Annotated in this window: 46 protein-coding genes and 1 pseudogene (2 of these 47 running past the window's edge); 25 read left to right on the forward strand and 22 right to left on the reverse strand. The window is 71.1% G+C overall.

Annotation, left to right across the window (positions count from 1 at the left end; all coding sequences use genetic code 11):
- Positions 1–1,891 carry the 3' portion of a heavy metal translocating P-type ATPase gene (locus ACFYRX_RS39595; RefSeq protein WP_389111106.1) on the forward strand. Its footprint begins 302 nt before the window's first position, so only the last 1,891 of its 2,193 coding nucleotides appear in the window; its start codon lies beyond the left edge, outside the window; the stop codon is at positions 1,889–1,891.
- Between the two features lie 663 nt (positions 1,892–2,554).
- Here the strand turns inward: ACFYRX_RS39595 and ACFYRX_RS39600 are convergent.
- The 3 genes from ACFYRX_RS39600 to ACFYRX_RS39610 all read right to left on the reverse strand — a co-directional run bounded on the left by ACFYRX_RS39600 (position 2,555) and on the right by ACFYRX_RS39610 (position 6,871).
- Positions 2,555–3,844, reverse strand: a complete 1,290-nt coding sequence (locus ACFYRX_RS39600) for a citrate synthase (protein ID WP_389111109.1) — start codon at positions 3,842–3,844, stop codon at positions 2,555–2,557.
- A 231-nt stretch (positions 3,845–4,075) separates the two neighbouring features.
- Complete coding sequence (locus tag ACFYRX_RS39605; RefSeq protein ID WP_389111112.1) at positions 4,076–6,331, reverse strand: ATP-dependent RecD-like DNA helicase; 2,256 nt, start codon at positions 6,329–6,331, stop codon at positions 4,076–4,078.
- A gap of 174 nt (positions 6,332–6,505) precedes the next feature.
- Positions 6,506–6,871: a hypothetical protein gene (locus ACFYRX_RS39610; RefSeq protein WP_389111115.1), complete on the reverse strand. Its 366-nt coding sequence runs from the start codon at positions 6,869–6,871 to the stop codon at positions 6,506–6,508.
- A gap of 197 nt (positions 6,872–7,068) precedes the next feature.
- On the opposite strand from ACFYRX_RS39610, the gene ACFYRX_RS39615 reads away from it, so the two are divergent.
- The 11 genes and pseudogenes from ACFYRX_RS39615 (at position 7,069) to ACFYRX_RS39665 (ending at position 23,364) form a co-directional block, all read left to right on the forward strand.
- Positions 7,069–8,109, forward strand: a complete 1,041-nt coding sequence (locus ACFYRX_RS39615; protein WP_389111117.1) for a LacI family DNA-binding transcriptional regulator — start codon at positions 7,069–7,071, stop codon at positions 8,107–8,109.
- A complete protein-coding gene (locus ACFYRX_RS39620) occupies positions 8,106–9,626 on the forward strand; it encodes a sugar ABC transporter ATP-binding protein (RefSeq protein WP_389111120.1) in 1,521 nt (506 codons plus the stop codon). The genes ACFYRX_RS39615 and ACFYRX_RS39620 overlap by 4 nt, the downstream gene beginning before the upstream one ends.
- Positions 9,616–11,565, forward strand: coding sequence for a substrate-binding domain-containing protein (locus ACFYRX_RS39625; RefSeq protein WP_389111123.1), 1,950 nt, complete (start codon positions 9,616–9,618; stop codon positions 11,563–11,565). The genes ACFYRX_RS39620 and ACFYRX_RS39625 overlap by 11 nt, the downstream gene beginning before the upstream one ends.
- Positions 11,566–11,635: 70 nt before the next feature.
- Entirely contained in the window at positions 11,636–12,541 is a 906-nt protein-coding gene (locus ACFYRX_RS39630) for a ribokinase (protein ID WP_389111125.1), read from the forward strand.
- Positions 12,538–13,074: pseudogene (gene rbsD / locus ACFYRX_RS39635) on the forward strand (D-ribose pyranase). Before ACFYRX_RS39630 ends, rbsD begins: the two are co-directional and overlap by 4 nt.
- 881 nt (positions 13,075–13,955) lie before the next feature.
- Complete coding sequence (locus tag ACFYRX_RS39640; protein WP_389111128.1) at positions 13,956–15,026, forward strand: LacI family DNA-binding transcriptional regulator; 1,071 nt, start codon at positions 13,956–13,958, stop codon at positions 15,024–15,026.
- A gap of 179 nt (positions 15,027–15,205) precedes the next feature.
- Positions 15,206–16,447: an extracellular solute-binding protein gene (locus ACFYRX_RS39645; protein WP_389111130.1), complete on the forward strand. Its 1,242-nt coding sequence runs from the start codon at positions 15,206–15,208 to the stop codon at positions 16,445–16,447.
- A gap of 20 nt (positions 16,448–16,467) precedes the next feature.
- Positions 16,468–17,451: a carbohydrate ABC transporter permease gene (locus ACFYRX_RS39650; protein ID WP_389111133.1), complete on the forward strand. Its 984-nt coding sequence runs from the start codon at positions 16,468–16,470 to the stop codon at positions 17,449–17,451.
- On the forward strand, positions 17,448–18,272 hold the full coding sequence (locus ACFYRX_RS39655) for a carbohydrate ABC transporter permease (protein ID WP_389111135.1): 825 nt from the start codon (positions 17,448–17,450) through the stop codon (positions 18,270–18,272). The genes ACFYRX_RS39650 and ACFYRX_RS39655 overlap by 4 nt, the downstream gene beginning before the upstream one ends.
- A 55-nt stretch (positions 18,273–18,327) precedes the next feature.
- Complete coding sequence (locus ACFYRX_RS39660; protein ID WP_389111138.1) at positions 18,328–20,088, forward strand: amylo-alpha-1,6-glucosidase; 1,761 nt, start codon at positions 18,328–18,330, stop codon at positions 20,086–20,088.
- Positions 20,089–20,172: 84 nt separating this feature from the next.
- The gene (locus ACFYRX_RS39665; RefSeq protein ID WP_389111140.1) at positions 20,173–23,364 is read left to right on the forward strand and encodes an RICIN domain-containing protein; all 3,192 of its coding nucleotides are present in this window, start codon (positions 20,173–20,175) and stop codon (positions 23,362–23,364) included.
- Between the two features lie 205 nt (positions 23,365–23,569).
- Here the strand turns inward: ACFYRX_RS39665 and ACFYRX_RS39670 are convergent, their stop codons facing one another.
- The 3 genes from ACFYRX_RS39670 to ACFYRX_RS39680 are packed head-to-tail and all read right to left on the reverse strand — an operon-like array spanning position 23,570 to position 26,708.
- On the reverse strand, positions 23,570–24,367 hold the full coding sequence (locus ACFYRX_RS39670; RefSeq protein ID WP_389111341.1) for a sugar phosphate isomerase/epimerase family protein: 798 nt from the start codon (positions 24,365–24,367) through the stop codon (positions 23,570–23,572).
- A gap of 32 nt (positions 24,368–24,399) precedes the next feature.
- A complete protein-coding gene (locus tag ACFYRX_RS39675; protein ID WP_389111142.1) occupies positions 24,400–25,554 on the reverse strand; it encodes a dihydrodipicolinate synthase family protein in 1,155 nt (384 codons plus the stop codon).
- The gene (locus ACFYRX_RS39680) at positions 25,551–26,708 is read right to left on the reverse strand and encodes a Gfo/Idh/MocA family protein (protein ID WP_389111145.1); all 1,158 of its coding nucleotides are present in this window, start codon (positions 26,706–26,708) and stop codon (positions 25,551–25,553) included. The genes ACFYRX_RS39675 and ACFYRX_RS39680 overlap by 4 nt, the downstream gene beginning before the upstream one ends.
- A 400-nt stretch (positions 26,709–27,108) precedes the next feature.
- Here ACFYRX_RS39680 and ACFYRX_RS39685 point away from each other — a divergent pair, with 400 nt between their 5' ends.
- Positions 27,109–28,155: a LacI family DNA-binding transcriptional regulator gene (locus tag ACFYRX_RS39685; protein WP_389111148.1), complete on the forward strand. Its 1,047-nt coding sequence runs from the start codon at positions 27,109–27,111 to the stop codon at positions 28,153–28,155.
- Positions 28,156–28,373: 218 nt separating this feature from the next.
- On the opposite strand, the gene ACFYRX_RS39690 is transcribed toward ACFYRX_RS39685, so the two are convergent.
- The 5 genes from ACFYRX_RS39690 to ACFYRX_RS39710 all read right to left on the reverse strand — a co-directional run bounded on the left by ACFYRX_RS39690 (position 28,374) and on the right by ACFYRX_RS39710 (position 33,538).
- Positions 28,374–30,065: a methyltransferase gene (locus ACFYRX_RS39690; RefSeq protein WP_389111150.1), complete on the reverse strand. Its 1,692-nt coding sequence runs from the start codon at positions 30,063–30,065 to the stop codon at positions 28,374–28,376.
- A gap of 139 nt (positions 30,066–30,204) precedes the next feature.
- Positions 30,205–31,401: a 4-hydroxybenzoate 3-monooxygenase gene (locus tag ACFYRX_RS39695; protein ID WP_389111152.1), complete on the reverse strand. Its 1,197-nt coding sequence runs from the start codon at positions 31,399–31,401 to the stop codon at positions 30,205–30,207.
- Positions 31,402–31,569: 168 nt separating this feature from the next.
- Positions 31,570–32,190 carry a DinB family protein gene (locus ACFYRX_RS39700; protein WP_389111154.1) on the reverse strand — a complete coding sequence of 207 codons (621 nt, stop codon included), beginning with the start codon at positions 32,188–32,190 and terminating at the stop codon, positions 31,570–31,572.
- A gap of 76 nt (positions 32,191–32,266) precedes the next feature.
- Positions 32,267–32,986, reverse strand: coding sequence for a class I SAM-dependent methyltransferase (locus tag ACFYRX_RS39705; protein WP_389111157.1), 720 nt, complete (start codon positions 32,984–32,986; stop codon positions 32,267–32,269).
- A gap of 165 nt (positions 32,987–33,151) precedes the next feature.
- Entirely contained in the window at positions 33,152–33,538 is a 387-nt protein-coding gene (locus ACFYRX_RS39710) for a MerR family transcriptional regulator (protein WP_389111160.1), read from the reverse strand.
- A gap of 64 nt (positions 33,539–33,602) precedes the next feature.
- Between ACFYRX_RS39710 and ACFYRX_RS39715 the strand changes: the two genes are divergently transcribed.
- From ACFYRX_RS39715 to ACFYRX_RS39735, 5 genes are all read left to right on the forward strand, one after another.
- Positions 33,603–34,286 carry an alpha/beta fold hydrolase gene (locus ACFYRX_RS39715; protein ID WP_389111163.1) on the forward strand — a complete coding sequence of 228 codons (684 nt, stop codon included), beginning with the start codon at positions 33,603–33,605 and terminating at the stop codon, positions 34,284–34,286.
- A complete protein-coding gene (locus ACFYRX_RS39720; protein WP_389111165.1) occupies positions 34,283–35,113 on the forward strand; it encodes a TIGR03619 family F420-dependent LLM class oxidoreductase in 831 nt (276 codons plus the stop codon). Before ACFYRX_RS39715 ends, ACFYRX_RS39720 begins: the two co-directional genes overlap by 4 nt.
- Before the next feature lie 245 nt (positions 35,114–35,358).
- Positions 35,359–36,279, forward strand: coding sequence for a GNAT family N-acetyltransferase (locus ACFYRX_RS39725; RefSeq protein WP_389111168.1), 921 nt, complete (start codon positions 35,359–35,361; stop codon positions 36,277–36,279).
- A 33-nt stretch (positions 36,280–36,312) separates the two neighbouring features.
- Entirely contained in the window at positions 36,313–36,450 is a 138-nt protein-coding gene (locus ACFYRX_RS39730) for a hypothetical protein (RefSeq protein WP_389111171.1), read from the forward strand.
- A gap of 5 nt (positions 36,451–36,455) precedes the next feature.
- On the forward strand, positions 36,456–37,256 hold the full coding sequence (locus ACFYRX_RS39735) for a sugar phosphate isomerase/epimerase family protein (protein WP_389111174.1): 801 nt from the start codon (positions 36,456–36,458) through the stop codon (positions 37,254–37,256).
- Here the strand turns inward: ACFYRX_RS39735 and ACFYRX_RS39740 are convergent.
- Positions 37,240–37,542: a hypothetical protein gene (locus tag ACFYRX_RS39740; protein WP_389111178.1), complete on the reverse strand. Its 303-nt coding sequence runs from the start codon at positions 37,540–37,542 to the stop codon at positions 37,240–37,242. The two genes, ACFYRX_RS39735 and ACFYRX_RS39740, sit on opposite strands and share 17 nt — an antisense overlap.
- A gap of 44 nt (positions 37,543–37,586) precedes the next feature.
- On the opposite strand from ACFYRX_RS39740, the gene ACFYRX_RS39745 reads away from it, so the two are divergent.
- Complete coding sequence (locus ACFYRX_RS39745; RefSeq protein WP_389111181.1) at positions 37,587–38,996, forward strand: PLP-dependent aminotransferase family protein; 1,410 nt, start codon at positions 37,587–37,589, stop codon at positions 38,994–38,996.
- 50 nt (positions 38,997–39,046) lie between these two features.
- Here the strand turns inward: ACFYRX_RS39745 and ACFYRX_RS39750 are convergent, their stop codons facing one another.
- The gene (locus ACFYRX_RS39750) at positions 39,047–39,625 is read right to left on the reverse strand and encodes an RBBP9/YdeN family alpha/beta hydrolase (protein ID WP_389111184.1); all 579 of its coding nucleotides are present in this window, start codon (positions 39,623–39,625) and stop codon (positions 39,047–39,049) included.
- A 51-nt stretch (positions 39,626–39,676) separates the two neighbouring features.
- Here ACFYRX_RS39750 and ACFYRX_RS39755 point away from each other — a divergent pair, with 51 nt between their 5' ends.
- On the forward strand, positions 39,677–40,654 hold the full coding sequence (locus ACFYRX_RS39755; protein ID WP_389111186.1) for a LysR substrate-binding domain-containing protein: 978 nt from the start codon (positions 39,677–39,679) through the stop codon (positions 40,652–40,654).
- Here the strand turns inward: ACFYRX_RS39755 and ACFYRX_RS39760 are convergent.
- Genes ACFYRX_RS39760 through ACFYRX_RS39775 form a run of 4 tightly spaced genes read right to left on the reverse strand, consistent with a single transcriptional unit; the run spans position 40,629 to position 43,368 of the window.
- A complete protein-coding gene (locus tag ACFYRX_RS39760) occupies positions 40,629–41,147 on the reverse strand; it encodes a GNAT family N-acetyltransferase (RefSeq protein WP_389111188.1) in 519 nt (172 codons plus the stop codon). The two genes, ACFYRX_RS39755 and ACFYRX_RS39760, sit on opposite strands and share 26 nt — an antisense overlap.
- Before the next feature lie 4 nt (positions 41,148–41,151).
- Entirely contained in the window at positions 41,152–41,784 is a 633-nt protein-coding gene (locus ACFYRX_RS39765) for a GNAT family N-acetyltransferase (RefSeq protein ID WP_389111190.1), read from the reverse strand.
- Between the two features lie 7 nt (positions 41,785–41,791).
- Entirely contained in the window at positions 41,792–43,066 is a 1,275-nt protein-coding gene (gene aroA / locus ACFYRX_RS39770) for a 3-phosphoshikimate 1-carboxyvinyltransferase (protein WP_389111193.1), read from the reverse strand.
- Between the two features lie 59 nt (positions 43,067–43,125).
- The gene (locus ACFYRX_RS39775; RefSeq protein ID WP_389111196.1) at positions 43,126–43,368 is read right to left on the reverse strand and encodes a hypothetical protein; all 243 of its coding nucleotides are present in this window, start codon (positions 43,366–43,368) and stop codon (positions 43,126–43,128) included.
- 331 nt (positions 43,369–43,699) lie between these two features.
- Here ACFYRX_RS39775 and ACFYRX_RS39780 point away from each other — a divergent pair, with 331 nt between their 5' ends.
- The 4 genes from ACFYRX_RS39780 (at position 43,700) to ACFYRX_RS39795 (ending at position 47,885) form a co-directional block, all read left to right on the forward strand.
- The gene (locus ACFYRX_RS39780) at positions 43,700–44,524 is read left to right on the forward strand and encodes an ATP-binding cassette domain-containing protein (protein ID WP_389111199.1); all 825 of its coding nucleotides are present in this window, start codon (positions 43,700–43,702) and stop codon (positions 44,522–44,524) included.
- Positions 44,521–45,195 (forward strand): hypothetical protein, encoded by a 675-nt coding sequence (locus tag ACFYRX_RS39785; protein WP_389111202.1) that lies wholly within the window; start codon positions 44,521–44,523, stop codon positions 45,193–45,195. Before ACFYRX_RS39780 ends, ACFYRX_RS39785 begins: the two co-directional genes overlap by 4 nt.
- Before the next feature lie 121 nt (positions 45,196–45,316).
- Positions 45,317–47,101, forward strand: a complete 1,785-nt coding sequence (locus tag ACFYRX_RS39790; protein ID WP_389111205.1) for a glycoside hydrolase family 3 protein — start codon at positions 45,317–45,319, stop codon at positions 47,099–47,101.
- A 133-nt stretch (positions 47,102–47,234) separates the two neighbouring features.
- Positions 47,235–47,885, forward strand: coding sequence for a hypothetical protein (locus ACFYRX_RS39795; RefSeq protein WP_389111207.1), 651 nt, complete (start codon positions 47,235–47,237; stop codon positions 47,883–47,885).
- Positions 47,886–47,910: 25 nt separating this feature from the next.
- On the opposite strand, the gene ACFYRX_RS39800 is transcribed toward ACFYRX_RS39795, so the two are convergent.
- The 5 genes from ACFYRX_RS39800 to ACFYRX_RS39820 all read right to left on the reverse strand — a co-directional run bounded on the left by ACFYRX_RS39800 (position 47,911) and on the right by ACFYRX_RS39820 (position 55,674).
- Positions 47,911–49,350 (reverse strand): S28 family serine protease, encoded by a 1,440-nt coding sequence (locus tag ACFYRX_RS39800; RefSeq protein WP_389111209.1) that lies wholly within the window; start codon positions 49,348–49,350, stop codon positions 47,911–47,913.
- Positions 49,351–49,468: 118 nt separating this feature from the next.
- Positions 49,469–49,858, reverse strand: a complete 390-nt coding sequence (locus ACFYRX_RS39805) for a hypothetical protein (RefSeq protein ID WP_389111211.1) — start codon at positions 49,856–49,858, stop codon at positions 49,469–49,471.
- 73 nt (positions 49,859–49,931) lie between these two features.
- A complete protein-coding gene (locus ACFYRX_RS39810) occupies positions 49,932–53,636 on the reverse strand; it encodes an ABC transporter ATP-binding protein (RefSeq protein WP_389111214.1) in 3,705 nt (1,234 codons plus the stop codon).
- Positions 53,637–53,752: 116 nt separating this feature from the next.
- Positions 53,753–54,784, reverse strand: a complete 1,032-nt coding sequence (locus ACFYRX_RS39815) for an esterase-like activity of phytase family protein (RefSeq protein WP_389111217.1) — start codon at positions 54,782–54,784, stop codon at positions 53,753–53,755.
- Between the two features lie 47 nt (positions 54,785–54,831).
- The gene (locus ACFYRX_RS39820) at positions 54,832–55,674 is read right to left on the reverse strand and encodes a serine hydrolase (protein WP_389111221.1); all 843 of its coding nucleotides are present in this window, start codon (positions 55,672–55,674) and stop codon (positions 54,832–54,834) included.
- Between the two features lie 143 nt (positions 55,675–55,817).
- On the opposite strand from ACFYRX_RS39820, the gene ACFYRX_RS39825 reads away from it, so the two are divergent.
- A protein-coding gene (locus ACFYRX_RS39825) for a glycosyltransferase family 39 protein (protein ID WP_389111223.1) crosses the window boundary here: on the forward strand, positions 55,818–57,671 show its 5' portion. The gene runs 363 nt beyond the window's last position; the window shows 1,854 of its 2,217 coding nt (coding positions 1–1,854); it begins with the start codon at positions 55,818–55,820; its stop codon lies off the right edge, out of view.

Genomic DNA, 57,671 nt, shown 5'->3' on the forward strand with positions numbered 1-57,671 from the left:
GATCCTGCTCTCCATGGCCCCCGCCCTCCAGTTCGACAACTGGCAGTGGCTCGCGCTCACCCTCGCCTCACCCGTGGTCGTCTGGGGCGGATGGCCCTTCCACCGGGCCGCCTGGACGAACACCCGGCACGGCGCTGCCACCATGGACACCCTGGTCTCGGTCGGGACCCTCGCCGCGTTCGGCTGGTCGTTGTGGGCGCTGTTCCTCGGTGACGCGGGGATGCCGGGCATGCGGGAACGCTTCGCGCTGACCGTCGGCGGCATGGACGGCGCCTCGACGATCTATCTCGAGGTCGCCGCCGGGGTCATCGCCTTCATCCTGCTGGGCCGCTATCTGGAGGCCCGCGCCAAGCGCCACGCGGGGGCGGCTCTCCGGGCGCTGCTCGAGCTGGGCGCCAAGGACGTCTCCGTACTGCGGGACGGGCGCGAGGTGCGGATCCCGGCGGAGCGGCTGGCCGTCGGGGACCGGTTCGTCGTACGACCCGGGGAGAAGATCGCCACCGACGGCACGGTCGTCGAGGGCGCCTCCGCGGTGGACGCGTCCATGCTGACCGGTGAGTCGGTGCCCGTGGACGTCGGCGTCGGCGATGTCGTCACCGGCGCGACCGTCAACGCCGGCGGGCGGCTCGTCGTGGAGGCGACCCGGATCGGGGCGGACACCCAGCTCGCGCGGATGGCGCGGCTGGTGGAGGACGCGCAGAACGGCAAGGCGCAGGTGCAGCGGCTGGCGGACCGGGTCTCCGCGGTCTTCGTGCCGGCCGTCATCCTCATCGCGGTCGCCACCTTCGCCGGGTGGCTCGGCGCCACCGGGGACACCCTCGCCGCGTTCACCGCCGCGGTCGCCGTGCTGATCATCGCCTGCCCGTGCGCCCTGGGGCTCGCCACACCGACCGCGCTCATGGTCGGCACCGGGCGCGGCGCCCAGCTCGGCATCCTCATCAAGGGGCCCGAGGTCCTGGAGTCCACGCGGCGCGTCGACACCGTCGTCCTGGACAAGACCGGCACGGTCACCACGGGCCGGATGACCCTCCAGGAGGTCCACGTCGTCGAGGACGCCGACGAGAAGCAGCTGCTGCGGCTCGCGGGCGCCCTGGAGCACGCCTCCGAGCACCCCGTCGCCCGTGCGGTCGCCGTGGGCGCCGAGCAGCGGGTCGGGCCGCTGCCTGAGGCCGAGCGGTTCGAGAACGTGCCCGGGAAGGGTGTACGCGGGCGCGTGGAGGGCCGCGAGGTGGCCGTGGGGCGACTGTTCGACGTGCTGCCCGCCGAGCTGGCCCGCGCGAAGGAGGAGGCCGAGCGGGACGGTCGTACGGCTGTCGTCGTCGGGTGGGACGGCGTGGCCCGGGGCGTCCTGGCCGTCGCCGACACGGTCAGGGAGACCAGCGCGGAGGCGGTGCGGTCACTGCGGGCGCTGGGCCTCACGCCGGTGCTGCTGACCGGGGACAACCGGGCGGTGGCCGAATCCGTGGCCCGGGCCGTCGGTATCGACGAGGTGGTCGCCGAGGTGCTGCCCGAGGACAAGGTCGCTGCCGTACGGCGGCTTCAGGGCGAGGGCCGTGTCGTCGCGATGGTCGGCGACGGGGTCAACGACGCGGCCGCGCTCGCCGCCGCCGACCTGGGTCTGGCGATGGGAACCGGGACCGACGCGGCGATCGAGGCCGGGGACCTGACGCTGGTGCGCGGGGATCTGCGCGTGGCCTCGGACGCGATCCGGCTCTCCCGGCGCACCCTGTCCACGATCAAGGGCAACCTCGTGTGGGCCTTCGGCTACAACGTGGCCGCGCTGCCGCTGGCCGCGGCGGGTCTGCTGAACCCGATGATCGCGGGGGCCGCGATGGCGTTCTCCTCGGTGTTCGTGGTGACCAACAGCCTGCGGCTGCGTGCGTTTCATTGAGGATTCCTTTGACGGACCCCTCTGGAGTCCCGGGCCACGCTCACATAAGCTCTTCACAAGACTCGCGCATCGTCCTTACGCTCGGGTCCCGATCGTCGTACCCGGGCCCTTGCGTACCTAACGGACATTTGCAAGAGACGCAGATCACAGTGATGTGAACGTAACCATCTAAGGGGTTCGACGGTCTAAGTTGGCGATGTCAGGAAGCGTCTTGGGGGGCGTGGACTGGCATCCGAGGATGTCTTGGGGGACTTCCTCGGGGATGCGTTGCCGGGGCACGCGCGCAGGGAAGCTTTGAGCGGCCCTCCCGACCGTGCGCTGTCCCGGCAGATCGCACACGGAGTAGTACGAGCAGTTTTGCTCGTTCTGCTCAACGGCAGTACCAGCAGTAACGGAAAGACAGCGAATTCAGGCGCTGGTCTCTCAGACGCCCGGCCGGATCCCGTGGGGGGAATCCGCACCGGGACATGGGAAGGCGCCCTGGACGCCGGCCCGTGGGGGGACCGTCGCCAGGGCGCCTTCCGCTTTTCATTTCAACAAACGTGTACTGCACCCGCCCAAGGGGCGCGGGGAACTGCGCGACCAGCCACAACCGGCCCGCAGCCGCCCACGCTCCTCAAGCGGCAAAGCTCCTGGGCGTACTGCGCGCCCACCGGCAAGGTGTCAGCGCTCTTCCACCGGCACGAAGTCGCGCTCGACGACGCCCGTGTAGATCTGGCGCGGACGGCCGATGCGGGAACCCGGCTCCTTGATCATCTCGTGCCACTGGGCGATCCAGCCCGGGAGGCGGCCGAGGGCGAAGAGGACCGTGAACATCTCGGTCGGGAAGCCCATGGCGCGGTAGATCAGGCCTGTGTAGAAGTCGACGTTCGGGTAGAGGCTGCGCGAGACGAAGTAGTCGTCGGAGAGCGCGTGCTCCTCCAGCTTGAGCGCGATGTCCAGCAGCTCGTCGGACTTGCCGAGGGCCGAGAGGACGTCGTGCGCCGCAGCCTTGATGATCTTGGCGCGCGGGTCGAAGTTCTTGTAGACCCGGTGGCCGAAGCCCATCAGCCGGACGCCCTCCTCCTTGTTCTTCACCTTGCGGATGAAGGAGTCGACGTCGCCGCCCGAGGCCTGGATGCCTTCCAGCATCTCCAGCACGGACTGGTTGGCACCGCCGTGCAGCGGGCCCCACAGGGCGTTGATGCCGGCGGAGATCGAGGCGAACATGTTCGCCTGGGACGAGCCGACGAGTCGGACCGTGGAGGTCGAACAGTTCTGCTCGTGGTCGGCGTGCAGGATGAGCAGCTTGTCCAGGGCCGCGACCACGACCGGGTCCAGGTCGTACTCCTGGGCGGGGACCGAGAAGGTCATGCGCAGGAAGTTCTCGACGTAACCGAGGTCGTTGCGCGGGTAGACGAACGGGTGACCGATCGACTTCTTGTACGCGTACGCGGCGATCGTCGGAAGCTTGGCGAGCAGCCGGATCGTCGAGAGGTTGCGCTGCTTCTCGTCGAAGGGGTTGTGGCTGTCCTGGTAGAACGTGGACAGCGCGGACACGACCGACGACAGCATGGCCATCGGGTGGGCGTCGCGCGGGAAGCCACGGTAGAAGTTCTTGACGTCCTCGTGCAGCAGGGTGTGCTGCGTGATGTCGTTCTGGAAGACGGTGAGCTCGTCGGCCTTCGGCAGCTCGCCGTTGATCAGCAGGTAGGCGACCTCCAGGAAGGTCGAGCTCTCGGCCAGCTGCTCGATCGGGTAGCCGCGGTACCGGAGGATGCCGGCCTCGCCGTCGAGATAGGTGACGGCGGATTTATAGGCCGCGGTGTTGCCGTAGCCGCTGTCCAGGGTGACCAGACCGGTCTGGGCGCGGAGCTTCCCGATGTCGAAGCCCTTGTCGCCGACGGTGCTGTCGATCACCGGGTAGGTGTACTCGCCATCGCCGTACCGCACTACTACAGAGTTGTCGCTCACGTCATCCCTCACCGACGTTGTGCCTCTTCTTCGAGGTTGCCCTGACTGTCTCTACCATCCCCCATTTGGCGCAGGAGAGTGCACTCGGGGTCGGCCGTTGGGCGTATCGGCGGCACTGAGTGCCGCCAACTCGCCCATCCTGCCCCTCCCCTGCCCCTTCCGGAAGAGCTCTGTGACCCACATGACTCATTTGATCGATCATTTTTTGTGAAGGCTCGACATTGACGGGCCTCACCGGCCGGCGAGCCGGAAGTCCAGCGCCGTGCAACGCCGCCCCGCCGACACCGTGCGCACCGCCTGGCCGATCGCCTTGCGGGAGCCCACGAGGACGACCAGCTTCTTCGCCCGGGTGACCGCCGTATACAACAGGTTCCGCTGAAGCATCATCCATGCACTGGTGGTGACGGGGATCACCACCGCGGGATATTCACTCCCCTGGGAGCGGTGGATGGTCACCGCGTACGCGTGTGCCAGCTCGTCCAGTTCGTCGAACTCGTACGGGACCTCCTCGTCCTCGTCCGTCAGCACGGTGAGGCGCTGGTCGACCGGATCGAGCGAGGTGACCACGCCCACGGTGCCGTTGAAGACGCCGTTGGCGCCCTTCTCGTAGTTGTTGCGAATCTGGGTGACCTTGTCGCCGACCCGGAAGACCCGGCCGCCGAACCGCTTCTCCGCGAGGTCGGGGCGGCCCGGGGTGATGGCCTGCTGGAGCAGGCCGTTGAGCGTGCCGGCGCCCGCGGGGCCGCGGTGCATGGGGGCGAGCACCTGGATGTCCCGGCGCGGGTCGAGTCCGAACTTGGCCGGAATCCGACGGGCCGCCACATCCACGGTGAGCCGGCCGACCTCCTCCGTGTCGTCCTCGACGAACAGGAAGAAGTCGTCCATGCCGTCGGTGACGGGATGCTGTCCGGCGTTGATGCGGTGCGCGTTGGTGATGACACCGGACTGCTGGGCCTGGCGGAACACGCGCGTGAGACGCACCGCGGGGACCGGGCCGCCGTCGGCGAGGAGGTCGCGCAGGACCTCTCCGGCACCGACGCTGGGCAGCTGGTCGACGTCCCCGACGAACAGCAGGTGCGCCCCCGGCGGCACCGCCTTCACCAGCTTGTTGGCGAGCAGCAGGTCCAGCATGGACGCCTCGTCGACCACCACCAGGTCGGCGTCGAGCGGGCGGTCCTTGTCGTAGGCCGCGTCGCCGCCGGGCTTCAGCTCCAGCAGGCGGTGGACGGTGGAGGCCTCCGCGCCGGTGAGCTCGGCGAGGCGCTTGGCGGCCCGGCCGGTCGGGGCGGCGAGGACGACCTTGGCCTTCTTGGCGCGGGCCAGCTCCACGATCGAGCGCACGGTGAAGGACTTGCCGCAGCCGGGGCCGCCGGTGAGGACGGCGACCTTCTCGGTGAGCGCGAGTCTGACCGCGGCCTCCTGCTCGGGGGCGAGGTCGGTGCCGGTGCGGGACCTCAGCCAGCCCAGCGCCTTGTCCCAGGTCACGTCACGGAACGCCGGCATCCGGTCCTGGTCGGTGCGCAGAAGGCGCAACAGCTGGGCGGAGAGGGAGAGTTCGGCGCGGTGGAAGGGGACGAGATAGATCGCGGTGACGGGCTCCGAGCCGTCCTCGGGGCCGGGCACCTTCTCCCGTACGACCCCGGGCTCGCCCGAGTCCTCGTCGGGCAGGGCGAGTTCGGCCAGGCACTCGATGACCAGGCCGGTGTCGACCTGGAGGAGCTTGACGGCGTCGGCGATCAGCCGCTCCTCGGGGAGGTAGCAGTGTCCCTGGTCGGCGGACTGCGAAAGGGCGTACTGCAGGCCCGCCTTGACGCGCTCCGGGCTGTCGTGCGGGATGCCGACGGACTGGGCGATCTTGTCGGCGGTGAGGAAGCCGATGCCCCAGACGTCGGAGGCGAGCCGGTAGGGCTGGTTCTTCACGACGGAGATCGAGGCGTCGCCGTACTTCTTGTAGATGCGCACGGCGATGGAGGTGGACACCTCGACGCTCTGGAGGAAGAGCATGACCTCCTTGATCGCCTTCTGTTCCTCCCAGGCGTCGGCGATCTTCTTGGTGCGCTTGGGGCCGAGGCCGGGGACCTCGATCAGCCGCTTCGGCTCCTCCTCGATGACCGTCAGGGTGTCCACGCCGAAGTGCTGGGTGATGCGGTCGGCGAAGACGGGGCCGATGCCCTTGACGAGGCCCGAGCCGAGATAGCGGCGGATGCCCTGGATGGTGGCCGGCAGGACGGTCGTGTAGTTCTCGACGGTGAACTGCTTGCCGTACTGCGGGTGGGAGCCCCAATGCCCCTCAAGCCGCAGGGACTCGCCCGCCTGGGCGCCGAGCAGCGCGCCGACGACGGTCAGCAGATCGCCGCCGCCCCGGCCGGTGTCGACCCGGGCGACCGTGTAGCCGTTCTCCTCGTTGGCGTACGTGATCCGCTCCAGGACGCCTTCGACTACGGCCAGTCGTCGTTCGCCCGTGGAAGCCCCCGCCTGATTGGACATGATCCGACGGTACCGGCCAGGTCTGACAGCGGGAGCAGCTCCAGCCCGATCACCGACTTGTCAAAACCATGTGATCCGCTCCAGGACACCCTCGGCTACGGCCAGTCGTCGTTCGCCCGTGGAAGCCCCCGCCTGATTGGACATGATCCGACGGTACCGCCCGGCACCGACAGTTCAGCCGGCCTGTCCCTTCACGTGGTCGATCACCTGCTGGAAGTCCTCGGTCGGCGAGAACTCCACGAACTCGCAGTCCTCCAGGGCCACCGGGACATGGCCGGGACCCCAGTAGTAGGCCTGGCCCGCCTCGTACTCCTCCTCGCCGGACGCCGTGAGCATCTTCAGCCGGCCCTTCAGCAGGTAGCCCCAGTGCGGGCACTGGCAGGCGTCGCCGTCGAGGCCCTTGAGGGCGGGTCCCATGTCCGTGCCCTGCGGCAACCGGAGATAGCCGACGGACATGCCGCCGCCGATGGGCTGGGTGCGTATCTCCACCCCGTCGCCCGCGAGAGCGACGGCGACGTCATCGTGAGTGGCCGCTGTCATGACTCCTCCGCTCCGGCCCACCGTGGCCCTTCGAGGGAACGACTCCTGCTCCCTCCACCGTGCTCCGTCCTCGCGCGGCCCGCGACGTCACGATCCGGTCTCGGGGTCTTGCCAAGCGTCGTGTAATCGATTCCAATCTTCTGCATCGCGTGGATGTAATCGATTCCACGAAGGATCCACGAGGAGGTGGAGCGGCGATGGCGAGCATCAAGGATGTCGCTGCCGAGGCGGGCGTGTCCGTTGCCACGGTGTCGCGCGTTCTGAACGACCATCCGTCGGTCAGCGCGGACGCACGCACGCGTGTGCTGGCCGCCGTCGAGGCGCTGGGCTACCGCCCGAACGCCGTCGCCCGCTCCCTGCGCACCGACCAGACCCACACCCTCGGCCTGGTCATCAGCGACGTCATGAACCCCTACTTCACGGAGCTGGCCCGGTCCGTGGAGGAGGAGGCCCGCGCGCTCGGCTACAGCGTGATCATCGGCAACGCGGACGAGCGGCCGGCCCTGCAGGACCACCACGTACGGAACCTGCTCGACCGCCGTATCGACGGCCTCCTGGTCTCCCCCACCGACGGCGGCTCCCCGCTGATGCTGGACGCCGTGCGCGCGGGGACGCCGATGGTCTTCGTGGACCGCTGGATCCCCGGTGTGGCCGTGCCGGTCGTCCGGGCCGACGGGCGGGCCGCGATACGGGATCTCGTCGCCCATCTGCACGGGCTCGGGCACCGGCGGCTCGCGATCATCGCGGGCCCCGCGGCCACCACCACCGGCCAGGAGCGCGTGACCGTCTTCAGGGAGGCCCTTCAGGCGTACGGCCTCGACCTGCCCGACGCCTACATCGGCCAGGGCGACTTCCAGGCCGAGAGCGGGCGGCGGGTCACCGAGGGCTTCCTCGACCTGCCCGAGCCGCCCGAGGTCGTCTTCGCCGCCGACAACCTGATGGCGCTCGGCGCGCTGGACGCCGTACGCGCGCGTGGGCTGCGTGTTCCCGGGGACCTCGCTCTGGCCGCGTTCGACGACATCCCGTGGTTCGTGCACACCGATCCGCCGATCACCGCGATCGCCCAGCCGACGGGCGAGCTGGGACGGGCCGCCGTGCGCGCGCTCGTCGACCGCATCGAGGGACGGCACCCCGAGTCCGTCATCCTCCCCGCCCGTCTCGTCGTTCGCCGCTCCTGCGGTGAGCCCGCCCCACAGAACGTCGTAGTGAACCCCGTGACGAACAGGAGCAAGCCGTGAGCAACCAGGACGAGTTGCTGCGCATCGAGGGCATTCGGAAGTCCTTCCCCGGCGTGGTCGCGCTCGACGGCGTCGACTTCGACCTGCGCCGGGGCGAGGTGCACGTGCTGCTCGGCGAGAACGGTGCCGGCAAGAGCACGCTGATCAAGATGCTGTCGGGCGCCTATCACCCGGACGAGGGCCGGGTCCTGGTGGACGGCGAGGAGGTGCACATCCGCGGGGCGCAGGACGCCGAGCGGCTGGGCATCGCCACCATCTACCAGGAGTTCAACCTCGTCCCCGACCTCACGGTCGCCGAGAACATCTTCCTGGGCCGGCAGCCGCGCCGCCTCGGGATGATCGACCGGAAGACGATGGAGGCCGACGCCGAGGTGCTGCTGAAGCGCGTCGGGGTCAATGTGTCGCCACGCGCGCGTGTCCGCGAACTCGGCATCGCCCGGCTCCAGATGGTCGAGATCGCCAAGGCGCTCAGTCTGGACGCACGCGTGCTGATCATGGACGAGCCGACCGCGGTGCTCACCTCCGAGGAGGTCGACAAGCTCTTCGCGATCGTGCGCACCCTGCGCGAGGACGGCGTCGGGATCGTCTTCATCACGCACCACCTGGAGGAGATCGCCGCCCTGGGCGACCGGGTCACCGTCATCCGGGACGGTAGGTCCGTCGGGCAGGTCCCTGCCGCCACGCCCGAGGACGAGCTCGTACGCCTCATGGTGGGGCGGTCGATCGAGCAGCAGTACCCGCGCGAGCGCGGTGACACCGGGGCGGCCCTGCTGAAGGTCGAGGGCCTCACGCGCGACGGTGTCTTCCACGACATCGGCTTCGAGGTGCACGCCGGTGAGGTCGTCGGCATCGCCGGGCTGGTCGGAGCGGGCCGTACCGAGGTGGCGCGGGCCGTGTTCGGCGCGGACCCGTACGACGAGGGGACCGTGAAGGTCTCCGGGACGGCCCTGAAGGGGCACGACGTGGGCGCCGCCATGGCGGCCGGTATCGGTCTGATCCCCGAGGACCGCAAGGGCCAGGGCCTGGTGCTCGACCAGACCGTCGAGGAGAACCTCGGCCTGGTGACCATGCGGACGGCCACGCGCGCGGGGCTCGTCGATCTCAAGGGGCAGCGCGAGGCCGCCGCGCGGATCGCCGGGCAGCTCGGTGTGCGGATGGCCGGACTCCAGCAGCACGTCCGTACGTTGTCCGGCGGCAACCAGCAGAAGGTCGTCATCGGCAAGTGGCTGCTCGCCGACACCAAGGTCCTGATCCTCGACGAGCCGACGCGCGGGATCGACGTCGGCGCCAAGGTCGAGATCTACCAGCTCATCAACGAGCTGACGTCCCAAGGGGCCGCCGTCCTGATGATCTCCAGCGATCTGCCCGAGGTGCTCGGCATGAGCGACCGGGTGCTGGTGATGGCCCAGGGCCGGATCGCCGGCGAACTCGACGCCGCCGACGCCACGCAGGACTCCGTGATGGCACTCGCCGTCAGCACACCTACTACCGAAGTGGAGGCCGGCCGTGGCCGCTGACACGCATCCGAGCACTACGGGCGCCGGTGGCGCCGCCGGCAACCTGCGCCGACTGCTCCTCGACAACGGCGCCCTCAGTGCGCTGATCGTCCTCGTCATCGCCATGTCGGCGCTGTCGGGCGACTTCCTCACCACCGACAACCTGCTCAACGTCGGTGTCCAGGCGGCCGTGACCGCCATCCTCGCCTTCGGCGTCACCTTCGTGATCGTCTCGGCGGGCATCGACCTGTCGGTCGGCTCGGTGGCGGCCCTGTCGGCCACCGTGCTGGCCTGGAGCGCGACGTCACACGGCGTGCCGGTCTTCATAGCGGTCGTGCTCGCCGTCGTCACCGGCATCGCGGCCGGTCTGGTCAACGGCTTCCTGATCGCCTACGGCAAGCTGCCCCCGTTCATCGCGACCCTGGCCATGCTCTCGGTGGCCCGCGGTCTGTCGCTGGTGATCTCCGAGGGCTCCCCGATCGCCTTCCCCGACTCCGTCTCGCACCTCGGTGACACGCTCGGCGGCTGGCTGCCGGTGCCCGTGCTCGTCATGGTCGGCATGGGGCTCCTCGCGGCCTTCGTGCTCGGCCGGACGTACATCGGCCGCTCCATGTACGCGATCGGCGGCAACGAGGAGGCGGCCCGCCTCTCCGGACTGCGGGTGAAGAAGCAGAAGCTCGCCATCTACGCGATGTCCGGTGTCTTCGCCGCCGTCGCGGGTGTCGTGCTCGCCTCACGGCTGTCGTCCGCGCAGCCGCAGGCCGCCGACGGCTACGAGCTGGACGCGATCGCCGCCGTCGTCATCGGCGGTGCCTCCCTGGCCGGCGGCACCGGCAAGGCGTCCGGGACGCTCATCGGCGCGCTGATCCTGGCGGTCCTCAGGAACGGTCTCAACCTGCTGAACGTGTCCGCGTTCTGGCAGCAGGTCGTCATCGGTGTCGTCATCGCCCTGGCGGTCCTCCTGGACACCCTGCGCCGCAAGGCCGGGGCGACCCCGGTGACCGGTGCCTCGCAGGGCGGCAAGGGGCGCCAGGCGGCGACGTACGGGCTCGCGGCCGTCGTCACCGTGGCGATCGTCGGCGCCACCTCCTTCCTGCACAACGGCTCGTCCTCGACGGGGAACCCCAAGGTCGGTCTGTCGCTGTCCACCCTCAACAACCCCTTCTTCGTGCAGATCCGGGCGGGCGCCCAGGCCGAGGCGAAGAAGCTCGGCGTGGACCTGACCGTCACGGACGCCCAGAACGACGCCTCCCAGCAGGCCAACCAGCTGCAGAACTTCACCAGTTCGAGCCTCGGCGCGATCATCGTCAACCCGGTGGACTCGGACGCGGCGAGCAACTCCGTGAAGGCGGCCGACAAGGCGAAGATTCCGGTGATCGCGGTGGACCGGGGCGTCAACAAGGCCTCGGTGGACGCCCTCGTGGCCTCCGACAACATCGCCGGCGGCGAGCTCGCCGCGAAGACGGTCGGCGAGAAGCTCGGCGGCAAGGGCAAGATCGTGATCCTGCAGGGGCAGGCCGGTACGTCGGCCGCCCGTGAGCGCGCGCAGGGTTTCGCGCAGGGTCTCAAGGCCTACCCGGGCATCCAGGTCGTCGCGCAGCAGCCCGCCGACTTCGACCGCACCAAGGGCCTCGACGTGATGTCGAACCTGCTCCAGGCCCACCCCGACGTCCAGGGCGTCATCGCCGCCAACGACGAGATGGCGCTCGGCGCGATCAAGGCGCTGGGCTCCAAGGCCGGCAAGTCGGTCTCGGTGGTCGGCTTCGACGGCACGCCCGACGGCCTGAAAGCGGTGAAGGACGGCACGCTGTACGCGTCCGTGGCACAACAGCCCTCGCAGTTGGGCAGGATCGCTGTGGACAACGCGCTCAAGGCCCTCGAGGGCAAGAAGGTCGAGGAGACGATCAAGGTGCCGGTGAAGGTGGTCACGAAGGAGAACGTGGCCGGTTTCACGGGCTGACGACGACGGGTGGGCGGGCGGTTCCGGTACGGGCCGCCCGCCCCGGGGCACCGACTAGGGGAGTCAATCCATGTACGACTACGACCTACTGGTCGTAGGGTCGGCCAACGCCGACCTGGTGATCGGCGTAGAGCGGCGGCCAGGGGCCGGCGAGACGGTGCTCGGCTCGGACCTCACCGTGCACCCGGGGGGCAAGGGCGCCAACCAGGCGGTCGCGGCAGCCCGGTTGGACGCGGACACGGCGTTGCTGGCCCGGGTCGGCGACGACGGGCACGGCCGGCTGCTCCTGGACTCGCTGCGGGCGTCCGGGGTCGACACGGTGGGCGTGCTGGTGGGCGGGGCGCCGACCGGCGTCGCGCTGATCACCGTCGACCCGTCGGGGGACAACAGCATCGTGGTGTCGCCGGGTGCCAACGGGCGGCTCACCCCGGCCGACGTACGGGCCGCGACCAGCCTCTTCCACGCCTCCCGGGTGGTGTCGGCCCAGCTGGAGATCCCGCTGGAGACGGTCGTGGAGGTCGTACGGAACCTGGCGCCGGACAGCCGCTTCGTGCTGAACCCGTCGCCGCCGCGGCCGTTGCCGACGGAGGTTCTCGTGGCCTGCGATCCGCTGATCGTCAACGAGCACGAGGCGAAGGTGATCCTCGGGGACGCGTGCGTGAGCGACGTGCCAGAGGACTGGGCGCGGCTGCTCCTCGCGAAGGGGCCGAGGTCGGTGGTCGTGACGCTGGGCGCGGAGGGCTCGCTGGTGGCGACCTCCTCCGGGGACGTGACCCGGGTGGCGTCGGTGAAGGTGGACGCCGTGGACACGACGGGTGCGGGGGACGCCTTCACGGCGGCGCTCGCGTTCCGGCTGGGGGCCGGCGCGTCCCTGGCGGAGGCGGCTTCGTACGCGTCCCGGGTCGGGGCGGTCGCGGTGACCCGGGAGGGCGCGCAGGACTCCTTCCCGACCGCGGAGGAGGTCGAGGCGCTGTGAAGCGGGCCGGAATACTGAACCGTCATCTGTCGGGCGCCCTGGCCGAGTTGGGGCACGGGGACGGGGTGCTGGTGTGTGACGCCGGTATGCCGATCCCCGACGGGCCGCGCGTGGTGGACCTGGCCTTCCGGGCCGGGGTGCCGTCGTTCGCGGAGGTCCTCGACGGGCTGCTCGCCGAGCTGGTCGTGGAGGGGGCGACGGCGGCGGACGAGGTGCGGGGCGCCAATCCGGCGGCCGCGGATCTGCTGGACGCCCGCTTCCCCGAGCTGGACCTGGTCTCCCACGAGAAGCTCAAGGAACTGTCGGCGGGAGCCCGGCTCGTCGTCCGCACGGGCGAGGCACAGCCGTACGCGAACGTGCTGCTCAGGTGCGGGGTGTTCTTCTAAGGCAGGCCCAACGGCCGCTTCCCTGAGCTGCACATGGCCTCCCACGAGAAGCTCAAAGAGCTGTCGGCGACCGCACGGCTCATCGTCCGCACAGGCGAGGCACAGCCGTACGCGAACGTGCTGCTCAGGTGCGGAGTGTTCTTCTAGGGCGGGCCAGCTGGCCCGCCCTTCACGGCAAAGGCGCAGCGCGTCGGCGGCACCCTCGGCGCGGCGGCGCGGTATCCGTGCCGACGCCGCCGGTGCGCGCAGTACCGGAAGCGGGCGACTTCACGGTCACCTGACCGCGAGCCTGGCCTCGGCCCCCGTTGCCCGTCGTCCGAGCCGGCATCGGCATCGGCATCGGGGGCCCGTAGCGGGCGCGGGGCCGGGGATCTCGGCGCCCGCTCCGGTGACGGCGACTGGCACCGCGGCACCGCCTGCCATGTTTGTCCTTCGTTGTCGCACTGAGGATCCCGTGACGTCCCGGACACTGGATCCGATTCGATCCGATCCGTCCCGTACATACGAGGCCGATCCCTGCTGTGCCGGATCAGCACTGCAGCCGCCGCGTACGAGCGCGACGGTCGCTCGGTGGCAGCCTGCCGCCCGGAGGGGGAGCTCCGGGCGGCGGACGTAACCGGCGCAGGGGACGACGACAGAGGTGCCGCCTCGACAGCAGTCGTTCCCCGCGGCAATTCATCGAACCGGTTCGATCACGCTAGCAGGGGGAACCGGTCGGCAATACCCCCCGACACCGACTTCCCCGGCCGCGCACGGCCGACCGTCCGGGCAGGGTCACGGCGTCCGTGGTCCACAGATTCAGGCATCCGGCCCGTCGGCAAACAGAGGCACACTCGGCCAAACAAGACAATGCACCTCGACACACCGAGGTTTCCGGGCCGTTACGAGAATTTTGACTCGAGGCGTTGACACCCGCCCGGGTTGCTCCTACCTTCACTTCACGCGAACCGGTTCGACGATCGGCATCTGGCCGGATTCGTTCCCCGGAATCCTCGAACCGGTTCGACCCATGTCGGCAAGGAGTCCCCGTGAACATCGGTGAGATCGCCCAGCGGGCCGGTGTCTCGCGGAGCACCGTGTCGTACGCCCTGAGCGGGAAGCGCCCCGTGTCCGAGGAGACCCGCGACAAGATCCAGCGGGTCATCGACGAGCTGGGCTATCAGCCCAACGCGAGTGCGCGGGCCCTGGCCAACGGCCGGACCAACACCATCGGTCTGGTCTTCCCGCCCGCCGGGAACCACTACACCGGCATGCAGCTGGACTTCATCGGCAGCGTCACCGAGGCCGCCGCGGCCCATGACTACGACGTGCTGCTCTCTCCCAGCGGTATGGACAGCGACCGCTCGTTCCAGCGGCTGCTGGGCGAGCGGCGGGTCGACGGCGCGATCCTGATGGAGATCCGGCTCGAGGACGACCGGCTCGACCACCTCACCGCGGTCGGTTTCCCCTCGGTCGCCATCGGACGCACCGCCCGCCCGGAGGGCACCTGGTGGGTGGGACTGGATCACACGGCACTGGCGGCGGCCTGCGTCCACCACCTCGCGGACCTCGGCCACCGCCGGATCGCCTTCGTCAACCGGCCCGAGCAGCTCCTGCGGGCCGGCTACGAGTCGGCCCACCGGGGTCTGGACGGCTTCACCAAGGCCGCGGCGGAACGCGGGCTCACCGTCCGGACGTACTGCTGCGAGGACGACGCCGCCTCGGGCCTCGCCTGTCTGGAGCGGATCCTGCACGACGACCCGGCCACCACCGCGCTGGTCACGCTGAACGAGTCCGCGCTCGGCGGTCTCTACCGCGGCCTGGCCCAGGCCGGTCGCCATGTGCCGCGCGACTTCTCCGTCACCGGAGTCGTGGCCGGCCGCTGGGCGGAGACGGTGACCCCGCAGCTCACCGCCGCGGACGTGCCGGCGGAACAGATGGGCCGCCTCGCCGTCGACCTGTTGGTCAAGCGGCTCGACGACCCCGCCGCACCGGCCCGGCACCACCTGCTCGCGCCGCCGATCTCCTTGCGAGCGAGCACCGCGCCCGCCGGGACAAGGCCCGCCGACCCCGCTCCTGGCCCCGGCAACCCCTGCACCCCTGACCGCATGCACCCCTGAACCGCATGCCCCCTGACCATCGCCCGCGCCCACCGCTTCACCCTCCGCACCCCATCCCGCCCGGCTGAGCGACCCGTCGCCCGGGTCCGGCGAGCCCAGCGGCCCGCATTCACCCCTCCCAGGGCACTCCTGTGCCGATCCCAGGGCACACCTGTGCCACAACCCATGAGGAAGCCACCATGAACCGATCCGCCAGACGGCGTCTCACCGCCGCAGTCCTGACCGTCGCCGCCGTCACCACCGGCGCCACCGCGTGTTCCTCCGGAGGCGGCACCTCCACGAAGGCCGCGGACAGCGGCACGTACACGGTCTGGGACCCGTACCCGCAGTTCGCCAAGGGCTCGGCCTGGACGGACCTGCTGGACAAGTGCGGCACCACGGCGGGCGTGAAGATCAAGCGGACCGCGTTCGACACCAGCGACCTGACGAACAAGGCGCTGCTGGCCGCACAGCAGGGCAACTCCGCGGACGTCCTCATCGTCGACAACCCGGTCGTCTCCACCCTGGCCGAGGCGGGCGTGCTGACCACGACCGACGACAACAAGCTGGACACCTCCAAGGTCGACCCCAACCTCCTCGCCGCCAGCCAGTCGGGCGGCAAGGCCTACGGCACGCCGATCGGCGCCAACACGCTCGCCCTCTACTACAACAAGGCGGTCCTGAAGAAGGCCGGCGTGGACATCGCCTCGGTCAAGGACTGGAAGTCGCTGACCGCGGCCCTGGAGAAGGTCAAGGGTGCGGGCAAGAAGGGCATCACGTTCTCCGCGATCGGCACCGAGGAGGGCAGCTTCCAGTTCCTGCCCTGGTACTGGGGCTCGGGTGCCCAGCTGACCGCACTCGACTCCGACCAGGCCGTCTCCGCGCTGTCGCTGTGGAAGAACTGGCTGGACAAGGGCTACGCCCCCAACTCGGTGATCAACAACACCCAGACGACCAGCTGGCAGGAGTTCGCGAGCGGCGACTACGCCTTCGCGGAGAACGGCACCTGGCAGCTGGCCAACGCCAAGAAGGCCGGTTTCGAGTACGGCGTCATCCCCGTCCCCGCCGCCACGGGAGGCAGCGCGGCCGCCCCGACCGGCGGTGAGTTCGTCACCCTCCCGGTGCAGGACGACACCGGCCGCTACGCCACCTCGCAGAAGCTGGTGTCCTGCCTGACCAACGGCCAGAACCTGCTCGACACCGACACGACGCTGTCCTACGTGGCCCCCACCAGCGAGGTCCAGGACAAGCAGGTGGCCGCGAACGCCGAGTTGAAGCCGTGGGTCGACGCGGTCAGGGCCGCCAAGGGACGCACCAGTGACGACCTGGGCACCAAGTACCCCAAGATCTCCGAGCAGTTGTGGAAGGCGGTCCAGTCCGCGCTGAGCGGGTCGCAGTCGCCGAAGGACGCGCTCAAGGCCGCCCAGTCCGCAGCCAAGTAACCAGTGCCAGAGGCCCGTTGATGAACCGCACGACACGAGCGCCGGATGCGCTGCCGGTCCGCGACGGGAACGGGGCGGCGACCGCCGCCCCGCCCCCGGCCCGCACCACGACCCGGCGCCGTCCCGCCTCTCCCCAGTGGACCGCCTGGGCGTTCCTCACCCCGGTGACCCTCTACCTCGCCCTCTTCTACGCCTATCCCCTCTACCGCAACCTCGACCTGAGCCTGCGCAACTACACCGTCCGTTCCTTCGTCCAGGGTGACGCGCCCTTCACGGGTCTGGCGAACTACCGGAAGGTCTTCGACGACCCGACCTTCGCCCCCGCCCTGCTCCACACCGTGGTGTTCACCGCCGTGTGCCTGGTCTTCCAGTACGCGATCGGCCTGGCGCTGGCGGTCTTCTTCAACCAGAACTTCCGGCTCTCCGCCACCCTGCGGGCGCTGTTCCTGGTGCCGTGGCTGCTGCCGCTGATCGTGTCGGCGTCCACCTGGTCGTGGATGCTCAACAGCGAGTCCGGCATCGTCAACGCCACCCTGCACGCCATCGGCATCGGCCCGGTGAACTGGCTGACCTCACCGTCCTGGTCACTGGCCTCGGTGATCATCGCGAACATCTGGATCGGCGTCCCCTTCAACCTCGTCGTCCTCTACAGCGGCCTGCAGTCCATCCCCACCAGCCTCTACGAGGCCGCCGCCCTGGACGGGGCGAACGCCTGGCGGCGCTTCTGGAGCATCACGTTCCCGCTGCTGCGCCCGGTCTCCGCGATCACCCTGCTGCTGGGTCTCGTCTACACCCTCAAGGTGTTCGACATCATCTGGATCATGACCAAGGGCGGCCCGGCCGACTCCTCCACCACCTTCGCCACCTGGTCCTACCAGCTCGGCTTCGGCAACCTGCTGCCCGCCTTCGGCCCCGGCGCGGCCGTCGGCAACCTGCTCGTGGTCGCCGCCCTGGTCTTCGGCCTGATCTACCTGAAGGTCCAGCGAAAGCAGGCGCTGTCATGAACCCAGGTTCCAGCCGTCCATGGTGGAAGACGACCGTCGGCGTCCTGCTCACCGCGGCCATGCTCTTCCCGGTCTACTGGATGCTCAACGTGTCCTTCACCCGCGACCAGGACATGCGCAAGTCCCCGCCGGACCTGTTCCCCGCCCACGGCACGCTGGAGGGCTACCGGGCCGTCCTGGACCAGCAGTTGCCCTACCTCGGCACCAGCCTCGTCATCGGCCTCGGCACCGTCGTACTGACCGTGGCGCTGGCCGCACCCGCCGGCTACGCGCTGGCCAAACTGCGCCCACGCGGCGGAGGCGCCCTCAGCTTCCTCCTCCTGGTCGCCCAGATGGTCCCCGGCATCATCATGGCGATGGGCTTCTACGCCATCTACCTCAACCTCGGCCTGCTCCAGTCCGTCCCCGGCCTGATCGTCGCCGACTCCACCCTGGCCGTCCCCTTCGCCGTCCTCATCTTCACCGCGTTCATGTCCGGCATCCCCGGCGAACTCATCCAGGCCGCGCAGATGGACGGGGCAAGGGCCCTGCGCACCTTCTGGTCCATCGTCCTGCCGATGAGCCGCAACTCGATCGTCACGGTGTCCCTGTTCGCGTTCCTGTGGTCCTGGTCCGACTTCATCTTCGCCAGCACCCTCGCCAACGGCGGGGCGCACGAGCCCATCACCCTCGGCATCTACCACTACATCGGCAACAACAACCAGCAGTGGAACGCCATCATGGCGACCGCCGTCGTGGCCTCCCTGCCCGCCACGGTCATCCTCGTCCTCGCCCAGCGCTACGTCGCCGCAGGCGTGACCGCCGGTGCCGTCAAGGACTGACACACCACCCGGCAGACCACCGACCGCCCCCCCTCAAGAAACGAGTACCGCCTCCATGACCGCCGCCCCGTCCGGACCGGCCTTCTCCGTCCACGACATCCCCTTCAGCACGCACGGATCCTGGTTCGGCATCTCTCCCGTGGTGGCGGAGAAGACGTACGCCGAGGACCTCCACCTCGTCTCGCACCAGAACGGCATGCACGCCGTCCTGCGCCTGGTCCCCCTCGACGCGGCGACGGGCGACCGCGCCGAGACCCGCGTCGAGGCGACTCCGGGCCTGCTCAGCTGGACCGGCACGGACGGCCGCGTCGACCTCGCCTACGAGTCCCCGGACACCGTGCGACTGCGCGGTACGGGTCTGTCGCTGCGCGTTGCCGCCGCGGCCCCGGCGCTGACCCCGTTCAGCGGCACCTACTTCTACCGCGACCCGGTGGACGGAGCCCACACGTTCACCTCCTACGAGACCGGGCGCCGCTACCGGATCACCGTGCTGTCCGGCACGGTCGCCGAGGTGTCAGGTTCCGAGGCCCTGGGCGCCGGGGACCGCGGACTCACGGTCGCCGCCGACGCCGACGGATCGTGGGAGGTCGCGGTCGAGGAACTCGACAGCGCGCGTCGGCCCTACGGCTCCCCGGCGTCGTTCGGCGAGGTCATGGAGGCCGCGCGGCGATCGTTCGCCGACTTCGCCGACACGGTCGCCCCCTGGCGCTCGGCCGACACTCCGGCCGCCGAACTCGCCGCCTACGTGGTGTGGTCGGCGACCGTGCGCCCGGCCGGCCAGGTCACCCGGCCCGGTGTCCTGATGTCCAAGCACTGGATGGACAAGGTGTGGAGCTGGGACCATTGCTTCAACGCCCTTGCCCTGGCCCCCGGTTGCCCCGAACTGGCCTGGGACCAGTTCCAGCTGCCCTTCGACCACCAGGACGAGAGCGGGGCCCTGCCCGACTCCGTCACCCACTCCGAGGTCCTCTACAACTTCGTCAAACCGCCCATCCACGGCTGGGCCCTCGGCCACCTGCGCACACGGCTCACCGAACCTCTCGACCCGGCCCAACTGGCCCAGGCGTACGACAGGTTGACCCGCTGGACGGACTTCTGGCTCACCGCACGGCGCGCACCCGGCACCACCCTGCCCCACTACCAGCACGGCAACGACAGCGGCTGGGACAACGCCACCACCTTCGACCCCGGACGCCTCGCCGTCACCGCCGACCTCACCGCGACACTGATCCTCCAGCTCGACGAACTGGCCCGGCTGGCCGGCGAACTCGGCTTCGCCGACGACGCCCGGCGCCGCACCGAGACAGCCGACGGCCTCCAGGTGGCCCTGCTGGACGAACTGTGGGACGGCGAACGGTTCCTGAGCCGCCCGGCCCACGGCGGAGCCCTCTCCCCGAGCGAGAGCCTGCTCGACCTGATGCCGATCGTGCTCGGCGACCGTCTGCCCGCCAAGGTCCACAACCAACTGGCCGAACGGATCGAAGCCCACCTCACCGCGTACGGCCTGGCGACCGAACACCCCGGCTCCCCCCACTACGAGCCCGACGGCTACTGGCGCGGCCCGATCTGGGCCCCCGCCACCGTCCTCATCGAGGACGGCCTGCGCCGCGCCGGGCACGACCGGCTCGCGGACGAGATCAGCGCCCGCTTCCGCGCCCTGTGCGAGATCTCCGGCTTCGCCGAGAACTTCGACGCGCTGACCGGCGAGGGACTCCGCGACCGCGCCTACACCTGGACCGCGAGCAGCTATCTGATGCTCGCCCGCGACCACCGACAGCGCCGTGCGCGGGCCGCGGCCGACACCACCGTCGCCTGACCGACGAGCGACGACCCATCCACACGTCCGGCACGGGGGCCGGCGCAGCACCGACCAGCCGCATCCCTGAAGGGACGTAAGCACATGCCACGAATCGGGCAAAGACGCTCGACCACCAGACGCCTTCTCCACGGCATCACCAAGGCGCTGCTCCCGCTGACCGTCATCGCCGGCGTCACCACCGCGATGGCAACGCCGGCCTCCGCCGCCACCCCCACCCTCACCGTCGATCTCGGCACCACCACCGGGGCCTTCCGCGGCGGCGCCTCGGGGGCGCTGTACGGCCTGTACGGACCGGACGTGCCGACGGACAACCTCATCGAGGGGATGGGGCTGAAGACCACCAACACCAAGTACCAGGACGGTCAGCAGCACCCCGGCTCGGACGCCCTGGAGATCGCCAAGCCCTTCACCGACAGCGGCGGCGGGGACATCTTCATCTACATGACGGACGTCTACCGGGCCAACTACGAGCGCGCGAGCTACGCGGCCTACCAGGCGACCCTGAAGACCCAGGTCGAGCAGGCGATGGCCAGCCCCTACGCGAGCCACATCGTCTTCATCCCCTACAACGAGCCCGACCTGAACTGGTTCAGCGGCATGCGCACCAACGCCACGGCGCTGGCCAACTTCAACGCCGAGTGGCGCCAGACCTACACCTTCATCAAGGGCATCTGGCCCCAGGCGCGGCTCGCCGGACCCAACATCTCCAGCTACTCCGACTCCGCCCTCAGGGGCTTCCTCACCTACTGCAAGGCCAACAACTGCCTGCCCGACGTGGTGACCTGGCACACCCTGGGCAGCCCGGCGGACGTCCGCAGCACCGTCGACTCCTACCGCGCGGCGGAGACCGCCACGGGGATCACCTCGCCGATCACCGTCAACCTCAACGAGTACGCCCACCGCTACCACCTGACCGACCCCGGCCAGATGGTCCAGTGGATCGCGGCGATCGAGGACGAGAAGATCGACGGCAACCTGCCGTACTGGAACATCAACGGCAACCTCGGCGACTCCGCCGCCGCCCAGAACACGCCCAACGCCCAGTGGTGGCTGTACAACTGGTACAGCTCCATGAGCGGGAACACCATCAAGGTCACCAGCACCGGCGCCAACGCCGCGTACACCCTCCAGGGCCTGGCGAGCCTGGACACCGCCAAGAAGCAGGCGCGGGTCATCCTCGCCGGGGGCGGCACGAGCGGTGACTCCAGCACGGTCATCAAGAACATCGACCCCGCGGTCTTCGGCAGCACCGTGCACGTCAGCGTGTTCCAGGACCGCTACAGCGGCTACATCGGCGCGGCGGCCACCCCGACCCGGCTCCTCGACGCGGACGTCGCCGTGGGCTCCGACGGCTCGATCACCCTGCCCCTCACCCTCGACGCCATGTCCGCCTACGAGGTGATCGTCTCCCCGGGCGGCACCGGGAGCAGCACCGCCTCCGACACCACCTGGTCGGGCACGTACGAGGCCGAGAACGCCACCCTCAGCGGCAGTGGCTACAACATCAACACCGAGGGCACGACCGGCAATGTCGGCAAGTTCGCCACCTCCGGCACCAAGGACGTCGGAGGGCTGCGTACCGGCTCGACCACGGTGATCTCCTTCCCCGTCAACGTTCTCACCACCGGCGACTACGACCTGTCGGTGTTCGGCAACAGCTACGCCAAGGACGCCGACGTCAAGGGCCCGACGAACGTGTACGCGCGGGTCGACGGCGGCGCCTCGACCAGGATCGACATACCCGTCGGCTTCCAGTGGGTGGTGTGGGGCCACAGCGACACCACCGTGCACCTCACCGCGGGCAGCCACACCATCACCCTCGCCACCACCGGCGACAACGGCGCGGCAACCGTCGGCGACGCCATCATCGACAAGATCGACCTGCGGTACCAGGACGCCTCCGTCCAGGGCACCACGCTCTACGAGGCCGAGCAGGCCAACCTCTCCGACAGCGCCACCGTCGGCTACACCTCCCAGGGCCAGTCCGGCGCGGGCGCGGTCAACCTCACCTCCGGCAAGTCCGCGACCTTCTGGGTCTACTCGGAGCGGGACGGATACGCCGACCTGACGGCCCGCTACCGCAACACCGGCCAGGCCTCACTCACCGTCAACGGCAAGGCCGCCGACGACCAGACCCTCTCCGGCGCGACGACCGGAGCCTGGTCCACCTCCACCAACCGCGTGTACCTCAACAGCGGCATCAACAAGGTCAAGGTCACCGGCAGCAGCGGCACCCTGGCCCTGGACGACCTGGCCGTCACGCCGTTCAGCGCCTCCGACGCCGTCACCACCGGAAACGTCGTCACTTACCAGGCCGAGAGCGGCACCCTCACCGGCACCGCGGCCATCGACACCACCTACACGCAGGCCAACGGCGGTGTCGTCACCGGCATAGGCAACGGAACCGCCAACTCCCTCACCCTCAACGTCAACGCGCCCTCGGCCGGCACCTACGCCATGACCATGCGATACGCCAACGCCGAGGAACTGCCCTCCAACCACTACAACCCGGACCTGTACGCCGAGCACGCGGACGTCAGCGTCAACGGCGGCAGCTCCACCCGGGTCAACTTCGCGAGCACCCTGCACTGGAACCAGTTCGAGGACTACACCGTCCCCGTGACCCTCACCAAGGGCGCCAACAGCGTCAAGTTCACCGCCTCGCAGCTCTACAACTACGACGGCACGACCATCGGTCTCGTCTACTCCGGCGGCGGCAGCGACATCGGACAGCCCATGCGCTCCAGCTCCGCACCCCACCTCGACCAGGTCTCCTTCGCCCCCGCGAGCCTGCACATCGGCGCCTCGACCGGCTTCTCCTCCACCGCGGTCGCCCAGCACAGCTCGCTCTGCCTCGAGGACCCCGCCCGGTCGACCGCCGACGGCACCCAGTACCAGCAGAACACCTGCGGTACCGGCCAGGAGCAGCTCTTCGACTTCCACCCCGTCTCCGGCACGACCGACACGTACACCGTCGTCAACCACTCCAGCGGCAAGTGCCTGGACGTCTCCGGCCTCTCCACGGCCGACGGGGCCGCCGTCCAGCAGTGGACCTGCCTCAACGGCACCAACCAGCGGTTCACGCTGAGGGCGGTGACGGCGCTCGGCAACAGCCACGACTACCAGCTGGTCGCCGTGCACAGCGGCAAGTGCGTCGACGTCAGCACCGTCTCCACCGCGCCCGGCGCCCTCGTCCACCAGTGGACCTGCGACACCGGCAGCACCCTGACCACCAAGAAGAACCAGATCTGGCGCCTGCTCGGCAAGAGCTGACCAGCGGCGGAGCCACCACGGGGGTACTTCGAAGGGGTCCGGTCTGACGACCGGACCCCTTCGGCTTTTCCCTCCCCGTCAGAACCCCCGCGATCCCCCCGGATCCCCCTCCAGAAGTCCTGATGCCATGTACGACCGGCCAGGTGGGGAAAGGGTTGTACGGGTCTTTGGAATTTTTTTGTCCGTCTCCGCCCCCGCGATCACCTCACGCGGTGTGGACCACGAACCGTTCCGCGGTCTCCGCGAGGACCTCGCGGCCGTCCCGGGCCCACAGGGCGTCGTTGAACAGCTCGACCTCGATGGCGCCCGTGTAGCCGGCCGCCTCGACGTACCGCTGCCACTCCCGCATGTCGATCGAGCCGTCGCCGATCTGGCCGCGGCCGTTGAGGACGCCCTCGGGCAGCGGGGTCGTCCAGTCCGCGAGCTGGAAGGTGTGGATACGGCCGCCGGCGCCCGCGCGGGCGATCTGCGCGGGCGCGTTGTCGTCCCACCAGATGTGGTACGTGTCCACCGTGACGCCGACCTGCTGGGCGGGGAAGCGTTCCGCCAGGTCGAGGGCCTGGGTGAGCGTCGAGACCACGCAGCGGTCGGAGGCGTACATGGGGTGCAGCGGCTCGATGGCCAGCTTCACGCCATGCTCCTCGGCGTAGGGGCCCAGGACCGCCAGGGCGTCCGCGATGCGTTCGCGGGCACCGTGCAGGTCCTTCGAGCCCACCGGGAGGCCGCCGGAGACCAGCACCAGGGTGTCGGTGCCCAGCGTCGCCGCCTCGTCGACAGCGCGGCGGTTGTCGTCCAGAGCGGCGGCCCGCTCCGCCGGGTCGATCGCCGTGAAGAAACCGCCGCGGCACAGGGTGGTGACCGTGAGGCCCGCGTCGCGGACCAGCTTGGCCGTCTCCTCGACGCCGTACGACTGGACGGGATCGCGCCACAGGCCGACGTTGCCGATGCCCAACTCCCGGCAGGCGTCGACCAGTTCGGGCAGTGACAGCTGCTTGACCGTCATCTGGTTGATGGAGAAGCGGGACAGGTCGCCGGTCACTGGGTCACTCCGTACAGGGACAGCAGGTTCTTCATGCGCTCCTCCGCGAGCTTCGGGTCCGGGAACAGGCCCAGGCCGTCGGCGAGTTCGTAGGCGCGCGCGAAGTGCGGGAGGGAGCGGGCCGACTGGAGGCCGCCGACCATCGTGAAGTGGCTCTGGTGGCCGGCCAGCCAGGCGAGGAAGACCACGCCCGTCTTGTAGAAGCGGGTGGGTGTCTGGAAGAGATGGCGGGACAACTCGACCGTGGGGTCGAGGAGTTCACGGAAGCCCTTGGCGTCGCCGGTGTCCAGGACGCGGACCGCCTCGGCGGCGAGCGGGCCCAGCGGGTCGAAGATGCCGAGCAGGGCGTGGCTGAAGCCCTGGTCGTCGCCCGCGATCAGCTCGGGGTAGTTGAAGTCGTCGCCGGTGTAGCAGCGCACGCCCTGCGGGAGGCGGCGGCGGATGTCGATCTCGCGCTGGGCCTCCAGGAGCGAGACCTTGATGCCGTCGACCTTGTCGGGGTGGGCGGCGATGACCTCGAGGAAGGTGTCCGTGGCCGTGTCGAGGTCACTGGACCCCCAGTAGCCCTCGAGCGCCGGGTCGAACATCGGGCCCAGCCAGTGCAGGACGACCGGTTCCGCGGACTGGCGCAGGAGGTGGCCGTAGATCTCCAGGTAGTCCTCGGGGCCCTTGGCGGCGGCCGCGAGCGCCCGGGAAGCCATCAGGATGGCCTGCGCGCCGGACTCCTCGACGAGGGCGAGCTGCTCCTCGTAGGCGGCGCGGACCTCCGCGAGGGTGGCCGGGCCGGTGAGCTGGTCGGTGCCCACGCCGCAGGCGATGAGACCGCCGACCGACTTGGCCTCGGCGGCGCTGCGGCGGATCAGCTCGGCCGCGCCCGCCCACTCCAGGCCCATCCCGCGCTGCGCGGTGTCCATCGCCTCGGCGACGCCCAGGCCGTGCGACCACAGATGGCGGCGGAAGGCGAGGGTGGCGTCCCAGTCGACGGCGGCCGGGGAGTCCGGCGTCGAGTCGGCGAACGGGTCGGCGACGACGTGCGCCGCCGAGAAGACCGTACGGGAGGTGAAGGGGGTGCCGGGGGTGGCGGCGAGGGGTTCCTTGCGGGGCTCGTACGCCTTGAACCCCCCACCGCTGGAAGGGAGTCGGATCGTCACAGCGAGATCTCCGGGACGTCGAAGCGGCGGCCCTCGGCCGAGGACTTGAGGCCCAGTTCGGCGAGCTGGACACCGCGGGCGCCGGCGAGGAGGTCCCACTGGTAGGGGGCGTCGGCGTAGACGTGCTTGAGGAAGAGCTCCCACTGGGCCTTGAAGCCGTTGTCGAACTCGGCGTTGTCGGGCACCTCCTGCCACTGGTCGCGGAAGACCTCGGTGGCGGGGATGTCCGGGTTCCAGACGGGCTTGGGGGTGGCGCTGCGGTGCTGGACGCGGCAGTTGCGCAGACCGGCGACGGCGGAGCCCTCGGTGCCGTCGACCTGGAACTCGACGAGTTCGTCGCGGTTGACGCGGACGGTCCAGGAGGAGTTGATCTGGGCGATGGCGCCGCCGTCGAGCTCGAAGATGCCGTAGGCGGCGTCGTCGGCGGTGGCGTCGTAGGGCTTGTCGTTCTCGTCCCAGCGCTCGGGGATGTGGGTGGCGGTGAGGGCCTGGACGGACTTCACGCGGCCGAAGAGCTCGTGGAGCACGTACTCCCAGTGCGGGAACATGTCGACAACGATGCCACCGCCGTCCTCGGCGCGGTAGTTCCAGGAGGGACGCTGGGCGGTCTGCCAGTCGCCCTCGAAGACCCAGTAGCCGAACTCGCCGCGGATCGAGAGGATCCGCCCGAAGAAGCCGCCGTCGATGAGGCGCTTCAGCTTGAGCAGGCCCGGGAGGAAGAGCTTGTCCTGGACGACGCCGTGCTTGATGCCCTTCGCCTCGGCGAGGCGGGCCAGCTCCAGGGCGCCGTCGAGGCCGGTGGCGGTGGGCTTCTCGGTGTAGATGTGCTTGCCGGCGGCGATCGCCTTCTTGATGGCCCCCTCGCGCGCGGAGGTCACCTGCGCGTCGAAGTAGATCTCGACGGTCGGGTCGGCGAGGACCGCGTCGACGTCGGTGGAGATATTGGCCGGGTCCAGGCCACGCTGCTCGGCGAGGGCCTTGAGCGCGTGCTCGCGGCGGCCGACGAGGATCGGCTCGGGCCACAGCACGTCGCCGTCGCCGAGATCGAGCCCGCCCTGTTCGCGGATCGCGAGGATCGACCGGACGAGGTGCTGGCGGTAGCCCATGCGCCCCGTCACACCGTTCATGGCGATACGCACCGTCTTGCGTGTCACGTCATTCCCTTCATAGGCGTCGTACGCGGTTGTGCGCGCCGCGCACGCCCCCCACTGACGAGCGTTACAGCAAGCGCTTTCTATCTCCTAAGAAGCTAGCCTCTGACCAGCGGTCTGGACAAGACCATGGCAGGGGTGAGTTGTTCGAGGGGGCGAACAACTGAGGTTAATGGGCTTAGGGTCGGTCTTCGGATCAGGTGGGCTGTGACGGACGGCTCCTCCTGGCCCGAGCGGGCGGGGTCATGGGATCCCCCCGCGGGCAGGGCGCGCCGGACCCCGCGACACCGGGCCGATCCGAGGGGCCGACCCCGAGGTCGGCCCGGAACCGGGGCCCCGGTGTCCGCGTGTACGACGGAGTACGACTGAGATGCGCTGCGGCGCGCGACCGGAGGACGACGAGATGACGGTGACCCTGGCGGACGTGGCGGCCCGCGCCCAGGTCTCCCCCGCGACGGTGTCGCGCGTACTGAACGGGAACTATCCCGTGGCCGCGAACACCCGTGAGCGGGTGCTGCGGGCCGTGGACGAGCTGGACTACGTGCTGAACGGTCCTGCGAGCTCCCTCGCCGCCGCCACGTCGGATCTCGTCGGGATCCTGGTGAACGACATCGCCGACCCCTTCTTCGGGATCATGGCCGGCGCCATCCAGTCCGAGATCGGGGGGCCCGGCGGGCGCGCGGGCGGCGAGCGGCTCGGCGTCGTGTGCAACACGGGGGGCTCCCCGGAGCGGGAGCTGACCTACCTGACCCTGCTGCAGCGGCAGCGGGCGGCGGCGGTCGTCCTGACGGGCGGGGCGACGGAGGCCGCGCCGCACAAGGCCGCGATGTCCGCCAAGCTGCGGAAGCTGGCGGACGCGGGCACGCGGATCGTGCTGTGCGGGCGGCCTCCGGCGCCGGAGGCCGGGGCGGTCGCGCTGACCTTCGACAACCGGGGCGGCGGTCGCGAGCTGACCGAACACCTCATCGGGCTCGGACACCGGAAGCTCGGGTACATCGCCGGGCCGGAGGAACGGACGACGACCCGGCACCGGCTGGAAGGACACCGGGCGGCCCTCGAGGCGCACGGGATCACCGAGGACCCGCGGTGGACCGTCTACGGCCGCTATGACCGACGGTCCGGGTACGAGGCCACGCTGGAGCTGCTGCGGCGGGATCCGTCACTGACGGCCGTCGTCGCCGCGAACGACTCCGTGGCGCTGGGGGCGTGCGCGGCCCTGCGGGAATCCGGGCTGCGGATTCCGGACGACGTGTCCGTCGCCGGGTTCGACGATCTGCCCTTCAGCATCGACGCGGTGCCCGCGCTGACGACGGTGCGGCTGCCGTTGGCGGAGGCGGGGGCCAGGGCGGGACGGATCGCGATGGGGCGGGAGGAGCCGCCGCCCGGGGGGATCGCGACGGTTCGGGGGGAGCTGATGGTTCGGGGGTCTTCGGGGGTTCCTCGGGGGTGAGGTGCTGGGGCTGCCGCCCCAGACCCCGCTTCGGCCCTGAAAGGGCCTCGTCCTCAAACGCCGGACGGGCTGAGACTGCGTGGCCCGGAGTCGAGAGGGCGCTGCCCCCACTCGATGAGCCGCACGAGGCGCATGCGCCGGGCGAGTCGGATCAGCCGCCCGCATGAGCTGGGGAAGCTGGATGAGCCGCCGGGTGCGCCGTATGGTTCCTCGCGACGTCACCGACGCCGGAACCGCAGGAGCGCCGCCTGCAGAGGGAGTTCGTGGCACGAGGCGAACTCGAAGCCCGCCTCGTCCAGGAGTCGGCGGTAGTGCTCCTCCGTGCGCTCGCGGCCTCCCACGTTGCACAGCATGTGTACGTCCCAGGCAACGGCGAGGGAGAGGCGGCCGTCCGTCGGCAGGAGCCGCTCGATCACCAGGAGTTCGGTGTCGGGAGCCATGGCCCGGGCGCACCGGCGCAGGATCGCCAGGCACCGGGCGTCGTCCCAGTCGTGGAGGACCCGGGACAGCATGTACAGGTCACCGCCCTCGGGCACTTCGGCCGTGAAGTCCCCCGCCACGAACCGACAGCGGTCGGCCAGGCCGGACGTGGCGAAGGCCTTCTCGGCGGCCTCGACGGCGTGGGGCCGCTCCAGCAGGACGCCGCTGAGGTGTGGGGCCGCGCGCAGGAGGCGGCCGAGGAGTTCGCCGTTGCCGCCGGCGACGTCCACCACGACGCGGTGGGCGCTCAGGTCCACCAGTCCGGCCACGGGGGCGAACATCGGCGCGCTCGCCGCCATGGCCCGGTCGAAGAGGTCGGCGAGTTCGGGGCGGCGGGCGAAGTACGCGAAGTGATGCTCGCCGAAGAGTGAGGCGAACGCCTCCTCACCGGTCCGCACGGAGTGCAGGAGCCGTCCGAAGGAGCGGTAGAACGGGTCGCCGTAGAGCACGGCGAGCGGCTGGAAGGACTCGGCGGCGTCGGTGCGCAACGGCGCGCCCAGCTCAGTGAGGTGATACGCGCCGTCCGGGTCCACCGCCACCAGGCCCAATCCTGCGAGGTACCGCAGCAGCCGGCCCAGGCTGTCGGCGTGGCTGCCGGTCAGTCCGGCGAGGAGCGCGAGGTCGGCGCCGGGGTGGTTGTCCAGGTGGTCGGCGAGCCGGAGTGTGGCGGCCACGGCGATCGCCTGGGTGGCCCAGGCACCCGTCATCAGCTGCAGCAGACGGTCCCTGGGGTGGCCGTCGGCCGTGCCCGGCCTCGCGTTGGAGCGGCGCAGGTGGGCGGCGAGGAGTTCGGGGTGCCTGCCGGGGATGTAGAGCTCGATGCGGTGATCGCCGGTGCGGAAGTAGAGCACGGTGGAGTTCTCGTGCGGGTTGTGGCCGCCGCTGTCTGCGAGGGCTCCGGCCCGGTCGACCAGCAGGGCCGCCAGTCCGTGCACGGTCACCGGTGTGGGGGCGAGGACCTCGAACGCGGTGTGTGCCTCGTGGCCGGCCGCGCGTTCGGCCGCCGCCACGGTCGCGAGATCCGAGCCGTGGGGCACCTCCAGGGCGAAGATCTCAATCTCGCCGGTCCCGTCCGGGGTGTCCGGCACCGATGCCCTGAGGATGCCGACCGGCAGGCTGCCGGCCGGTCGGCCGTAGCGCTGGGCCAGCCGGCCGCGGACGACCACGCTCGGAGTCGTCCCGTCCGCGCGCAGGCCCCGTGCGGACAGTTCCTCGGACAGCCCCGCGAGCGTGTGGGGGAAGACGAGGAGGGCGGTGTGGGCCAGCCGGAGCCGGCCGCCGAGCTCCTGCCGTTCCTCGGCGGTCAGCGCCGGCAACAGGGCGTCGAGGGCGCTTGCCGTGTCGTTTCGACGAACGAACTCGGCGGCCTGTTCGATGCGGTCGAGGTCCGCCGGGGGGAGGCAGCGCTGCGGCGCGGACGCGATGGGCATGGGTGTCCTCTGGTCGTGGGTGACGGACGTGACGGCGACGGACGGTCGGGGGTGAGGGTGGAACTGGAGGGGGTGGAAACGGGGTGACCTCGTCCGACTAGGTCTCCGTCGGCGTCCCCCTCTTCGTCCTCGTCCCGGCCTAGACGCCCACGTAGTTGTCGGCGAAGGAGTGCTGCTGTGGCGGCGAGGTGCGCAGGTTCTCCAGGCGGGAGTCGCGCAGGGCGCGGAGGAAGCGTGACTCCTCGTCGTCCCCGCGGGGCGCGTGCAGCAGGCCGATCATCCAGTGGGAGAACTCCTGAGCGCGCCAGATCCTCGGCAGACAGGTGGCCGAGTATCGGGCCAGCGGCTCCTCGTCCCTCAGGTGGAGAGCGGCGGCGAACGCCTGCGCCAGGGTCTCGGCGGCCATGACGGCGAGATTGGCGCCCTTCGCCGCCGACGGACTGATGAGGCCCGCCGCGTCGCCCGCCAGGAACAGCCGCCCGTACTGCATGGGGTCCAGCACGTCGGACTCCAGGTCGACCACGGCGCGTTCCAGGACCGGTCCCCGGCGCAGCGGGCCGAATCGTTCCGCCCGCATCCGCAGATCGAGTTCCTCCCAGATGGCGGAGTCGCTCCAGGAGCCGGGGTCCGTGCCCGGCTCGCACTGGAGGTAGTACCGGGTGACGGACGGCGTGCGGGCCATGTGGCCGGCGAAGCCCCGGTCGTGCACCGCGTAGGTGACCGCGGGCAGCGCGGGGGGCGTCTCGACGAGCAGGGCGAGCCAGGACACCCCGTGCCGGCGTCGGTGCGAGCGCACCGCGTCCGCCGGAAGTCGGCGGCTCACCCCGTGCCGGCCGTCGCACCCGGCGACGTACCGGCCCGTCAGCCGGTACGGCGTACCGTCCGCGCCGTGTGCGACGAGCCACGGCCGTTCACCGTCCAGTCCGCCCACCTCGCTCACCGGCGTCCCGAACCGCAGGTCGCCGCCGCGGTGCAGGAACTCGGCCACCAGATCGGTCACCAACTCCTGCTGCGGATAGACGGTATGGGCTTCTCCCCGGCCGAGATCGCCGTAGTGGAGGGCGAACTCGCCCCGCTCGCTGCGGAAGACACAGGTGCCGTGCTGCCGGCCGCGCGCCAGCAGACCGGCGCCCAGGCCGCCTGCGACGAGGACGCGGACCGTGTCCGCCGCCAGGAAGCCCGCCCGGGCCCGCCGCTCCACGTGTTCGCGGCTGCTCCGCTCCACGATCAGACAGTCGATGCCGGCCGCCAGCAGCAGGTTGCCGAGCACCAGTCCCGCGGGTCCGGCACCGACGATGAGCACCGTCGCCCCGTCCGCGGAGGAGCGTTTTTTCACCGTGTTCTCCAGCTCTTTGATGATCCAAAAGGATTCAAGCAGTATGTGGAGAACCGGTGAATTCAGGCCATTGGTCCGAATGGTGCACGGTACGGGTCCAGTTGACGCGCCGTACATCCCCGACCTGGCTCGATGTCGCAGCAGGTTGCTCGGCGCGAACCCGCCGTTTCACCCGTTCGAGGGGAGCGGGCCGCCCCCGGTCGAATCCGGGGCCTCCCTGGCCGCCCGCTCCACCCGCTCGCGGTGCTTCTCCCACCAACTCCCGTCCCCCGGCGCCATGTTGTCCCCCTCCCCTCGCTGCCCCACCGACCCGTCCACGAGTTCGCGTACGACGTCGGCGTGCCCGACGTGACGGTGGGTCTCGGCGATCATGTGGACGAGGATGCGGTGGAGGGTGAGTTCGGAGTGCGGGGGCCAGGGGACGCGGCCCAAGGCGTCCAGTGGGAGGGTGTCGAGCGTCTCGTCCGCCTGGGCGCAGGCCCGGCGATAGCCGTCGATGATCTGCTCGCGGGTCTCGTCCGGCGTCGCCCAGAGGTCGGCGTTGGGTTCGGCGGCGCCGGTGATCCACAGGGGCTGTGCGTCGGGGAGCGGCCGGCCGAAGGTCTCGCCGAAGTAGATCGCCTCGGCTCCGGTGAGGTGTTTGACCAGGCCCAGGAGGTTGGTGCCGGTCGGGGTCAGGGGGCGGCGGACGTCGTACTCGGAGAGGCCCTCGAGCTTCAGGAGGAGTGAGTCGCGGGCGTCCTGGAGGTAGAGGCGGAGGTCGGCACCGGCGTCTGCTGTTGCGGTCATCGGTTCAGTCTGTCGGCGGCGCGATCGTTGTCCATCGAGATTCGACGGGCCCTCCTGGTCACGGGACCGGATCCCTTCACCGCCGCGCCAGGGGTTCTTTCACCGCCACGAATCCAAACAGGCTCGGGATCCCGCCCGATCCGGTCTCGGCGGTCCGCTCAAGGCGTAGGCCCGCCGCGAGTGTGGCGTTGAGCAGGTCGGCCATCGGGAGGTGCCAGGCGCCGATGCGGGCGCGTACGCCGGCGGGGTTCCACGAGTCGAGGGTGTGGGAGCGGTCGGCGTACCGCTCGTCCACAACGATCCTCGTCCCACCGCTCCAGTCGGCGAAGGCGCCGATGAAGCAGGGATGGACGCCGAGGTGCACGAACCGGCCGCCGGGGGCCAGTACGCGGGCGACCTCCCGGAGTACGGCGGCGTAGTCCGGGACGTCCGTGCTCGCCAGCACGCACATCGCGGCGGGCACCGAGGCGTCGGCCATGGGGAGTGCCGTCGCGTCACCGGCCACCACCGGCAACCGGCTCACCGCATGGCGGAGTTGGCCGCGCGAGAGGTCGACGCCCACCGGTGTCCAGCCGAGTGCCGCCGCCGGGGCCGCGTGGGCGCCGGTGCCGCAGCAGACGTCCAGGCAGAACCCCTCGCCCGGGCCCAGCAGTTGGCCCAGCATGGTGTGAACCCTGTCGAAGAACTCCCCGCCGGAGGACGGCGACATGTAGTCGTTGTACCAGTCCGCGTGGTCGTCGTAGGCCGCTGTCGTGCCTGCGGTGACTGCCGCTCCGGTCTTCTGCCCGTGTCGCATCGTCCATGGCCTCCTTCATCGTCCGTCCATGTCCCTCCAAGGTCCTTTCCCTGCCCGACGGGCCGCCATCCGGCCTGTTCGCCGGGGGCCGACGCGCAGGTCCCGCGATGCGGTGCGCGCCGTACCGGCGAGATGTCCTTGGAGGGAAAGCGGCCGACTCCCCCCTCAGTGGGCCCGCGCCCGCTCCTGCCGTGCCTCGGTCGCGTCGCGGAACGCGGCCAGTTCGGCCCTGCGGCGGCGCAGTTCCTCGATGTCGGCGTCCATGCGTTGCAGGTGCGTGGTCATCGTGCGCAGCACCTCCGGGCAGGGATCGATGCCCGGCCCGGTGTCGGTGCCGGTACCCGTGGCGCACGGCAACATCTCGCGGATCGCCTCGGTGTTCAGCCCGGCCGCCAGCATGCCCCGGATGCGAGCGACGACGTACGGGGCGTCGCTCGCGTACACGCGGTATCCGCTGCTGTCGCGCTCGGGGCACAGCAGGCCCTGTTCGTCGTAGTACCGCAGCAGCCGGGCCGCGACTCCGGTCCGCCGTGACAGCTCGCCTATCAGCACTGACTCTCCTCACCACGCCTGGGACTTGACCTTCACACCGGTGTGATGGGTCAACGTACGGCGCATGAGCGATTCATTCCCCGCCCTTGCCACCACCGTCACCGGAACCGGTCCGGGCCTGCTGCTGGCCCACGGCGCCACCGGCAGCATCGAAGGCAACTTCGCGCCGGTCCTGCCCGCCCTCGGCACCGACCACACCGTCGTCGCCCCGGACTATCCCGGCTCGGGTGCGACCCCGGTCGCCGACGCCCCACTGGATCTCGACGAGCTCACGGACTCGGTCGTCGACTCCGCCGTACGGCGCGGCGTCGGACGGTTCGCGGTCCTCGGGTTCTCGCTCGGCACGCAGGTGGCGGTGCGCGCCGCCGTACGCCATCCCGAGCGGGTGACCGCGCTGGTACTGACCGCCGGATTCGCCCGGCCGGACGACCACCTGCTCGGCCTCCTCCCCGGCTGGCGGGACCAGACGCCTCCCGCACTGCGCCCGCACATCGACATGGCCGCCTCCCTCGACATCACCGGTGACCTGGCCGAGGTCGCCGTTCCGACGCTGGTCGTCGCGACGACCGCCGACAGCCTGGTCCGGCCCATGAACTCCCGTGCCCTGGCGGCCGGGATCCGGGGCGCGCGGTACACGGAGATCGACAGTGACCACGTGGTCATGGTCGAGCGGCCGGAGGAGTGGCTGAAGCCGGTCCTGGACTTTCTCCGCTCCCTCCCGGACGGGACGGACGGTGCGGGGACGTGAAGCTGCAGGTGGTTCTCCCGAACGAGGCCGCGGGCACCGACCCGCGCCGACTCACCGACCTGGCGCGGCGGGCCGAGGATCTCGGGTACGACACGGCGTGGCTCCCCGACCACATCCTGCCGCCCGGTGAGTACGGCCCGGTGTACGGAGGGGTTCTCGAGCCGCTGGTGACCATGGGCTGGCTGGCGGCCGCGACCACCCGGATCCGCTTCGGCACCTCCGTACTCGTCCTGCCGATGCGCAGTCCCTTCGTCGTGGCCAAACAGGTCGCGACCCTCCACGAACTGTCCGGCGGACGGATCACCCTGGGTGTGGGGATCGGCTGGGACGAACGCGAGTTCAGCGCCGTCGGCGCCGACTTCAGGAGCCGGGCGGCCCGCACGGACGAGGGAATCGCGCTGCTCCGGCACCTGTTCCGGGTCGGCCGTGGCCCTTTCGAGGGCCACTGGTACGGCTTCGAGACGGGCGTCTTCGAGCCGCGCCCCGCCGGTGAGGTGCCGGTGATGACGGGCGGTGTCACCGACGCTGCTCTGCGCCGGGCGGCCCGGTACGCCGACGTCTGGCAGGGCGTGGGCCTGGACCCGACGGCGTTCGGCGAGCGGCTAGCGTACCTGCGGGCCCGTACGGCGGACAGCCGTACGGTGTCCCCCGGCACCCGGATCGACTGGCACGGCCCGGACCGCACGGTCGGTGAGGCCGCCCGCACCGCCGAGGCCTTCCGCGCCGCCGGGGCCGAGCACCTCGCGGTGCACTTCGGCGACCCGGACGGATACGCCCGGCGGATGGCCGCATTCGCTCGGGCGACGACCCGGCATCCGTGCGGCTGAGAGCGCCCGGCCCGGGATCGTGATGCCAGTGCTGTTGGCGGCAGGTCGGTCCTCCCGGAAGGCGCCGGTACACGGCCGTTCCAGCTCGCGTCCACGGTCGCCGGGAAGACGGGCGTGCGGCTGGGCGTGCACCGGCCCGCGCGAGATGCCGGTCGGACGCGTGGGTAGCCGCGGCGGCCGCGGTCGTCCTACGCTCGGTCCATCGATATCTCTGACTGAGTCAAGCATCCGGGGGTCGACCGATCATGACCGTCCAGGACATCCGCGCCTTCAACCGCTTCTACACGAACGTCATCGGCGCCCTCGACTACAGCCGACAGCTCTACGCCCCCTACACCCTCACCGAGTCCCGCGTCCTGTACGAGCTCGCGCACTCGCCGCGCACCGACGCGGCCGATCTGCGCACCGAACTCTCACTGGACGCGGGGTACTTGAGCCGGATCCTGAACAAGTTCGAGCAGGACGGGCTGATCGAGCGCTCGGCCTCGCGACAGGATCCGCGCCGACGCCGTGTCACTCTCACCGCACGCGGCCGGGAGACCGCCGCGCTGCTCGCCGAGCGCGCCGACGAGTCCGTGGGCGCGCTCCTCGCGACCGTGCCGCCCGCCGAACGGCCCCGGCTCGCCGAGGCGATGCACACCGTCCGCGCCCTGCTGTCCGACGGCCGCCCGCCCCGCCGCGAGGACGTCCTCCTGCGGGAGCCCGGCCCCGGCGACCTCGGCTGGATCGTGGCGCGCAACGCGGCCCTGTACTCCGCCGAGTACGGCTTCGACGCCGACTACGAGGGCCTGGTCGCGAGGATCGTCGCCGACTTCGCGCAGGACCACGATCCGCGTCTGGAACGGGTCTGGATCGCCGAGCTGCACGGGCGGCCGGTGGGGTGCGTGATGTGCGTACGGGACGACACGCCCGGCACGGCCCGGCTGCGGCTGCTCCTCGTCGAGCCGGACGCGCGCGGGCTCGGCATCGGGGACCGGCTGGTGACGGCGGTCGTCGACTTCGCGCGCGGCGCCGGCTACCGCGACCTGGTGCTGTGGACCAACGACGTCCTGGCCGCCGCCCGCCGCGTCTACCAGCGCCACGGGTTCGTCCTCACCACCGAGAAACCACACCGCTCCTTCGGCAAGGACCTGAACGGCCAGGACTGGCGGCTGGACCTGACCTGACCTGACCGGTACGGGTGAGTGAGGGGGCGGCCGATGAACGGGGCGGGGTGGGAGTGGCTCAGCCAGTCGGCCGGCGAGTGGCCCAGCCAGTCGGCCGGCGAGTGGCTCAGCCACTCACCGGCGCCACACCCGCCCGGGCTGGACCTCACCGACTCGACCGGGCGAGAGTAGAGCCCATGAAACTGGCGTTCTCCACCCTCGGTGTCCCCGGCCTCCCCCTCTCCGACGTGCTACGGCTCGCGACCTCGCACGGCTATCACGGCGTAGAACTGCGCGCGCATCCGGAGGAGCCGGTGCATCCCGGTATCGGGCTCGCGGAACGGGCCGACGCGGTGGCCGAGTTCAAGGCGGCGGGAGTCGAGGTCCTCGGTGTCGCCGGGTACGCGCGCGTGGCCGCGCCGGGCGACGACGAGCCCGTGATCGAGGAGATCCACCGTCTCCTGGACCTCGCCCGTGACCTCGGCGCCGGTTTCGTCCGCGTCTTCCCCGGTGCCGCCTCCGACCAGTCCCGCGAGGAGGCCGACGCCACGGCCGCCCGGCGGCTCGGTACGGCCGCGGAGTACGCGGGCGACCTCGACGTACGCATCCTTCTCGAAACCCATGACTCGCACCGCACGGGCGCGGAGGCGATCCGGGTCCTCGGTCCGGTGGGCCACCGTCAGGTCGGCTCGCTCTGGGACGTCATGCACACCTGGCTCGGTGGCGAGCAGCCCTCCGAGACCTACGCGGCCCTCGCCCCGCATCTCGGATACGTGCAGGTCAAGGACATCGCGTCCGCCGAGGACACCACCCCGGTCGCGCTCGGCGCCGGTGTCCTGCCGCTCGCGGACTGCGTGGAGGTCCTCTCCCGGCACGGCTGGGACGGGTGGCTGTGCTGGGAGTACGAGAAGCGCTGGTACGAGAACGCGGCGCCCCTGGAGGAGCTGCTGGGCGCGGGCCGCGAGCACCTGGCCCGGCTGCTCAACGACTCGGCGTAGTCGGCGCAGTCGTCGTAGCCGTCGTAGCGGCCAGGCGGAACCATGAACGAAGCCCCCGGCCGGCGTCCCGGCCGGACCGCGGCCGGTGTCGCACCGGCCGTCCGGTCCGGGGGCCGTCGGCGACGACCGGTGCGTCCGGCAGCGCGGACCGGACTCCGGCCTTCGCCTGCCAGTCGCTGAACACGCCCTGGAACAGCGGATGTGCGGCCTCGACGGACAGCGACTTCCTCAGTGCGGCCATGACGGTTTCCTCCTGCTCGAACTGCTCGTGTCTGCTGAAGCTCACTGTCGAAGGTAGGGAGAAACGGCTCGCTGCTACCGTCCAATGGCATGCGGGTATCACAGACCAATCTGGTGGGCGATCTCCTGATCGACCTGGGTCGGCCCGGCGACGGCGCCTTGCACGAGCGGGTGAAGCGGGCGCTGCGCTCGGCGATCCGCAGTGGACGGGTCGAGGTCGGTACCTCTCTGCCGCCCAGCCGGCAGCTCGCCGCCGACCTCGGCTGTTCCCGCTGGGCGGTGACGGAGGCGTACGGCCAGCTCGTGGCCGAGGGCTACCTGGAGGCACGCAGCGGTTCCGCGACCCGGGTGCGCTGGTCCGGCGACCGGGACGGCGACTCCGGGCGCCCCGCGGCACACCGGGTCCCCGTGGCCCGTTTCGACCTCGCGCCGGGTCTGCCGGACCTGCGGGCCTTTCCGCGCCGCAGGTGGGCGGAGGCCGTGCGCGCGCAGGTGACGGACGCGGCGTACACGGAGTTCGGCTACCCGCCGCCCGGCGGCCACCCGCGGCTGCGGGAGCTGCTCGCCGCGTACCTGGGCCGTTCCCGTGGCGTCGCGACGACGGCGCAGGACGTGACGGTGTGCATGAGCGTGACCGACGGGGTGCGGCGCGTCTGCCACGCCCTGCGCACCCGGGGCATCACCGCCGTCGGCTGCGAGGAACCGGGCTGGACGCGGCTGCGCCAGGTGATCGTCGCCGCCGGTATGGAGCCGGTGCCGGTCCGTACGGACGGCGGTGGCCTGCGCGTCGACGACCTCCTCGGACACACCGGGCTGCGGGCCGTGCTGACGGCTCCGGCACACCAGTTCCCGCTGGGGACCGTGCTCGTGCCCGAGCGGCGCGCCGCGCTGCTGGACTGGGCCCGCCGGATGGACGGTGTCGTGCTGGAGGACGACTACGACGCGGAGTTCCGTTACGACCGCCGCCCGGTCGCCGCGCTGCAGGGCATGGACCCCTCCCGGGTCGTGCTGCTGAAGTCCCTGAGCAAGACCCTGTCCCCGGCGCTCGGCATCGGCTGGCTGGTGGCGCCGTCACGCTGGACCGACGCACTGCACCGGACCGACCAGACGGCGACCTCGCCACCCGTCCTGGACCAGCTCGCGTTCGCCGCCCTGCTGGAGTCGGGTGCCTACGACCGTCACCTGCGGGCCTGCCGCAAGCGTTACCGCGACCGCCGCGACGCGCTCGTGCGGGCCCTCACCGAGCAGCTGCCCGGCGCCCCGGTCTCGGGCATCGCGGCGGGGCTCCACCTCATTTTGCGGCTGCCGACCGACGTGGACACCGCCGCCGTGGTCAGGGCGGCGGCCGCCCGTTCGCTGTCGGTCGCGGACCTGGCCGCCTATCACGCCACCGACGACCACGCCGACCACGGCCTGGTCCTCGGCTACGGCAACCTCGCCGACAGCATGGTGGAGCAGGCGGTACGCCAGCTCCGTACGGCGATCGAGGAGAGCCGTTGACGAGGGCCGCGCGGTGATGCGGTGGCCGGGCACGTCGGCGGGCGGTTCGGCTATGGGCGGGGTGTGATGTCCGCGTCCGGGTCCAGGCACCACTCCAGTACGGCCGGCCAGGAGCCGTAACCGGCGTCCAGGTCGAGGTGGGCGGCGCCGGGGAGGATGTCGGTGGGGATGCCGAGCGGCTCACCGAAGGTCCGGCGTGCCCCCTCCGGGCAGTACGGGTCGTCGTCGCCGGCGACCAGGCGGGTGCGGCCGGGGAGGGTGAAGTCGAGGGCGGGCGGGGCGAATTCGGCGATCTCCGGGTGCTGTACGACGACGGACGCGGACGGCGGGGAGACGAGCAGCACGCGATCGACACCGCCGGGCTTCACGAGCCCGCGCGCGACAGCGTGCAGCCACAGCAGGGCGGAGGCGCTGTGGGCGACGACGACGCGTTCGCCCGCGGCGGGCAGGTCACCGAGATGCCGGGTGAGCTCGGTGAGCCAGGTGTCCAGGTCGGGGTCGTCGGGGGCGGGCAGCTGGGGGTAGGTGACGTGGTGGCCGAGGCCGGTGAGGCGGTCGGCGAGCCAGTGCTGCCAGTGTGGTGCGGGCCGGTGGTTCTGCCAGCCGTGGAGGATGAGGTAGGCGGTCATGAAGCCGATGGTTTCCGACCTTCAGTGGCCAGGTCCAGTTAATCTTTGGCGGTGGAACCGGTAAGTGAACCCTTCACCGTCGACCTGCGTCGGCTGACCGTTCTCCGGGAGCTCCAGCGCCGGGGCTCTCTGGCGAGGACGGCCGAGGCCCTGCACCTCACCCCGTCCGCCGTCTCGCAGCAGATCGCGACGCTGGCCCGCGAGACGGGCGTACCGCTGACGGAGAAGAACGGCCGAGGCGTACGGCTGACCGGTCAGGCGCGCGTGCTGCTGTCCCACGCCGATGTGATCGCTGCCCAACTGGAGCGGGCGAGGGCCGACTTGGAGACGTACGGGGAGGGTGGGCGGGGGTCGGTGACGATCGGCTGTCTGTCGAGCGGGATCCTCGGCCTGCTGCCGGGCGTGCTGCGGGCGCTCGCCGAACGCCTTCCCCGGGTCCGGGTCGACGTGGTCGAGTCCGAACCGCCGGATCTGTTCACGGCGTTGGACGCCGGCCAGGTCGACGTGGCCGTGGCGGTCCATTTCGCGGCGGCACCCGCGCACACCGATGCCCGCTACAGCCGCGCCGAGCTGTTCACCGACGTGATGGACATCGCCGTCCCGGTCGGACACCGCCTCGCCGGACGCGGCCGGATCGCACTGCGTGAACTGGCCTCCGACGCCTGGATCGTGGGGGACGCCCGCAGTTGCGTCGGCGCGGTGGCGCGGTCGGTGTGCGCGGCGGCGGGGTTCACCCCGGACATCCGGCACGCCGTGAACGACTGGGGCGCCCTGGCGGCGCTGGTCGAGGCGGGGCAGGGGGTGGCGCTGGTCCCGCGCCTGGTCCGCGCGGCCTACGCCCACCGGGAGCTGGCGCTGCTGACGACGGAGGACGAGGTGCCCCCGTCCCGCCACGTCTTCGCGGCGGTGCGGGCGGGGGCGGAGGGGGATCCGGTGCTGGCGACCGTCCTGGATCAACTACAGCTGTCCGGAACGGAGTTGACCGGCTCCGGGGCAGGCGTCCTCACGCGGCCGGCCGACCGCCCGTAGGGTTCGCGATCGTCCAGTGGTTGCTGCGCAGGAGCCGGTCCCCGAACGGCATGTCGAGTTCGCCGAGGAGGCGGAAGCCCAGTGAGCGGCAGATGCCGTTCGAGGGGCCGTTGCCTGTCGCCGGGAAGGCGTGGATGTCGCCCCAGCGGTCGGCGTTCCACGCCTGTCGAAGCAGCGCGCTGACCGCGCGTTTGCCGAGGCCCCGCCCCTGGAACTCGGGGAGCACCATCCAGCCGATCTCCGAGAGGGGACCGTCGCCGAGGTCGTGGGACCAGAGGGCCAGCGCCCCCGCCACCACCTCGGGCCGGGCCGGTTCGGGGACGATCATCTTGATCCAGGACTGGTCGGCCGCCGCCTCCTCCGCGTCCCGGCGCACCTTGTCCGCCATGCCCTCTCGCGGCAACGGCCCACCGAGGTCGGCCATCATGACGGGATCGCAGCGCATCCGGACGTAGGCGTCCACGTCGTCCACCGTGACATCCCGCAACAGCACCGGTTCAGCCCCTCCGCGCCACGAAACCCGCCACCCGCTCCTCCAGCCGCTTGCGGCACTGCGGCCACTCCTCCGCCGTGATGGAGAAGATCGCGGAGTCTCGCAGCCGTCCGTCCTCGCCCGGTGCCCAGGAGCGGGACCAGTTGCGCAGGACGCCCTCGAAACGGGCGCCGACGCTCTGGATCGCGGCGCGGGAGCGGTCGTTGCGGGCGTCCGTCTTCAGGTCGACGCGGGAGACGTGCCACTCCTCGAAGGCGTGCCGGAAGAGGAGCAGTTTGGCCTCGGCGTTGATGCCCGTGCCCTGGGCCGGTCCCGCGAGCCAGGTGAAGCCGACCTCCACGGCGTCGAGTCGGTCGTCGGCCCGCCAGCAGCGTGGTTCCCAGTACGAGGTCGCTCCCACCGCCCGGCCCGTCGCGACCGACACCTGTGCGTACGGCGCGAGCCGCCCGGTCGTCGCCCGCGCGAGCTGCGCGTCGATGTAGTCACCGACTTCGGCGGCCCTGGGCACCCAGGTGAACGCGTACGTCCCCCGCTGTTCCTCCACCGCCACCGCCAGGTCCGCCGCGTGCCGGTGGCCGAGCGGTTCCAGGCGCACCAACCCGCCTGTCAGTACCGGCCCTTCCAGCTGGAAACCCACTGCCCGATCAACTCCCGATGCCCTGTCGCAACTCCGCGAACGCCTCGTGGAAACCGGGGAAAGTCTTCCGTACGCAGCCGGGGTCGTCGAACGAGATTCCCGGTACCCGCAGGCCGGTGACCGCGAAGGACATGACGATGCGGTGGTCGCCGTAGGACGTCACCCGAGCCCCGGTGGGAGCGGCCTCCGGGTGGATCTCGATCCAGTCCGGGCCCGTGGCCACCGTCACGCCCAGCCGCCGCAGGTTCTCCGCGCAGGCCTCAAGGCGGTCGCACTCCTTGACCCGGGTGTTCGCCACGTCCTCGATGCGGACGGGGGCGGACGCGAAGGGCGCGATCGCCGCCAGAGTCGGCATGGTGTCCGAGATGTCCCGCATGTTGACGGTCAGGCCGCGCAGTTCGCCCGTGCCCCGGACCGTGGTGGCGTCGGCGCCGACGGTCACCTCCGCGCCCATCCGCCGCAGTACGTCGACGAAGCCGAGGTCGCCCTGGAGCGCGCCCGTGCCGAGGCCGGGGACCGTCACCTCGGCGCCCGGCGTGATCGCCGCCGCCGCGAAGAAGTAACTCGCCGTGGACGCGTCCGGTTCGATCGCGTAGGTCGTGGCGCGGTACCCGCCCGGCGGGACCACGAAGACGTCACCGTCCCTTTCAACCTCCACGCCGAACTCGCGCATCATCGCGATGGTGATCTCGACGTACGGCGCCGACACCAGGTCGGTGACGCGGATCCGCAGGCCCCGGCGGGTCAGGGGGCCGAGCAGGAGGAGCGCGGTGAGGTACTGGGAGGACTGGCCCGCGTCCAGGACCACGTCCCCGCCCTCGACGCCCGCCGCCCGTACCGTCAGCGGATGGTGGCCCTCCGCCTCCTCGTGCCGCAGGTCCACGCCGAGGTCCCGCAGCGCACGCGACAGGGGCAGCAGTGGACGCCTGCGCATCTGCGGCGACGCGTCGAAGCGGTACATGCCGTGGCCGGCCGCCACCAGGGTGGGCAGGAAGCGGGCGGTCGTCGCGCCGTCACGGCAGTACACGTCCGCCTCGGCGACCGCCGGTCCCTGCGGGCGGCCGTCCACCTGCCAGGCGTCGGGAGCGCGGCCGACCCGGTAGCCGAGCCGTACAAGGCCCTCGGCGAAGCCCTCCGAGTCGTCCGAACGGAGCGGGCGTACGAGGGTGGTGACGCCGTCGGCCGCGGCGGCCAGGAAGAGGGCGCGGGCGGTGATGGACTTCGAACCGGGCAGGGAGAGGGACTGCGGGGCGGGCGCGTGGGCTGCGGGCATACCCGTCATGATCTCCCGACGGCCGCCTCCGACGCGAGGACGTCCACGGGATGGACCGCACTCGGCGGTCAGCGCGGGCGGCGCTTCCAGCGGTCGTCCGGCAGCGGCGTCCTGCGGTCCGTCTGCGCCTGGATCTCGTAGTACGAGTCAGCCGCCGTGCCGTGCCACACCTCGTCGTGCGCCGCCAGTGCCCCACGCAGACCCGCGCCCGCCGTCCCGCGGCGACGGACGTGCCGGGCCAGCAGGGAGCAGAGCGTCAGGGTGACGGCGAGTCCGGCGAGAACGGTCAGGAGCGGCAGCAACTGGCTCATCCACCGACCGTACGCCGAGTGCGCAGACAGCCCAAGGCGTCGGCTCATCCGTCCCGTTGGCCCCGGCCTCACCAACTTCGGGAAATCCGGGCCGAGCCGGGAACCCCGCCCCGTCCCCGCTCGTCCAATCCGCACGTTGCCGGAGAGTCACCGTGGTGCGGCGTCGGCCTCGCTGCTGGCTGCGATCGCTGACCGAACCCTCTCCTCCGTACTGCGGCCGGCAGCACACGCCGCCATCGGCGCGCCCCCCTCCACAGCGCCGATGGCGGCGTCCTCTTCCCGGCCGCGCGAAGGCCGCCCCCGGCATCCGCTCCCCTTCTATGCTGGCCGCGTGAGACTTCAGGGGGTCGGTCTGCGCTACGGGTGGCGTGGGCCCTGGGTGCTGCGTGATGTGCACCTGGAGTTACCGCCCGGACGGCTGGTCCGGGCCCAGGGTGCCAACGGCGGTGGGAAGTCGACGCTGCTGCGGGTGGTCGCGGGGGCAGCCAGGCCGGACCGGGGACAGGTGCTCGGGCGTCCGGCGCACACGGCGTACGTACCGGAGCGGTTTCCGCCCGCGCTGCCCTTCACGGCGCTGGAGTATCTGCGGCTGATGGGGCGGGTGCACGGGCTGCCGGGCGCGGAGACGGAGCGGCGGGGAGCGGAGCTGCTGGCGCGGTTCGGTGCCAGGGAGCACGCCGGCCGGCCGCTGGCCGGGCTCTCCAAGGGGACGTGCCAGAAGGTGGCGGTGGTTCAGGCGCTCCTCGCCGAGCCCGACCTGCTGGTTCTCGACGAGGCGTGGACGGGGCTGGACGCCGGTTCGCGGGCCGCGCTGGACGAGGCGGTGGAGCAGCGGCTGGCTCAGGGTTCGACCGTCGTCTTCGTCGACCACGATCCCGGCCGGCTCGCCGGCCGCACCGAGCGGCGCTGGGCCGTCGACGGAGGCACCGTGACCGTGACACAGGAGGCCGCCGCCACGGTCGTACGGATCGACTGCGCCGGTGTCACGGGCGGGCCGGAGTACCTGGCCGCCCTCCCCGGTGTGCGGGCGGTGAGCGGGCTCGCGGACGGGGCCGTACGGCTGGACACGGACGAGACCCACTCGGACGCACTGCTGCGCACGCTCCTGGCCGAACCGGGCGTCCACATCCGCCGGGTGAGCGGAGGTCAGAGGTGATCGCGCTGCTCCGCTACCAGGCCGTTCTGCTCCTGCGTTCCCAGCGCTGGCTCCCGCCCGTACTGCTCTACGCCGGCACCGTCGGGATCTCGCTGGACGGTCAGTCGCAGCTGGGCAGTCAACTCGGCTGGAACGCCGCCGTGTCCGTGCCCGTTCTCGCCTGGCTCACCCGTTCCCAGCTGGCCGCGGAGCCGCCCGCCGCCCGTGCCTGTCTCGCCGCCGCGGCCGGGACCCGGCGTCCTCATCACGCCGCGCTCGCCGTCCCCCTGGCCGTCGGCCTCCTGCTCGTCCTGCTCGCTGCGGCGGTCTCGTGGCCGATCTGCCGTACGCCCCAGGGCGCGGCGCCGGTGGCGGTGCTCGGCGCCGGGGTGGCCGCCGGGCTGGTCTGTGTCCTGACCGGCAGTGCGCTCGGGGCGGCCGGAAGTCCGCCGCTGGTGCGCACGACGGCGGGCGGGGCGACGGCCCTGGTCATCGGTTCGGTACTGCTGCTGGTGCTCTCCGCCTCACCGGCGAACGCCGCCGTCCGGAGCGCGTTCTCCTCCGGCCGGACCTCGGCGGACGTCCCGCTCCTGCCGCTGCTGGCCGTGCTCCCGCTGTGTGCCGTCTGCTGGTGGGCGTCGGCCCGGGCGGCCGGGCGGGTCGGCGCCGCCACCGGCCGGGAGTCCGGCTGACCTTCCGTCAGAGGCGCCTGGTGTCGCGTTACTGTGCACTCCCTTGACTGGCAGAAACTTCCCGGTTATTGGTGACTTCTCGGAAGTTTCCTTCAGCGGATCACCTCCGGAAGGAGCGCACGTGCCCTCCAGACGTACCGTCCTCGCCGCGACGGCAGGCGTCGCCGCCACTCTCGCCGTGAGTGGGACCGCCTACGCCGACGACAACAAGCTCCGCTCCCTCGTCTCCCGGATGACCCTGCCGGAGAAGGTCGGCCAGCTCTTCGTGATGCGGGTCTACGGCCACTCCGCCACCGCCCCCGACCAGGCGGACATCGACGCCAACCTGCAGGAGATCGGCGTCCGTACGGCCGCCGAGATGATCGCGAAGTACCGGGTGGGCGGGATCATCTACTTCACCTGGGCGCACAACACCCGTGATCCGCACCAGATCGCCGACCTGTCCGACGGGATCCAGCGGGCGTCCCTGCGACAGCCCCGCGGGCTGCCCGTCCTCATCTCCACCGACCAGGAGCACGGGATCGTGTGCCGGGTCGGCGCGCCCGCCACGCTCTTCCCCGGCGCGATGGCGGTCGGCGCCGGCGGCTCGCGCACCGACGCCCGCACCCTCGGCATCATCGCCGGGCAGGAGCTCAGGGCCCTCGGCATCCGGCAGAACTACGCCCCCGTCGCCGACGTCAACGTCAACCCGGCCAACCCGGTCATCGGCGTGCGCTCGTTCGGGGCCGACCCCCAGGCGGTCGCACGGCTCGTCGCCGCGGAGGTCAGGGGGTACCAGGGCGCCGGGGTCGCGGCGACCGCCAAGCACTTCCCGGGGCACGGCGACACCGCCGTCGACAGCCACTACGGCTTCCCGGTCATCACCCACAGCCGCGAACTGTGGGAGAAGCTGGACGCCGTGCCCTTCCGGGCCGCGATCCGCGCGGGCATCGACTCGGTCATGACCGCGCACATCCAGTTCCCGGCCCTCGACGCCTCCGGCGACCCGGCCACCCTCTCCCACCCCATCCTCACCGGCATCCTGCGCGGCGAACTCGGCTACGACGGGGTCGTCGTGACGGACTCCCTCGGCATGGAGGGCGTCCGGCAGAAGTACGGCGACGACCGCGTCCCCGTCCTCGCCCTCAAGGCCGGTGTCGACCAGCTCCTCAACCCGCCCTCCCTGGACGTCGCGTGGAACGCCGTCCTCAAGGCCGTGCAGGACGGCGAGCTCACCGAGGCGCGGCTCGACGAGTCGATCCTGCGGATTTTGCGGCTCAAGGCCCGGCTGCGGCTGTTCGAGAAGCCGTACGTCGGTCAGGGCGGTGCCACCCGGACCGTCGGCACCCCCGCGCACCTCGCGGCGGCCGACCGGATCGCCGAGCGGACCACGACGCTGCTGGTCAACGAGAAGCGGCTGCTGCCCCTGTCCCGGCGCACCCACCGCGAGCTGCTCGTCGTGGGCGCCGACCCCGCCTCACCGTCCGGTACGACGGGCCCGCCCACCGGCGTCCTCGCCGCCGCCCTCACCGAACTGGGCTTCACGGCCACCGCCCTGTCGACCGGTACGGCACCCTCGGCGGCCACCGTCGCCCGGGCCGTCATCGCCGCTCAGGAGGCGGACGCGGTGATCGTGGGGACGTACAACATCACGGCAGCGCAGAAGACCCTCGTCGAGCAGCTCGTGGCGACCGGGAAGCCGGTGATCGCGATCGCGATCCGCAATCCCTACGACGTGGCGCAACTGCCCACCGTCCCGGCGTACTTGGCGTCCTACTCCTGGACCGACGTCGAACTGCGGGCGGCCGCGCGGGTGATCGCGGGCAAGGCGGCGCCGCGCGGGAGACTGCCGGTGCCGGTGCAGCGGGCGGACGATCCGGCGAAGGTGCTGTACCCGGTCGGGTACGGACTGTCGTACGGCCGATAGCGCGCGGGGCGTAGTCGCCGTACGCCGCGCAACGCGCACAACACCCCCGAAAGGCGCAAAGGACCCCACACGTCTGGCGTGGCCCCGCCGCGACGGTCACGCTGGACGGCGGGGGTAGTCCGGGGGGATTGCGATGCGCGAGAAGTGGTCCACGGGGGTGGTGTGCGTCCTGCCGGCGCTGCTCGCCGCCCTGCTGACGGGGTGCAGCCAGCCGGCGGCCGGCACCGACGGCGGAGGGGGCGACGGGCGGTCGGGCGCCGCCGCCTCGGTCTCGTCGACCGCCACCCGGGCCTCTGGTTTCGGCGCGGTGTTCCTCGCGGTCGACGAGTGCAGTTCCTTCGGCAAGGCCAGTTTCACCGAGGTGCCCTGCACCAGTGAGCGGGCGGCGGCACGGGTCGTGGCCCGGCACGACGGCACCACCACCGGCGGGCCGCCGTGCCCGGCGACCACCGACTTCGTGCTGCACATCAGCGAGCAGAGCCAGATCTCCGACGAGGACGGCGACGGGGCGGTGCCGCAGGGGTACGCCTGCATGCGCAACCTGGAGCCGCCGCATCCGGGCGACCCGGGCGGCGGGGGCGGGCCGCGGACCATCGTCGGCGACTGCGTGTACGGCTCGGGCAGCGGACAGGTCCGGGAGACCGCGTGCGACGGCAAGGGCGCGAGGAAACCGCAGTTCAAGGTGGTGAAGGCGGTCGCCGAGCGCAGCCTGTGCCCGCTGTCGACGGCCCTGTACGTCCAGCTCGGCGGGGCCCGGCCGGTGGGGTGCGCCCGGCCGCTGTGAGCAACGGCCGGGCGCGGTGAGCGGGTCAGGGACGCAGTGTGAGCTCGCGCTCCGCGTTCCGGACGTCCAGCTTCTTGTCGAACGTCGCGAGCGGCTTCGCCCGGGCGACGGCCGTGTCGGAGACACCCGCCCAGTCGAGGATCCTGGCCGTGGCGAAGGCCTTCTGGTCGGCGACCAGACCGGCCACGTTCGCGCCGTGGTTCATGCCGGGCGCGGTGAAGACGTACGAGTCCTTCGCCCCCTTGCCGACGCGGAACCGCTCGGCGCCCCACGGGTCGTTCTGGCCGTAGACGTAGAGCATGTGCCGGGCGTTGGTGCGCACCCAGCTGTCCACGTCGCGCATCGCGTACGGCTGGAACTTCGTCGGGATGTCCCTCGGGACGAAGTTGCGCGGCGGCTGGTAGCCGTAGCGGACGTACTTCTTCTCGATGTGCGGGAAGCGGATCGTCGGAGCACCGAGCTGGGTGGCCGCCTGGAAGTAGTACGGCGTGTACGGCGCGAGGCCCTGGTCGGTGTAGAAGGAGAACCCGGAGACCGTGTCGATCGAGTTCCAGATCTGGTCGTCGGTCGCGGTCTTCGCGTTCGCCGGGATCAGCTCGTCGTCAGCGCAGTTGGCCAGCAGGTTGTACTGCCAGAAGCCCCACACGTAGTCGAGTACGACGGCCTCGTAGGCCTTGTCCAGGCTGCCGACGGTGGTGAAGGTGAAGCCCTCGGCGGCCGCGTACTCGGCGTACTTCTTCTCCAGCGGCTCCCGCCGGACCAGGGCCTCGCGCTGCACCGCGTTCAGCCGGTCGCGGCACTCCTTGGTGCCGACCTTCTCGAAGAAGCGGTCGTAGGCGGAGTCCTCGTTGTTGACCACGTCGTTGGGGGCGACGTACGCGACGACGCCGTCCATGTCACGCGGGTAGAAGCGCTCGAAGTAGGTGGCGGTCATGCCGCCCTTGGAGCCGCCGGTGGCGATCCAGTTCTTCGAGTAGATCTTCTTCAGCGCCTTGAAGACGCGGTGCTGGTCACTGGCGGCCTGCCAGATGTCCAGCTTGCTCCAGTCGGCCGGGTCGGGCCGGGAGGGCGTGAAGAAGCGGTACTCCAGGGAGACCTGGTTGCCGTCCACGATCCGGGTCGGCTCGCTGCGGCTGGGGTTCGTGGAGACGTTGTAGCCGCTGGTGTAGAACACCGTCGGGCGGCTGACGTCCTTGTGCAGCACGGTGATCCGCTGCTGGAACGTGCCCTTGGACGGGTGCCGGTGGTCGACCGGCTGGGTGTAGTTCAGGACGAAGTAGCGGTACCCGGTGTACGGCTTCTCCTCGATCAGGCTCATCCCCGGGATGGAGAGGAGCTGATCCTTGATGTCGGTGGTGGCACTGGTGCCGTAGGCCTCCGGTTCGGCGGCGGTGGCCGCCCCGGCCGTACCGACCGTGCCGATGAGCACGACCAGCGTGAGAAGCCATCTGAGCGCCTTGCGCATGCACCCTCCCCTGTGTGTACAGCTGTGCGCCGGACGCTAGCGGCGCAAGTCCGGTCCGCACCAGGGGAGATGACGCCTTCGTGGGGAAAACCCTGTGGGAATTCTGTGGATCACGGGATCAGAGCCGGATCCAGCCCCCGGAGTCGTATGTGCCGCGACCCACCGCGCCCTTGATCCACACCTTGCGCTGCCCGGCGTGCACGGTGACGGGGCCGGCCCGGTACTTGTACCGCCCGGCGTCCTCGACCGGCCGGAGCCCGTACACCCGCAGGCTGACCCGCATGTGCTGCCGGACTCCGGGGCGTTCGGGGAGGGTGATCGCACAGGCGTAGCCGCCTCGCTTGTACACCTCCACGGTCCCGGTGGAGAAGGGGAAGGACCGGACCTTGCGCCCCTCGCACGACGAGGCCGCGGCCTGCGCCTGCCCCGGCACGGCCACCCCGATCAGTCCGGACACCGTCAGAACGGCCAGCCCCGCAGCCAGCCGCCGTATCGCTCCACTCTTCACTGCCGTCCCTTCCGCAGCCTTTGGGCGTACGGGTGTACGGACGCAGGACATGTGTCGGACGGTTGCACGACCGTCAGCGCGACACCTCGACCGGCTCCCCCACGAACGTCCGCCACAACGAGGCGTATCGGCCCTCCCGCGCGAGGAGTTCGTCATGGGTGCCGTCCTCCACCACCCGGCCGTGGTCCATCACCACGACCCGGTCGGCGCGGGCCGCCGTGGTGAGGCGGTGGGCCACGACGAGGGTGGTGCGGCGGCCCGCGAGGCGGTCGGTGGCCTGGTTGACCTGGGCCTCCGTGGCGAGGTCGAGGGCTGCCGTGGCCTCGTCGAGGAGCAGGATGTCCGGGTCGACCAGCTCCGCGCGGGCCAGCGCGATCAGCTGGCGCTGGCCCGCCGAGAGGTTGCGGCCGCGCTCGGCGACCTCGTGGAGGTAGCCGCCGTCGAGCGTGGCGATCATCTCGTGGGCGCCGACCGCGCGGGCCGCCGCCTCGACCTCGGCGTCGCCGGCGTCCGGGCGGCCGTAGGCGATGGCGTCGCGGACGGTGCCCTGGAAGAGGTACGCCTCCTGCGGGACCACGCCGAGCCGGTGCCGGTAGGAGGTGAGGTCCAGGGTGCGCAGGTCGGTGCCGTCGACCGTGACCCGGCCGCCGGTCGGGTCGTAGAACCGGGCCACCAGCTTGACCAGGGTGGACTTGCCCGCGCCCGTCTCGCCGACGAAGGCGACCGTCTGCCCGGCGGGGATCCTCAACTCGATGCCGCCGAGCGCCTCTTCGTCGCCCGCGTAGGCGAAGTGCACGTCCTCGAAGGCCACTTCGCCGCGCAAGGAGAGGACCTCGAGCGGTTCGTCGGGGGCCTTGGTGGACGTCGGTTCCTGGAGCAGCTCCTGGATGCGGCCCAGCGAGACGGTCGCCTGCTGGTAGCCGTCGAAGACCTGGGAGAGCTGCTGGACCGGGGCGAAGAACAGGTCGATGTACAGGAGGTAGGCCACCAGGGCGCCGGTCGTCAGGGTCGCCGCGTCCACCCGGCCCGCGCCCGCGATCAGTACGGACGCCGCGGCCACCGAGGAGAGCAGCTGGACGAAGGGGAAGTAGATCGAGATCAGCCACTGGCCCCGGATGCGGGCCTGGCGGTAGCTGTCGCTGCGTTCCGCGAACCGCGCCCCACCGTCGTGCTCGCGCCGGAACGCCTGCACGATCCTGAGCCCGGACACCGACTCCTGGAGGTCGGCGTTGACCAACGCGACGCGTTCACGGGCGAGTTCGTACGCCTTCACGCTCGCCTTGCGGAAGAAGTACGTGGCGACGACCAGCGGGGGCAGGGTCGCGAACACGACGAGCGCCAGCTGTACGTCGATCACCAGCAGGGCGACCATGATGCCGAAGAACGTGACGACCGAGACGAACGCCGTGACCAGGCCGGTCTGGAGGAACGTCGAGAGGGCGTCGACGTCCGTCGTCATCCTCGTCATGATCCGGCCGGTCAACTCCCGCTCGTAGTAGTCGAGTCCGAGGCGCTGGAGCTGGGCGAAGATCTTCAGCCGGAGGGAGTACAGGACCCGCTCACCCGTGCGTCCGGTCATGCGGGTCTCGCCGATCTGGGCCGCCCACTGGACGCCCACCGCGAGGAGGGCCAGGAGGGACGCCGTCCAGATCGCGGCCATCGCCATCTTGGAGACACCGTCGTCGATGCCGTGCCGGATCATCACCGGCAGCAGCAGGCCCATGCCGGCGTCCACGGCGACCAGGCCCAGGCTGACCAGCAGCGGGGCGCCGAAGCCCCGCAGCAGCCGTCGCAGGCCGTACGACTCCTCGGACGTGACCGCGCGTGCCTCGTCGATGTCCGGGGTGTCCGTCGCCGGGGGCAACGCGTCGACCTCGGCGAGGAGTTCGGGGGTGGCCGGAGTGCCGGCCAGCGCCGCGTCCTTCGGCTCGCGGTCGCCGGTCCACAGACGGGGCGTGACTCCGCGCTCGGCGTCGAACTCGGCGTCCAGCTCGTCGCGTACGGAGGTGTCCTCCTGCACGGCGACCGGGCGGGCGTGGCCCGGGGAGACACCGCCGAGGCCGTCGGGGTCGGTGAGCAGACGGCGGTAGAGGGCGGAGCGCTTCTCCAGTTCGGCGTGGGTGCCGAGGTCGGCGAGGCGGCCGTTCTCCAGGACGGCGATGCGGTCGGCGAGGTTGAGGGTGGAGCGGCGGTGGGCGATGAGGAGGGTCGTGCGGCCCTCCATGACCTGCTTGAGGGCCTCGTGGATCTCGTGCTCGACCTGCGCGTCCACGGCGGAGGTGGCGTCGTCCAGGACGAGCAGGCGCGGGTCGGTGAGGATCGCGCGGGCCAGTGCGACGCGCTGGCGCTGGCCGCCGGACAGGGTGAGGCCGTGCTCGCCGACCTTGGTGTCGTAGCCCTCGGGGAGCTCGGCGATGAAACGGTCCGCCTGGGCGGCGCGGGCGGCTTCCTCGATCTGCTCCCGGGTCGCGTCGGGGCGGCCGTACGCGATGTTGTTGCGGACCGTGTCGGAGAAGAGGAAGGAGTCCTCGGGGACCAGGCCGATCGCGGCCCGCAGCGAGTCGAGGGTGAGCTCGCGGACGTCGTGGCCGCCGATGAGGACGGCGCCGTGGGTGACGTCGTAGAAGCGCGGCAGGAGGAGGGAGACGGTGGACTTGCCGGAGCCGGAGGAGCCGACGACGGCGAGGGTCTCGCCCGGGCGGATCTGGAAGGAGAGGCCGTCGAGGACCTTGCGGCCGTCCTCGTAGCCGAAGGACACGTCGTCGAACTCGACGGTGGCCGGGGCGTCGGCGGGGAGTTCCTTGGTGCCGCCCGTCAGGTACGGCTCGGTGTCGATCAGCTCCAGGACGCGCTCGGTGCCCGCGCGGGCCTGCTGGCCGACCGTGAGGACCATGGCGAGCATCCGGACGGGGCCGACGAGCTGGGCGAGGTAGGTGGAGAAGGCGACGAACGTGCCGAGGGTGATGTGCCCGTGGACGGCGAGCCAGCCGCCGAGCGCGAGCATCGCGACCTGGCCGAAGGCGGGGACGGCCTGGAGGGCCGGGGTGTACCGGGAGTTGAAGCGGATCGTGCGCAGCCGGCCCGCGAAGAGGCGGCGGCCGACCTCCCTGAGCTTCCCGGTCTCCTGGTCCTCCTGCCCGAAGCCCTTCACCACGCGTACGCCGCTGACGGCGCCGTCGACCACGCCGGCGACGGCGGCGGCCTGCGCCTGGGCGTACCAGGTGGCGGGGTGCAGTTTGGAGCGGGAGCGCTTGGCGATCCACCACAGGGCCGGGGCGACCGCCACGGCGACCAGGGTGAGCGGGATCGACAGCCAGGCCATCACAGCCAGGGAGATCACGAAGAGGGCGATGTTGCCGATCGTCATCGGCAACATGAAGAGCAGGCCCTGGATCAGCTGGAGGTCGCTGGTGGCCCGGCCGACGACCTGCCCGGTGGACAGCTCGTCCTGGCGGCGGCCGTCGAGGCGGGTGATCGTGCCGAACATCTCGGTCCGCAGGTCGTGCTGGACGTCGAGGGCGAGGCGGCCGCCGTAGTAGCGGCGGACGTAGGTGAGGGCGTAGACGAGGACCGCCGCGACGATCAGGGCTCCGGCCCAGGGCGCCATGTCACGGCTGTGGTCGCCGATGACGTCGTCGATGATCACCTTGGTGATCAGGGGGACGACGGCCATGACGGCCATACCGGCGAGGGAGGAGCCCAGGGCCAGGACGACGTCCTTGGGGTAGCGCCAGGCGTACCCGGCCAGTCGTCGTGCCCATCCCCGTTGCGGTGTCACTCGGGTGCCCTCCGGTTTTTTCGTCTGATCCGTGCGCCTGATCCGTGCGCCTGATCTACCGGAAGGCACCAACGCGGATGGAACCGGATTTCATCCCTCCGCAACAAGTCCGGGGATCAGACCCGGACGCGCAGGTAGTAGAACCGCGTCGTCTGCACCGCGTTCTGGTTGTCGTCGCTGACCAGGAGGACCTTGAGGCGGCCCTTGTCGTGGCCGGTGACGACCATGCCCTCGATGTTGTCCAGGAGGGGGTTCGGCTGGGGCTGCTTGGCCGTGGCGCCCAGGGCCGGGCAGCTCGCGATGTCCGTGAGCAGGGTCTTCTTGATCAGGTGCACGTCCGTCTGGCCGGTCAGGTTCTCGACGCCGCTGGTGTCCGTGGCACGGCGGGGATCGGCCAGGTAGAGGCGGACCGTGTTGCCGACGCCGGAGGTGAAGCCGCGTTCCAGGACGAGGAGGCGGCCGTCGGGGAGGGCCTGGGCCTCGGGAACGCCGAGGAAGGCGGCGTCGGTGCGGTAGGCGTACTGGGCACCGGGCTTCCAGCTCTTTCCGTGCCGCTGCCAGGTCTGGAAACGGACGATGCCGGCTGTGTCGCCGGAGATCGCGTACTCCATGGAGGCAAGGAGGGTGCGGCCGCCGTTCATGAGGGTCAGGCCCTCGAAGGTCTGGTTCGACGTGGCACGGCCGGCCGGGGCCACCTGGAGGGAGTCCGGCACGGGGAGCCGGTCGAGGATCCTGCCGTCCTTCGTGTACCGGCGGATCGACGGCTCGGTCTCCGAGGTGACCAGACGGGTGCCGTCCCGGTCGACCACCAGGCCCTCGGAGTCCAGCGCGGCGCCGTTCTCGTCGGCGAGCGGGACGACCGACCTCGGCGCGAGGGTCCTCGCGTCCAGGTCGAAGAGCGCGGAACGGTCCGAGAGGGCGACGAGCGAGCCGTCCCGGTCCACCGCCAGCGCGGAGAGGTTGCCGACGAAGGTGCCGTCGTACGTCGTCTTGTCGAGCGCGTCGGAGAAACGGTCGAGGGAGACGGACGGCGAGCAGACATGGCCCACCGGAGCCGGGACCGAGGCGGCGGCGGGTCCTGCCACGGTGAGACAGGTCGCCGCCGCCAGGGCCGCGGTGGTGGTCGCGAGTACGGTTCTGAGCTGCATGGCGTCACCGTAAAGCGGCACGGTGACGCGCGGGAGTCCGGCAGGCGTCAGCTCGCCGCGAGATCGCGGTGAACGACCTTCGCGACACCCTGGATCGTCGTGATGCCGTAGTTCATGGTGCTGTTGCCGTGCGTGAGCACCGTGATCGTGTAGTCGTGGCCGCCGCCCTTGAAGGTGCCGACGCTGTGCACCCGCCAGCCGTGCGTGGAGCGCTGGAGCCAGCCGTTCTTCACGTGCCAGGAGATGCCCGATCCGGCGCCGTACGGCGTGCCCCAGCGCTGCGACGAGATGACCTGGCCCATCAACTTGAGGATGTAGGCGCGGGAGTTGTCGCTCAGGACCGTGTTCGCCGCGGTGACCAGCTTGAGCAGCTTCTGCTCGTCGGTGACGGTGATCTGGGTCAGACCCCAGTAGCCGTTCGCCCCCGGCTTGGTCTGGGTCATGCCGGCCGCGGTGAGGAAGCCCTTGATCTTCGTCATGCCCAGCTGCTTCCACAGCTTGGTGGTCGCGTCGTTGTCCGACTTGGTGATCATGGCCTTGGCGAGGGTGTTCTCGCGGTCGGTCAGATACCTGTTGTGCTTCTTCGCGTCCCACAGCAGCGTGCCGAGGACGGTCACCTTGACGACGCTCGCGGAGTCGTAGGCGGTGGAGGGGCGCAGGGTGCAGGTGGTTTTGGTCGTACGGTCGTAGACGCCCACGGCGATCGTGCCGGAGCGGTTCGTGACGGCGGACGTGATGTCCCGCTTCAGTTTGTCGGCGAGGCCCGCTTTCGCGGACGTGCAGCTGACGGCCGGTGCGGTCGCGGCGGCGGCCGGCGTGGCGGCGGCGATGCAGGCGGTCAGCGCGCCGGCGGCGATCCATTTCGCGTGTCTTGCTATCCCCCGAGTCATGCCCAGTTGACTCGCGAGTTCGAGTGAATGGTTGTACGCATGGGGAATGGTTGTGCGAGTCGTTACCTGACCCGTGGCACTTTCACAGAATTGCGCCAGGTGCGTCACAGCCCCCGCCCAAGTCCCTTCCGCACGATGCCCGGGTGACATCTGCCACCGATCCCCACCCCCACGCCGAGACCGTGTCCGCCGACTGGGCGCCGCCCGCCCCACCCGCGGCACCGCCGGACAAGGCCCCGCGCTGGTCACTGCCCGCGCTGATCGCGATCCTCGTCCTCGCCGGGGTCCTGTACGGCTGGAACCTGAGCGGGAGCGGCCTCAACGACTTCTACAGCTCCGCCGTCTACAGCGGCACGCAGAGCTGGAAGGCCTGGTTCTTCGGTTCGCTGGACGCGGGCAACTTCATCACCGTCGACAAGCCGCCGTTCGCGCTGATGGTCATGGGCCTGTCGTGCCGGATCCTCGGCTTCGGCACCTGGCAGATGATGGCGCCCGAGATCGCGGCCGCCATCGGCACGATCTGGATCCTGCACGCCTCCGTGAAGCGGGTCTTCGGGCATGTGGCGGCCACCATCGCCGCGCTCGTCCTCGCGCTGACCCCGATCACCGTCGCGATCAACCGGGACAACAACCCCGACACCCTCCTCGTCCTGCTCATGGTCGGCGGCGCGGCCCTCGCCCTGCGCGCGGTGCGCACCGACCGGCTGCTGCCGCTGATCGGCTCGGCGATCCTGTTCGGGCTCGCCTTCAACACCAAGATGCTCCAGGGCTACATCGCCCTGCCGGCCGTCTTCGCGGTCTACCTCTACGCGTCGAAGCTCGGCTGGAAGAAGAAGGCCGTCAACCTGGCCCTCGCGGCGGTGGCGTTGGCGGTCGCCAGCTTCTGGTGGGCCACCGCGGTCTCCCTGGTCCCCGCCGACGACCGTCCCTACATCGGCGGTTCGACCGACGGCAGCGCCTGGAACCTGATCATGGGCTACAACGGCCTGGGCCGCGTCCTCGGCGGCGAGGGCAACGGCGGAGCCGGTGGAGGCGGCGCCACCTTCGCGGGAAGCGCGGGCATCGGCCGGATGTTCAACGCCACCCTCGGCGGCCAGATCTCCTGGCTGATCCCCTTCGCCTTCATCGCCCTCGTCGCCGGTCTGGCGCTCTGCGGGCGGGCCCCGCGCACCGATGCCACCCGCGCCGCGCTCGTCCTGTGGGGCGGCTGGCTGGTGCTGCACTACCTGACCTTCGCGATGGCCGAGGGCACCATGCACCCGTACTACACGACCGCGCTCGCCCCGGGTATCGCGGCGCTGACCGGCGCGGGCGGCGTCATGCTGTGGCGAGCCTTCCGCGGCGCGGACGCCCGCTGGTCCTGGGTCCTGCCGGCCGGGCTCGCGGTCACCGGCATCTGGGCGATCGTGCTGCTGCGCCGGGCCACCGGCTGGAACACCTGGCTGTGGCCGGTCGTCGGCGTGGTCATGGTCCTCGCGATCGTGGGCCTGTTCGTCTTCCGCACCGCGAACTCCGGCACCAGGGCGCGGCTGCTCGCCGTGTCCGTCGCCGCGGCGATCGTGGCGGCCCTCGCGGGCCCGACGGCGTACGCGGCCTCGCCGGCCTTCGGCACCTCCGGCGGCGGTGGCATGGGCGGCGGCACCAACCCGACGGCGGGGCCGTCGACCGGCGGCGGCATGGGCGGTCCCGGCGGCGGAGGCGGCCGTGGCGGCTTCGGCGGGGCTGCGGGCGGCGGTCCCGGCGGCCGGCAGGACGGCACCCGGCAGGGTGGCCAGGCAGGCGGGGAACTCCCCGGCGGCAACGGCCAGATGCAGCCCGGCGGCGGCAACGGTGAGCTCCCGCAGGGCGGCGCACCGGGTGGCACGAGCGGGGAGCTTCCGGGCGGGGGTACGGCTCCCGGCGGGACCGGCACCGGCAACGCGGCGGGCGGCGGCCCCGGCGGAGGCGGCGGCGGTATGGGCGGCAGCCTCGACAGCGCGCTGGTCTCGTACCTGGAG

This window comes from Streptomyces sp. NPDC005374 (genome assembly GCF_042872225.1).
Classification (GTDB): domain Bacteria; phylum Actinomycetota; class Actinomycetes; order Streptomycetales; family Streptomycetaceae; genus Streptomyces.

What these genes read in the sequence shown, in the direction of transcription:
- ACFYRX_RS39630 (WP_389111125.1), top strand. Translation starts at nt 11,636, where the DNA reads ATGTACGACTACGACCTACTGGTCGTAGGGTCGGCCAACGCCGACCTG.
- ACFYRX_RS39665 (WP_389111140.1), top strand. Translation starts at nt 20,173, where the DNA reads ATGCCACGAATCGGGCAAAGACGCTCGACCACCAGACGCCTTCTCCAC.
- ACFYRX_RS39615 (WP_389111117.1), top strand. Translation starts at nt 7,069, where the DNA reads ATGGCGAGCATCAAGGATGTCGCTGCCGAGGCGGGCGTGTCCGTTGCC.
- ACFYRX_RS39725 (WP_389111168.1), top strand. Translation starts at nt 35,359, where the DNA reads ATGACCGTCCAGGACATCCGCGCCTTCAACCGCTTCTACACGAACGTC.
- ACFYRX_RS39685 (WP_389111148.1), top strand. Translation starts at nt 27,109, where the DNA reads ATGACGGTGACCCTGGCGGACGTGGCGGCCCGCGCCCAGGTCTCCCCC.
- ACFYRX_RS39705 (WP_389111157.1), bottom strand. Translation starts at nt 32,986, where the DNA reads ATGCGACACGGGCAGAAGACCGGAGCGGCAGTCACCGCAGGCACGACA.
- ACFYRX_RS39610 (WP_389111115.1), bottom strand. Translation starts at nt 6,871, where the DNA reads ATGACAGCGGCCACTCACGATGACGTCGCCGTCGCTCTCGCGGGCGAC.
- ACFYRX_RS39820 (WP_389111221.1), bottom strand. Translation starts at nt 55,674, where the DNA reads ATGACTCGGGGGATAGCAAGACACGCGAAATGGATCGCCGCCGGCGCG.
- ACFYRX_RS39670 (WP_389111341.1), bottom strand. Translation starts at nt 24,367, where the DNA reads ATGACGGTCAAGCAGCTGTCACTGCCCGAACTGGTCGACGCCTGCCGG.
- ACFYRX_RS39655 (WP_389111135.1), top strand. Translation starts at nt 17,448, where the DNA reads ATGAACCCAGGTTCCAGCCGTCCATGGTGGAAGACGACCGTCGGCGTC.
- ACFYRX_RS39715 (WP_389111163.1), top strand. Translation starts at nt 33,603, where the DNA reads ATGAGCGATTCATTCCCCGCCCTTGCCACCACCGTCACCGGAACCGGT.
- aroA (WP_389111193.1), bottom strand. Translation starts at nt 43,066, where the DNA reads ATGACGGGTATGCCCGCAGCCCACGCGCCCGCCCCGCAGTCCCTCTCC.
- ACFYRX_RS39660 (WP_389111138.1), top strand. Translation starts at nt 18,328, where the DNA reads ATGACCGCCGCCCCGTCCGGACCGGCCTTCTCCGTCCACGACATCCCC.
- ACFYRX_RS39775 (WP_389111196.1), bottom strand. Translation starts at nt 43,368, where the DNA reads ATGAGCCAGTTGCTGCCGCTCCTGACCGTTCTCGCCGGACTCGCCGTC.
- ACFYRX_RS39690 (WP_389111150.1), bottom strand. Translation starts at nt 30,065, where the DNA reads ATGCCCATCGCGTCCGCGCCGCAGCGCTGCCTCCCCCCGGCGGACCTC.
- ACFYRX_RS39800 (WP_389111209.1), bottom strand. Translation starts at nt 49,350, where the DNA reads ATGCGCAAGGCGCTCAGATGGCTTCTCACGCTGGTCGTGCTCATCGGC.
- ACFYRX_RS39605 (WP_389111112.1), bottom strand. Translation starts at nt 6,331, where the DNA reads ATGTCCAATCAGGCGGGGGCTTCCACGGGCGAACGACGACTGGCCGTA.
- ACFYRX_RS39730 (WP_389111171.1), top strand. Translation starts at nt 36,313, where the DNA reads ATGAACGGGGCGGGGTGGGAGTGGCTCAGCCAGTCGGCCGGCGAGTGG.
- ACFYRX_RS39795 (WP_389111207.1), top strand. Translation starts at nt 47,235, where the DNA reads ATGCGCGAGAAGTGGTCCACGGGGGTGGTGTGCGTCCTGCCGGCGCTG.
- ACFYRX_RS39745 (WP_389111181.1), top strand. Translation starts at nt 37,587, where the DNA reads ATGCGGGTATCACAGACCAATCTGGTGGGCGATCTCCTGATCGACCTG.
- ACFYRX_RS39650 (WP_389111133.1), top strand. Translation starts at nt 16,468, where the DNA reads ATGAACCGCACGACACGAGCGCCGGATGCGCTGCCGGTCCGCGACGGG.
- ACFYRX_RS39750 (WP_389111184.1), bottom strand. Translation starts at nt 39,625, where the DNA reads ATGACCGCCTACCTCATCCTCCACGGCTGGCAGAACCACCGGCCCGCA.
- ACFYRX_RS39645 (WP_389111130.1), top strand. Translation starts at nt 15,206, where the DNA reads ATGAACCGATCCGCCAGACGGCGTCTCACCGCCGCAGTCCTGACCGTC.
- ACFYRX_RS39735 (WP_389111174.1), top strand. Translation starts at nt 36,456, where the DNA reads ATGAAACTGGCGTTCTCCACCCTCGGTGTCCCCGGCCTCCCCCTCTCC.
- ACFYRX_RS39700 (WP_389111154.1), bottom strand. Translation starts at nt 32,190, where the DNA reads ATGACCGCAACAGCAGACGCCGGTGCCGACCTCCGCCTCTACCTCCAG.
- ACFYRX_RS39815 (WP_389111217.1), bottom strand. Translation starts at nt 54,784, where the DNA reads ATGCAGCTCAGAACCGTACTCGCGACCACCACCGCGGCCCTGGCGGCG.